Consider the following 49,024-nt stretch of genomic DNA (forward strand, 5'->3'; position numbering starts at 1 on the left):
CATAAAGTTGGTATAAATCCCCAGCTCAGAATTGCGCTTTACCGGCTCCTCCGCCAGCTCGGCCAGCGTCACCGGGCGTGGATAGGTGGACGTGAGCACGCAGTCAAGCGTCGCCATGACCTCATCGCACAAGCGTTTGAAATGCTGAAGCTGATACTGGGCGTCAAAGGCCGCGACCGCATCGGTACCGGGCGCTTTGCTCAGCACATCGCGGATCACCGGCAGCACTGCATTCGGTTGCTGCGCAATCAGCGCCCCCGCCACGTGATAGCGCTCCGCCACCCACGGGCCGTTATAGAGCAGCGTCGCTGCCGCCAGAAACGGCGAAAAGTCGATGGTCACCGGCACGCCACCGAGGGCGATCAACCGCGCTTTTGCGGCGTGATACAGCGCTTCGCTCTCGGTGCAGCCAAGGAACTCCAGCCGATCCGGTACGCCGAAGCGGAACCCGGCCTCAGGCAGACCAAACGCCTGGGCGCCGTTCCAGGCTGGATTGGCGCGGCTGTAGTCGTCCCGCGGATCTTTCACCGCCGTCAGCGCCAGCAGCTGGCTGGCCTCTTCCGCCGTGGCGGTAAAGAAGGTCACGCAGTCCAGGGTGCGGCAGGCAGGCACCACCCCGGCGGTGGAGAGTAACCCTTTGGTGGCCTTAAGCCCGACCAGATTATTCAGCGCGGCGGGCACGCGCCCGCTCCCGGCCGTGTCGGTGCCGAGAGCAAAACTCGCCAGCCCCAGCGCCACCGCCAGCGACGACCCCGCGCTGGAGCCCCCGGATGGATAATCCGCATTGACACTGTTACGACACGCGCCATACGGCGAGCGTGTGCCGTTTAAGCCGGTAGCGAACTGATCGAGGTTGGTTTTCCCCAGCGGGATTGCCCCCAGGGCGATCAGCTGGCCGACGATAGTGGCATCCTGCTCAGCCCGGTATGCAAACGCCGGGCAGGCAGCGGTGGTGACGATGCCCGCCAGATCGATATTGTCTTTAATGGCAAAGGGCACGCCGTAGAGGGGCAGCGTCTGCGGTGAGTGGCCCTCAAGCGCCGCCAGATACGGCTCCAGCTCCTCGGAGGTGAGCAGATAGATAAAGGTGTTGAACTCAGGGTTTAGCGCCAGCGCCCGCTCGCGCAGGGTGTTAATCACCTCCCGCGGAGTGAGGCGGCCCTCGCGGTAAGCCTGCGTCAGTACATCGAGACGTAAATCAAATGGATGTGTCATGCTGTTTTCTCCAGGACCACCACACACTGACCCGCCCGTACCGGGGAGCCCGGCTGGACGCGCACCTGACTGACAATTCCGTCCTGGGTGGCAAGGAGCGGGATCTCCATCTTCATCGACTCCAGCACCACCAGCACATCCCCCTCGCGGACCGCTTTGCCCACCTCCACGCTCACCTGCCACAGGTTGCCGGAGACCGGGCTGTCGATGCCCGCCTGACCCGGCTGCAGCGGGGCATCATCGCCCTCATCCGCCAGCAGATCGCTGCTGTCGAAATGCGCCTGGCCGTTGGCAATCCAGCGCTCGCGCTCGGCGTTAAAGGCTTCCTGCTGATGGGCGCGAAATGCGTCAATTTCCTGCGCTTCGTCGGCGAGAAACTGCTGATACTCCGCCAGCTTCAGGCTGGTGTGCTCAATGCGCAGCGGGTAGCGCCCCAGCGGGAAATCGCGGCGAATAGTGAGCAGCTCGTCGGCAGAGACCGGATAGAAGCGGATCTGGTCAAAGAAGCGCAGCAGCCAGGGCTTGCCGCCGAAATCCTCTACGGCGTGATAGCGGCTCCACATCTGCAAGGTGCGCCCGACAAACTGATATCCGCCCGGCCCCTCCATGCCGTAGACACAGAGATAGGCCCCGCCGATCCCCACCGAGTTTTCCGCCGTCCAGGTGCGGGCCGGGTTGTACTTGGTGGTGACCAGACGATGACGCGGATCGAGCGGGGTCGCCACCGGGGCGCCGAGATAGACATCCCCCAGGCCCATCACCAGATAGCTGGCGTCGAATACCGTTTTGTAGACCTCATCGACGTTCGCCAGATCGTTAATGCGGCGGATAAACTCCAGGTTACTTGGACACCAGGGCGCATCCCGGCGCACGGTGGTCATGTATTTGTCGATGGCTTTCTGACAGGCCGGATCGTCCCAGGAGAGCGGCAGCCAGACGATGCGCGACGGCACTTCAAGCGCATCCTGTTCGCACACCGCCTGCCACAGCCCGGCCACGGTATCCAGCAGGCTCGCCAGGCTCAGCGCCTCCGGCTGGTAGTGAATTTGCAGGGAGCGGATGCCTGGCGTCAGGTCGATAACCCCATCCAGCGCCTGCGCCTCCAGAGCCTGCATCAGGGCGTGGGCCCGAAAACGCAGGACCAGATCCAGCTCCGGATCGCCAATCTCCAGCAGCAGGTGTGTATCACCGGAGAGCCGCGCCACCAGCCGTTTATCAGCCTGCCCCTGCTCCAGCACCACCGGCGAGGCGGGTTCGGAGGGCTGCCACGCCACGTCCAGCGGGTGCAGGCTGGCGATCTGGGCCGCCTGCGCCTGGGCAAGCTGCCGGGCGGTGGCGATATCCACGGGAACAAAGCGCACCTTATCCCCCGCTTTCAGCTGCCCGATGGCGTGCAGATCGGCTTCGATGATGGTGACCGGGCAGACAAACCCGCCCAGGCTTGGGCCATCCGGGCCGAGGATCACCGGCATATCCCCGGTAAAGTCCACCGCGCCGATAGCATAGGGGTTGTCGTGGATGTTCGACGGATGCAGTCCCGCCTCGCCGCCGCTCTCGCGCACCCACTCAGGCTTAGGCCCGATCAGGCGCACCCCGGTACGGCTGGAGTTGAAGTGCACTTCCCAGTCGGTGGCGAAGAAGGTGGTCATGTAAGCCGGGGTGAAATACTCCGGCGCGCCGTGCGGGCCGTAGATCACCCGCAGGGTACGCACAGGCTCAAGCGTGGTGCAGAGCGCCGGGGGCAGCGTCTGCGCCGGGCATGGGGCGGTTAAGGGCGAAATGTGCAGCACGTCACCGGTACGCAGCGCGCGCCCGGCGTGGCCGCCAAACTGCCCCAGGGTAAAGGTGCTTTTGCTGCCGAGATAGTCCGGCACGTTAAATCCGCTGCGCAGGCAGAGATAGCTGCGCACGCCGTCGCCGCGAATATCCCCCATCCGCAGGGTCATACCGCTCTGCACCCGGTAGACCCGGTTGGTCTCAAGGGGTTCGCCATCCAGGGTAAGGGCGATCTCCGCCCCGGTCACCGCCAGCTGGGCATCGCAGTTGAACTTGAGCGTCGGGCCGCTGAGGGTGATCTCCAGCCCGGCGGCCCCTTCGTCGTTGCCGAGCAGCCGGTTGCCAAGACGCAGCGCGCGACTGTCCATCGGTCCTGATGGCGGTACCCCTACCGCCCAGTAGCCGGTACGCCCCGGATAGTCCTGCACCGTGGTTTGCGTCCCGGCGCTGAGTACCTCAAGCGTGACGGCGTGATAGTCCAGCCCTTCCAGGCAGCGGGTCCAGGGCTCGCCGCTGGCGAACGGCGTGAAGGTTAAAATTTGCTGCAGGTAGCTGCGGTTGGTTTCCACCCCATACAGCCGGGTCTCGCCCAGCGCCCCATGCAAGACCTCAATGGCGGCGTCACGCGTCGGCTGCCAGGCGATAATTTTTGCCAGCATCGGGTCAAAAAAGGGCGGCACCTCGCAGCCGGATTCCACCCAGCTGTCGATGCGCAGCGTGCGGCGGTTATCTTCCGGAAAAACCACTTCGGTAAGCAGGCCGGGCGATGGCTGGAACTGACGGCCCGGATCTTCGGCATAAACCCGCGCCTGGATGGCGTGCCCTTCAGGAGTCAGGCCATCACGCAGAGCCGCCAGCGGAGGCAGGGTGCCTGCCGCCAGTTCAATCATCCAGCGTACCAGATCGACACCCCACACCTGCTCGGTGACGCCGTGCTCCACCTGCAAACGGGTATTCACTTCAAGGAAGTAGAACCGGGCGGCGTCGCTGTCGTAGACGAACTCCACCGTGCCCGCGCTGCGGTAGTTGACCGCTTTGCCCAGCTTAATCGCCGCCTCACACAGCGCATCCGCCATGCCCTCCGGCAGGTTGGGCGCCGGGGTCTCCTCCAGCACCTTCTGGTTACGCCGCTGCACCGAGCAGTCGCGCACGCCGAGGGCGATCACCTCCCCCCTGCCGTCGCCGAAGAGCTGGACTTCCAGATGACGCGCCCGCTCAATGTATTTCTCAATAAAGACGCCCGCATCGCTGAAGTTATTTTTCCCCAGCCGCACCACCGCGTCGAAGGCCTCAAAAAGTTCCGCTGCGGTATAGCAGACGCGCATCCCGATCCCGCCCCCGCCAGCGGTGCTTTTCAGCATCACCGGGTAGCCGACCTGCTCCGCCGCCTCCAGCGCCGCGTTCACATCCGCCAGCAGTTCGGTGCCTTCCAGCATCGGCACACCATGTTCTTTCGCCAGGGCGCGGGCAGTATGTTTCAGGCCAAAGAGGCGCAGCTGCTCCGGCGTAGGGCCGACAAAAGCAATGCCCGCCGCTTCGCAGGCCTCGGCAAAGGCGGCGTTCTCTGAGAGAAAACCGTAGCCCGGATGGATCGCCTGGGCACCGCTCGCTTTCGCCGCCGCGATGATTTTTTCGCTCACCAGATAGGTATTCGCCGCCGGGCCATCGCCCAGGCTCAGGGCTTCGTCGGCCTCGCGGATATGCAGGCTGCTGATATCCGCCTCGGAATAGACCGCCACGCCGCCGATCTTCATGGCGCGCAGCGTGCGCAGAATGCGGCAGGCAATCGCCCCGCGGTTGGCAATCAGGAGTTTCGTCAACATAGTAAAGACTCAATGGTGGCGGGTCGTCCCGCCGAAAACTGGCTCACCGCATGGTCGTCCACGGGGAAAAAGGTTTACGGCAGGATCCGTCCGGCACGCAGTTCAAACAGGCGATAGATCGTCTGGCGCAGGCGCTGCCAGCGTGTCGGCGTCAGTTCCATATCAGTACCTCCGCAGGGGTCGGGTTCCAGCCGTTGCAGGGGTTGTTCAGCTGCGGGCAGTTGGAGATCAGCACGATGACGTTGCACTCCGCCTTCAGCTCAACATATTTACCCGGTGCGGAGATGCCATCGGCAAAGGTCAGCCCGCCCTCGGGGGTCACCGGCACGTTCATAAAGAAGTTGATGTTGGCCCCGATATCGCGCTTTTGCAGGCGGCCATCGTGCAGACAGGCGCAGAGGAAGTTATCCCGGCAGCTGTGCATATGGCGCTTGTCGAGGGCGTAACGCACGGTGTTGCTCTCCTGGGCGCAGGCGCCGCCGAGGGTGTCGTGCCGTCCGCAGGTATCCGCCACGATGGTCAGCAGCGGGTTGCCGAGGTTGGAGTAGAGTACGCTCCCGGTGGTCAGATACGCGTTGTTCTGCCGGCGCAGGGTGCGCTGGGCATCGTAGCGCTCCCGCGGGTTATCGGCGTTATAGAACAGCGTATCCACCGCCTGGTTGCCCTCCAGATCCAGCAGGCGCAGGGTCTGGCCTTTTTTCACTTCAAACAGGTAGGGCTCCCCCGCCGGGATCACATGGCGGAAGCTGGCATGTTGCACATCTTTTTCGCTGGCGACTGTCATCATGAGGCTCCTTACAGGGCGAAAAGTTGGGTATTGGTGATGGCGCGGCCGTTTTCAGGGCGCGTCAGCAGCGCGTTTATCGCCGCGTCTTCATCTTCCGCCTGCCGCCAGCTCAGCTGCACCGGACGCGGGGCGTACTCTCTGGACGGGTCCATCGGATGTTGCAGCGCGGTCATCACCACCAGGGTGTCCATCGGGGCGAACAGCTCCACGTAGCTGCCCGGCTGTGAATGGCCGCTGTGGAAGCTGAACCGGCCCCGTTCGTCCACCGTCACTTTGCTGAAGAAGTTGACCACCATCAGCAGATCTTCGAGATTGAGATCCCATTTGCCCATCTCCACCAGCAGGTTATCGGTGCCGTTGCGGAAGAAGCCGTTGCGCAGCTCCTGATAGCGCCCCTGGCCATATTTCTCGGTGGCTTCGGCGGCATTGAGTACGCCGCCAAACGGGTCGTGCCAGCCGCTGGTATCGGCAATGATGCCCGCCAGCACGCGGCCCATGTCGGAGTAGAAGCAGTGCCCGGCGGTCAGGCGCGCGGTGTGCTGGCCTTTCAGGGTGTCCGGCAGGTTCAGGCGCTCGCTCTTCTCATGGGCGTTGAGCATCATCAGGCTGACGTTCGCCCCGCCGTCGGGGTCGGTCATGCGCAGGATCTGCCCGCGCTTAAGCACAAAGGAGAGGTGGCCGCCGCCCGGCAGGATCTCTTCACGTAAAGTCGTCGTCATAGCGTTAACCCCTTAAGGCATAAACGTTGTCGGGAGCCGTTCCGCTCAGGCTTGAGAGCCGTGTTTCGTTGAGCGGAATATCGTAGGTAATGCGCGCCCCGTAGGCATTCGGGGCCTGCGGATCGAGGCGCACTTTGTCGAATACCAGCAGACGGGTGCCGAGGTTGAAACCTTCGGAGAGATCGTGGGTGACCATAAAGACCGTCATGCGGGTTTCGCCCCACAGCTGCAGCAGCAGTGCATGCATCTCTTTGCGTATGCCGGGATCGAGCGCGCCAAAGGGCTCATCCAGCAGCAACACCCGGGGCTGCATAATGAAGGCCTGAGCGATGGCAAGACGCTGTTGCATCCCGCCGGAGAGCTGCGCCGGATATTTATCCAGCGCATGACCAAGCCCCACTTTTTTCAGCATCTCTGCCGCCTGTTCCCGTGCAGCGCGTTTTTTCGCACCAAACAGCCGTCCGAGCAGCGGAGATTGCGGCAGTTCGAGGCCGATGGCGACATTATCAAGCACGCTGAGGTGCGGAAAGACGGAGTAACGCTGGAACACCACGCCCCGGTGACTGTCCGGCTCGGCGACCAGGCGTTTACCGTCGAGGGTGATAGTGCCCCGGCTCGGTTTTTCCTGGCCGAGGAGCAGGCGCAGAAAGGTCGATTTCCCGCAGCCGGACGCGCCGACCATCGAGCAGAACTCGCCCTCTTTGATCTGCAGATTCAGACGCTCCAGCACCACGTGGTCGCCATACTCCTGCCAGATATTGTTGATGGTGATAAAACTCATGCTTTGCCTCCTTCTGCCCACGGGAAACAGCGCTTGTGCAGCTGGCGCAGGGCCAGATCCATCAGCCAGGCCAGCAGCGTGATCCACAGGACGTAAGGGATAATCACATCCATGGCCATATAGCGGCGCACGAGGAAAATGCGGTATCCCAGCCCGGCAGTCGAAGAGATGGCCTCCGCTGAGATAAGGAATAACCACGCGGAACCGAGCAGCAGGCGCAGGGAGGTGAGCAGGCGCGAGAGCAGCTGCGGCAGTACCACCCGCAGCACCAGGGTCCAGCTGTTGGCCCCCAGCGTCTGGGCTTTAATCAGAATTTCCGGGGGGATTTCACAGGCGCGGTGCTCCAGATCCCGGGCCAGCATCGGGGTAATGCCGATCACAATCAGCATGATTTTCGACAGCTCATCCAGGCCGAAGACGATAAACAGCACCGGCAAAATCGCCAGAGGCGGGATCATCGACAGCACCGTCATCAGCGGCGAGAGCGAGGCGCGCCACATGGGGAAGACCCCGGCGGTCACGCCAATGCAGAGGCCAATAAGCGACGCAATCGCCAGCCCCACCAGCAGCCGGGCCAGGCTCACCAGGGTATCGACCCAGAACAGGTACTCGCCGCTGCGCTTGTCCGGGGTGAAGGCCATCCGGGAGATCGCATCCAGCATCTGTTGCAGGCCGGGCAGCAGCTTGTCGTGTGGGTTAGCGTCCAGCCGCACCGCCGAGCCGAAAAAGTAGGCCGCCAGCAGCAGGACAAACGGCAACATCACAAGCATCAGCCGCATGCCGGAGGTGGGATGACGATTAATCTGTCGCATGGAGACTCCGTCCGTCATCACAGCTGGCCTGCGGCGGCCATTTTCACGAAGCTGTCATCAAAGCGCAGCTTTACGTTGCCCGCATCGCCCTGGGTAACGTCACCCGGAAAACGCATGCCGATGAAGTCGGCGCTCTGCGCCCCCTCACCCAGCAGCCCTTTATCAAAGGAGAAGGCCGCCACGCGTTGCATGGTTTTTGCCAGCTCCGGTGAGGTGACAAACGCCATGTTCTCCTGCGGGGTGTAGAACAGATGGGTGGTTTTCAGCTGCGCCTGATAGCCCGTCAGATCGGTGCCGGACGCTGCCGCCATCGCATTAAGGGCAGTGGCATCCTGGGCTTTCATCAGGCCCATCATTTCGTACCATGCCCCGGTAAGGGCTTTGCCCAGCGCCGGATTATCCTTCAGGGTTTCGCTGTTAACCACCATCATGTCAATCAGCTCACCCGGCACCTGGGAGGAGCTGAACACCTCGGTGGTTTTTGGCGTGCCTCTAATAACGGAGAGCTGCGGATTCCAGGCGACGGCGGCCTGCACGCTGTCGGTGCCGAAGGCGGAGACGATATCCGCATCCGAGGTGTTGACCACGGTGACATCTTTCTCTGCCAGACCGGCCTTCTCCAGCCCGCGCACCAGCAGATAGTGGGAAACGGAGAGCTCCGGCAGGTAGATTTTCATCCCTTTCAGGTCATTAAGGGTTTTGCCCTCGCCCTTCATCACCACGCCGTCGTTGCCTTCCGAGTAGCTGCCGAGGATCAGTGCCGTGGTGTCCACGCCGCCCGCCGCCGGAATGGTCAGGGCGTCCATGTTGGTCATGGTGCAGCCGTCAAACTGGCCGGCGGTGTACTGGTTGATGGACTCGATGTAGTCGTTGAGCTGTACGACGTTGATCTTGATGCCGTATTTATCGGACCATTTATCGATGATTTTGCTGGTGCTGATAGTGCCCCAGGGCATCCACCCGGCGTAGATGGTCCAGCAGACGTTGAACTCTTTTTTGACGGCGGCAAAGGTGGGGAGACTGACCAGCATCGCCAGCGTCAATACGAGGGTGCGGAGTAATGGCGTTTTCTTCATGCTTGACCTCTGAGTGGCACAAAATTAGGGGGCAGCGCGACACCGTGGGTGCTGCTGTCTCCCGGGCTTTTGTCCCGCCGTGTAACCTCTCAGAGGTCGCCAGCTCTTGGACCAGTCATCCACATACGTGAACCGGAACCCTAGCCAGCTATTTTTCAGATTGTGTGGTGCACTGCCCTTTCACATTGTTTAAAGCAAAGGATGTGCCAGAAATTATTTATGAGGTTTATCATGAGGTTGACGTTTTAACAGCGTCAGGATTCACCGATTTGGGGAGAGAGCACAGGGAGGGTGCACCGCGATGGTGCCATGGTGGGCGGGGGAATCCCGCGCCCACCGGACAATCGGGTTACATGTTTTATTTCTTGTCTGAGTCCATCTTCATTTGCTCGGCTGACTTGAGGTGCTGCTCCACCACCGGGGTGTGCTCGTCGGCCAGGGCCTTCACATCGGGATCCTTGATGTTTTTGGCATCACTTTGCAGCTTAGAGAGCACCATCTTGTGATCCCTGGTGCCGGCATTTTCCATATACATCTTGTCAAAGTCGTCGCCGCTCGCTTTTTCCAGCTTATCCGCCATCGCCTTATGCTGCGCGTCCGGCTCGGTCGGCAGGGTCACCCCTTTTTTCTCGGCGACCGCCTGTACTTTAGTCAGGGCATTACCGTGGTCGTCGACCATCTTCTGGGCGAAGGCTTTAACGTCGCTGCTTTGCGCCTTGCTCAGCGCGATTTTAGCGGCGGCAACCTCATTGATATTGGCCTGGGCCATATCCTTCAACGCTTTTTCGTCACCCGAGCTGAGCTTTTCGCCCGCTGCAGTCTGGCTTGTGGCGCTGCTCTGGGCGGCGCTTGTCGACTGGGCCTGCACACCGACGGTGCAGAACATCGCGGCTACTGCCGATGCGGTCAGCAGCATTTTCAGGTTATTACGTTTCTGCATAGAGTTCTCCTGATGGTCATAGGTAAGATTGATGTCAGGTCATTAACCGCGCGTCGCCTCCTGTGGAAATGATAACCGCAGTTGTCAGTATAGGGGATGATTCTCCTCCCCCTGATTTAATGGGAATATTTACCGCAGCCGGGTTTATGGGTGTATAGCAACGATTACGCTACTGGCTCAAGCTACTTCCGGCCTTACTGACGGTGTACGATAAGGTGCAACGTAATACTTATGACGCTGTAATCAGCTCCATTTAACCTCTTGGAGAGAAAGTCTTAATTCGGCTGATCACTTTTTCCTCTTCTTCTGGCGCAGTACTGTGCTCCTGAACCCGACGTGACAAAACCATTACGTTCTGTCACCTGACAATTACCGCAATAAAATCAGGAGCAAATGATGAGCCGCTTACATACCATCACCGAAGGCGAAGCCACCGGTAAAACCGCACAGCTGTTCAGCGCCATCAAAGGCAGCATGGGTAAAGTGCCGAACGCCTATCTGACCATTGGCACGCAATCCCCGGAAATACTGGGCCAGATGTTGCAACTGAACGCCGCACTGCATAAGGGGAGTCTCAGTGCGCGCGAACTGGAAGCCATTAACCTTGCGGTAAGCGAAGAGTCTGGCTGTGACTACTGCCTGGCGGCACATACGCTGATGGCAAAAAAGGCCGGATACACTGACGATCAGACGCGTGAATTACGTGAAGCCCGCTTCAGCGAGGATGCGCACATTGATGCGCTGGTGAAGTTCGTTCAGTACCTGGTTTCATCCCGCGGTACCGTGGCGGCTGAGCATGTCGAGACCTTCCGTCAGGCGGGGTTCAGCGACCAGCAGGTCGTGGAAACTATCGGTGCCGTTAGCGCCATCCTGTTTACCAATATGGTGAACCGCGTGAACGACACCGTTGTCGATTTTCCCAAAGTGAGCTGAGGGTCATAACGTCAGCGACGCAGGAGAGCGTAACCCTACGCCTCTCCTGATTTTTTACTTTTTAACGGGCCCGGTGCGTGAAGCGCCGGGCCTTTTTTTCGTTAACGAAATGTGGCAGGTGCGCCCCCTGCAACAGGTTTTGCCAGGCCCGGCGCGGCCTTGCTCAACAAGCAAGGAATTTTAAACCGATCGGTTTTTTTTATTTTCCGCAGTCTGGCTTTTTTGACGCGCAGAACGCATATTAAAACGATTGGTTTTTGCTGCAAAAACAACCGCATGGCTGGGACAACATTGAGGCCTTCCTTCTGGCTGCGCCCTTGAACAACCCCCGCCTTTGACGGCTGTTTTCTGGTTAACGCTTGCCGCGAGCCTGTCGAAGCGCTGACCCTTGTGCGCAACTTCCGCAGCGCAGTTGTGGCACAGCCAGGGCTGAACATTCCTGAAGAGGACGCCGGAGAGAATCGCGACGTGATGGCTGACATTATCTGGTCTACCCTGGCTGAAGCCTGCCCGCTAACGATAAGCCCGCTGTCAGCGTGAAACAGAAAGCCTTTCGTACTCTGGAGCCTGCATGATACGTCTTGAAGATGTGACCTTGTTCGTCCGTTCCGCCGCGCTGGGCAGTTTTTCCAGCGCCGCGCGCGAAGCCGATATTCTCCCCGGCCAGGTCAGCGCGGCGGTCAATCGCCTTGAGCGGGATCTGAATAAACGGCTGTTTGCCCGCTCAACCCGCAGCCTGCGTCTCACCGCCGAAGGGGAAGCCTGGCTACCCTATGCGCAGGAGATGCTGAATATTCTGCAAGCGGGCGCGGAGCGACTTCAGAGCGGAGAAAATGAAATCCAGGGTGAGCTAAAAATTTCCGTCCCCTCAGATCTCGGGCGCAACGTTTTATTGCCCGTAATCACTGCGTTCTGCGAGAAGCATCCCGGAGTATCGCTGCGTATCTTCATATCCGATAACGTCAGCGATGTGTTTCGCGATCCGGTGGACGTGGCTATCCGCTACGGGGTTCTGGAAAACAGCAGCTACGTTGCTTTGCCTCTGGCGGAAGATAACCGGCGTGTACTGGTCGCCTCTCCCGCCTATCTGAATAAGAAGGGCCGCCCACGACAGCTCGACGAGCTGGCTCTGCATCACTGTCTGCTTTATACGCTGAACGGTCATGTTTATGACAAATGGACCTTCCCGGAAAAGGGCGGCAGACGCCAGCTGACGGTGAGCAGCCGGATGCTGTGTGACGATGCGGATCTTGCCCGTCGCTGGGCCGTGGCGGGAATGGGTATTGCCTATAAATCATGGATCGATGTTAGCGCAGACGTGCTGGCAGGCCGGCTTGAGGTGTTGCTGCCGGAACAGCCTGGGGAGGGGGTGCCACTTAACCTTATCTGCCCTCACCGTAAACAGTTCTCGCCTGCGATACGCGAGCTACATGCGCAGCTGCGTGAAAAACTCAAAGCTGTCACGGCGCTGATGCACACTCATCCTGCTTTTTTGCCAGGTGCTCAGGATGCGCAACCCGCGGACAGCGCCTGATAAAAGGCCATTTCAGGGAAATGGCCTTACCGGGCTTATTTTGACAGCGTTGCGGTCATATCAACCTGATTGCCGCTAGCGCTTGCGGTGATTTTATATTCTGCCCCCGCCTGCTGTGCCTGGCGGGCAATGTGTGCTTCCGCATCATCCAGAAACACGCAGTCAACGTCTGTGTTCATCCTGGTTTCGTCCAGACTGACCGCAGATGCGTATTGGTCAAAGAAGTATCAGGAGACAATGATGCACCGGGTAGGCTTACTGATTTCCGATCATTTTCAGGTTCTGGGGTTGTCCACGCTGAGTATCTTTGAGTTTGCGAATCAGGTGGCTGGCGAACCTTTTTATGACTGTAACGTTTATTCAGAGCGCGGCGGTTCTGTGAAAACCTCTTACGGCTTCGGCGTTGACAGCCAGCCTGTTGCTGCAAATATGGAGATCGATACCTGGCTGGTGGCGGGCGTGTTGACGCCCCTGGAGCTGCCCGCATCGCAGGGCATTGTTGATTTTCTGCAGACGCACGCGCCCCGGGCGCGTCGGGTGGCAGGGATCTGTACCGGGGCATTCGTGCTGGGTCAGGCGGGCCTGTTATCTGACCGTCGCGCCACTACCCACTGGATGCATGCGCAGAGTCTCAAGTCCCTGCATCCCACCACCCGGGTAGAAGAAGATCGCATCTTTATTATTGACGACGCAATCTGGACATCAGCGGGGCTTACCGCCGGGCTGGATATGGCGCTGGGCATGGTTGAGAAAGATCTCGGTGCCGAAGTGGCCCGCTCCGTGGCCCATCTGCTGGTGATGCACCACCGTCGCTCCGGCGGGCAGACGCAGCACTCTGAGATGCTGATGCTCGCTCCCCGCAGCGACCGCCTGCAGTCAGCCCTGGAGTATGCGCGCAACAACCTCAGCAAACCCCTGACCATCGAGAGCATTGCGGATGCGGTCCACGTCAGCGCGCGGCAGCTCAGCCGCCTGTTCCGCACTGAAACGGGAAAATCGCCAGCCAAAGCGATTGAAGGACTGCGGCTGGAAAATGCCCGGCTGCTGATCGAGCAGAGCAAGCTGTCGATGGAGGTCATTGCCCGTGAATCCGGCTTCCGCGATCGCCGTCATATGCGCGAGGTCTTTATCCGGGGTTACGGCATTCCCCCCCAGTCGCTGCGCACCGGCAAAGCCTGACCCTCCTCTTTTTCTGGCTCCTCACCCTCCTGACTCATGATGACCGGCATCCGGCCATCATGATGTCCGAAATCACGACCTTTCTCGTCAGCCGCGCCGGCACCTGACTGCGTACTATGTATTCACCGACCCGATAACTGACAAGGTGAACAACATGACGCAGCATACCCACCTGGTCCGCGCCACCGCCACGCCGTGCTGTGACAATGACGGTCTGTCGGTTGACCCGCGCGATCCAACTATCGTCATGAGCGCACGGGAGAGGGTTGACGCGGTGCTCATCGGATTTGCTCGCGACCCACGTATTACCATTCCGTCCCTTAACGATTCTGCGAAGGAGTAAGACCATGAAACTGACCAATAACACCATCTTTATCACTGGCGGCACCTCTGGCATCGGCCGCGCAATGGCAGAAAAATTCCATCAGTTAGGTAACCAGGTGATCATTTCCGGGCGCCGGGAGGCGCTGCTGAAGGATGTCACCGCCGCCAGTCCGGGCATGGATTATGTGGTGCTGGATGTGACCCGCGCCAACAGCATTCAGGCCGCCGCAGAGCAGGTGCTGAAGCGCTATCCGGCCCTGAATGTGGTCATCAATAACGCCGGTATCATGCCGTTTGACAACGCAGCAGGCGAGCTGGATGACGCCCAGGCGGTTACGCTGCTGAACACCAATATTCTGGGGCCGGTGCGCGTCAGCGCGGCGTTTATTGAGCACCTCAAACAGCAGCCAGACGCCGTACTGATCAACAACAGCTCGGTGCTGGCCTTCCTGCCGCTGGCCACCAACGCGCTCTATTCGGCGACGAAAGCCGCGATTCACTCCTACACCCTTTCCCAGCGCTTCCTGCTGCGCGACACCAGCGTGCAGGTCATCGAAATTTCCCCGCCGTGGGTGGATACGGATCTGATTTACAAGAGCGGTGACCCGCGCGCCATGCCGCTGGAGGCGTTCATCAGCGAGACGTTTGACAAGCTCGGTACAGACACCATTGAAGCTATCGTCGATCGCGTGCTGCCTGTGCGCGATAACCCGGGGGCAAACGAGCATACCCTGGTAAACCAGTTCAACCAGTCGGTCGCGGATAACCCAATCCCTGTTCAGTAAGCTCTGCAGGGGCCTCGCGCCCCTGTTCTTTTCCGGAGATGGATCATGAACGCTGTTATCACCGCTTCCCAGCGCCGTGCCCTGCGCGCGCTGAGCATCGCCTATTTTGTCCAGGCGACCGGTGCGCTCTCTGTCGCGGGTAGCCTGCCCGCTATTTCCGCCGCCTGGCAGCTGACCGATGCACAGAGCGCACGCTTGCTAAGTATTTTCGGCCTGACCTTTGCCCTGGCCGCCCCACTGGTTCAGGTGATGTTTGGTCACTGGCGCCGTCGCCAGCTGGTGCTCACGGGCATCGGGCTTTTTGGCTCTGGCGCCTTCGCGTTTGCGCTGTCACCCTCCTACGATGCGCTACTCGCCTCCCGCATACTGATGGGCGCAGGGGCAGGATTTATCGGCCCGGTGCTGGTTGCGCTGGGTTCAGAGCTGGTTCATGAAGAGCAACGCGGTCGCGCTATCGGCATGGTACTCCTGGGGGTATCGATGGCGAGCCTCGCCGGTATTCCCCTCGCCGCGTGGATTGCCAGCCTGTGGGGAGCAAAAGCGCTTTTTGCCCTGGTGGGCGGCGTAAGCCTTTTGAGCGGGCTGAACATCCTCCTGACGGTGCCGGATGAGCGCACAGGGTCGCGCATCCGGCTTACTGAAATGATCAGCGTCCTGTCACAAGGAAAATACCTGACGGCATTCCTGGTAGTGTTTTTCATTACCTCCGGTGTTTACAGCTTTTATTCGTTCATCGCCCCGCTCATACGCGATACCTACACCGGCGGGACGCAGGCTCTCTCCGCGGCGCTTGCGGTACTGGGTATCGCTGGGGTACTGGGCAACCTCTGGGTGACCCGAGCCGCCGCGCGCTTTACGTCTGAAAGGTTGCTGATGGCGGGCATGACGCTGCTGATTGTGGACACCGCGCTGATTGCCCTGCTGCCGAAAATGTTGGTCGTGTTGCTGGTGATGCTCGTTGTCTGGGCCTTTGCCACCGACCTGCTCTGGCCCAGTCAGCAACGCAGGATCGTTGAACTGTCGTCTGTCCGGCACCGTGGTATCGCTCTGGCGCTGACCAGCGCCTTTATGTTCGGCGGCATTGGATTTGGCTCTGCGGTAGCCTCGTGGGTTTATCCCCTGGCGGGATTTTACGGGCTGGCCGGCATATCGGTGACCTTTATTTTGCTGGCGCTGATCAGCCTGCGGCTGTCAGAAAAGCTCGGAAAACCTGTGGTAATCGCTGAGCCCTGTAAAAATGAAGCCTGAGCGCTGTATCAGCGATGCTGAGATCCCTGCCAGATAATGGCGGGGATGATTCATCACCGAAGCAAGCGGTTACTGTCGTGACGACAGCGACGCACGTGGGGCAACCTCTGGTATTTCCCCACTTAAGCGGCGGTGCAACCCCCAAAAACCCCATAAATATCATGCCATTATAGAAACAATTTTTAACATTACCTGTTTACATTGAAATGATTATTCATATCATCTTGATAATCACTATCACCTCTGCGGTGATGTTTTTGCGCTACGGGGCGTCCATGCCTCCGGCTCGTTGAAAAATCAGGATGATCACAATAATGAAATCGCACAGTTATCGCGCGCTAAGCTCATGTTTATTCATGACATTAGCCGCTAATGCCTCTGCCGAAGTACAAAAAGATGAGACGCTGGTGGTCGCTGCCAGCCGTACCAATCACAGCATCACCGACATGGCGCAGACCACCTGGGTTGTGGAACAGGCTGAAATTGAACAGCAGGTTCAGGGGGGTAAGGAGCTGAAAGAGGTGCTGGCGCAGTTAATTCCCGGCATGGACGTCAGCAGCCAGGGGCGCACCAACTACGGGATGAATATGCGTGGTCGATCCATGATGGTGATGGTGGACGGCGTGCGTTTAAACTCCTCGCGCAGCGACAGCCGCCAGCTGGACTCAATCGATCCGTTTAATATTTCCCGCATTGAGGTCATCTCCGGCGCCACCTCCCTCTACGGCGGCGGCAGTACCGGCGGCTTAATCAATATCGTCACCAAAAAGGGCCAGCCGGAAACGGAAGTCGAGTTCCAGACCGGCCTGAAAACCGGCTTCAACAGCCATAACGATAATGACGAGAACGTCGCAGCGGCGGTGAGCGGTGGCAACGATAACGCTTCCGGGCGCCTGTCAGTGGCCTATCAGCGCTTTGGTGGCTGGTACGATGGCAATGGCGATGAGGTGATCATCGATAACACCCAGACCGGTTTGCAATACTCTGACCGTCTGGACGTGATGGGCACCGGCACGCTGAATATCGACGATCATCAGCAGCTGCAGCTCACCACGCAGTATTACAAAAGTGAATCTGACGGTAAGCACGGCCTTTATCTGGGCGAGAACTTCTCGGCAGTAACGGGCGCGGGCAACGCCTATAACAAAAACAATCTCGACTCCGACCGTATCCCCGGTACTGAACGTCACCTGATTAACCTGCAATATTCCAACACCGATTTCTGGGGCCAGGATCTGCTCGCCCAGATTTACTACCGCGATGAGAGCCTGACCTATTACCCCTTCCCTACGCTTTCCGGCGGTCGGGTCACCAGCATTGGCGCATCGCAGCAAAAAACCGATTTCTACGGCGGCAAGCTCACCATCAACAGCAAGCCGGTGGAGGCATTGACGCTGACATGGGGTGTGGATGCCGAGCATGAAACCTTCGACGCCAACCAGCAATTTTTCGACCTCAGCAAGGCGGCGGCCAGCGGGGGCATGAAGCTGGATAATGCCTATAACGTTGGACGCTATCCGGGCTACAGCATTACTAACCTCGCCCCGTTCCTGCAAAGTAGCTACGACTTCTCCGCGATCACCCTGAGCGGCGGCGTGCGCTATCAGTACACGGAAAACAAGGTCGATGATTTTATTGGCTATACGCAGCAGCAGGCCATTGCCACGGGCAGAGCGACCTCCGCAGACGCCGTGCCGGGCGGAAAGACGGATTACAACAACCTGCTGTTTAACGCCGGTATTCTGGGTCATCTGACCGAACGCCAGCAGCTGTGGTTTAACTTCTCCCAGGGCTTTGAGATCCCGGATCTGGCGAAATATTATGGCTCCGGCACCTATCAGCTGGTGAACGGCCATTATCGCCTGGTCAACAGCGTGAACGTGAACGACTCAAAACTCGACGGGATCAAAGTTGATGCCTACGAGCTGGGCTGGCGTTACACCGGGGATAATCTGCGCACGCAGATTGCCGGGTATTACTCTCTGTCTGACAAAACCATCAACATTAATAAAAGCGACATGACCATCAACGTTGAAGATGACGAACGTCGTATCTACGGTGTTGAAGGCCAAATCGACTATTTCTTCACTGACAGCGAGTGGAGCACCGGTACAAACTTCAACGTCATCAAATCGGAAACCCGCGTCGACGGAAAGTGGGAAAAGCTGACGGTAGACAGCGCCAGCCCGTCTAAAATGAGCGCATGGGTTACCTGGGCGCCGGGCGACTGGACGTTGCGTATGCAAAGCACCCAGACGTTCGACCTCTCTGATGAAGCCGGTAAGAAGATCGATGGCTATAACACCGTGGACTTCTTAGGCAGTTATCTTCTGCCGGTCGGTAAGCTGAGCTTCAGCGTCGAAAACCTGCTGGATGAAGACTACACCACCGCATGGGGCCAGCGCGCACCGGGTCTCTACAGCCCAACCTACGGCGCTGAAAACCTCTATACCTACAAAGGCCGCGGTCGTACATTTGGTCTGAACTACTCGGTTCTGTTCTGACAGTGGCTGCCGCCTGCAACGCGGGCGGCAGTTTTTAGCGCAACGGCCCATTTACGTTACACTCTGGATCCTGAGCAACCCACCCGCTACTGCTGAGAGGATCGTCTATGCCTGCACGGGATTTATCCAGAATGGGTGCCGCCAATGTGGCGCTAACGGTCAGTCATAGCGGTCAGGCCGTTATTGAAAAGTCTCCTGTTGGCGCGGTGGAGTTTGGTTTTTATCAGAACGCTGCGACGTCGCTTAACGAGGCGGGCATTGCGACTCCGGCGCTCTTTTCCGCCGATGCCACCCTGCGCAAATTATGCATGGAGTATATTCCTTACCCGGTTGAACAGTCTGATGTCGCCAGTGATGAGGTTCTCACGATGCTGGCACGTCTGCACCGTTATCCGGTGAATACCGCATGGCATTACCACCCGCACTCATGGTCAGAGAGGGCGCTCGAAAAAGCGCTCATCCTGCTGGCATTACCTGAAAAAAGCGCACGGCAGCTTCAGCAATTTCAGCAGCGTAGTGATGTGCTGTTTAGCGGCCACCGTCTGATTTCAGGGGACAGCAATGCGGGTAACTGGGGAAGAAGAGAAAACGGTGAGGTCGTGCTGTTCGACTGGGAACGGTTTGGAAAAGGGAGTCCTGCTATCGACCTTGCCCCACTTATAAAGGGAATGGGGACGATGCGAGCGTATACGGACCTCGCTGAACGCTACTGCACGTTAACTTATCACCATAGTGTCAATGAATTAACGAGAGAAATTGCCATCGCTAAGGCATGGATTGTCACCGAAGTCATTGTGTTACTTTACGAGCGGCAAAAGAGCGCGTTCTCCTTGTATCAAACCTGGTATCAATCACACCTCCCTGACTGGTTAGAGGACACCGCACGACGATTATGAATACAGTCATACTGGCGACCTTGACAGGCATCATTACCCCGGTGAAAATGCTGTACATTAAAACAGTATTTATAAGGGGTATGTAATGTTCGTTGAACTGGTGTACGACAAACGAAATGTTGCCGGGCTTCCGGGCGCCAGAGAGATCATCCTGGCTGAACTGACGAAGCGAGTGCATCGGATCTTTCCGGATGCCGAGGTGAAGGTTAAGCCGATGCAGGCGAACGGCCTGAATAGCGATGCCAGTAAAAGCGATCGGGAAAAGCTGAACCGTATGCTCGAAGAGATGTTTGAAGAAGCCGATATGTGGCTGGTTGCGGATTAAGCTCAGAAAGCCGCGCATAATCATAGTAGGTGCCGCAGACCGCTTCGTACCAGAAGCCGTTACTGACCCCTTCATTATGACCTGCCAGGATCAACCTTTTAAGAGTGAGAACGTTTAAAGACGTTTTGGCCGTGTGGCGAAGTAGACAACCGCTGCGCCGATAGCGACGATGAGCGTATCTTCAATTATGCCGCTTCTGGTCTGCCCAATTTCTGCTATGGCTTTTTTGCGTGCCGCAAGTGTGGCATAGGCAAGTGGCACAGCGGCAGAGATAGCGATTGCTGCCCCGGTTTTTTCTTCTCCCTTGGGTGCCAATGCGGCGCCCGCAATTCCTGCACTGGCCACACGCGCTGACAAGCCTAAAAACACGGTGCGGTCTGGCGCAGACTTCATCTTGTCGCCAAATAGCTCACCTGCCCCCATCGCTAATGCGCCAAATTTGAATAACGGACGGTCCAGCAGCATGAGGCTCCCCGGAGTGTCGCGTCTGGCAAGGCGTGCTGCTGCGAGGGCCGCCATCGGCGTCATAGAACGGCAGCTGGCGACAACACCAATTAAAGCAGAATATACAAATCTGATTATTTTCATAATTAATCTCCCGGAGAAACAGAATTTTATTAATTATTAAGTGTTATTAGGGGGCAAGACAGTCACTCCCGGCCTGATTCACGCATGTGTATGGCCACGTTTTTTAAGCGCTTTCATCTGAGTAATCAGTTGCATCCTGCACTGCCCTAAGCCTGTCTTACTGTGTCGGCAGAATGAAAACGTTGACCAGGGTGCAGCTTCCTGTGCAATTTCAACTGCAATAGTCATTATAGATGAATAGCCTGATATAGCTGATGACCTGGAGATATCAGATCTGATTGAAGTCTGACTCGTGAAGGCTGCAACAGAAGCCCTGTGCCAGAGCATTATGCTCAGCATTGGCTCCATGCCCGGCATCGGATAACGGTACTGGGCCCACATAGAAAACGGCCAGCCTGTCGGCTGCTCCGCCCGCGCCACCGTGATAGTAATGAGATAAGCGCTGCCCTTGCCCGGCTAACAAAACGTCCGCTCAGATTTTCAGCGTATCGATCACCGCTCTCAGGGCCGGTGAGACGTTGCGGTGAGGATAATAGAGGAACAACCCGTCCATGCGCAGGCTGAAGCGCTGCAACACCCGGATCAGCGTCCCACGCTCCAGATCGTTCGCCACCAGCTCGACCGGCACATAAGCCAGCCCCAGGCCCAGCCGGGCGGCTTCGGCTTCCATATAGCTGTCAGAAAATGCCCACTGCCCCTCGGGGCGATGGGTGACGCTTTTACCGTCCTGAATGAGCTCCCACTGATAAAGGCCCCCATCGGCAAACTGATAGCCAATACAGGGGTGGGCAACTAAATCCGCAGGCGTCTGGGGAAAGCCGTAGCGGCGCAAATGTTCAGGTGTACCGACCACGGCCATCTCCATGTCAGGCGTAATGCGCACCGCGACCATCCCCTGACCCACCTCCGGCCCCAGTCTTACACCTGCGTCGAAGCGTTCGGTAATGATGTTCACAAACCGGCTCTCATTCATCAGCTCCAGCCGGATATCCGGGTAGCGCTGTTTAAATATCGCCAGCTTCGGCAACAGACATTTATCAATGGCATGCTGACTGGCGTTAATGCGCACCGTACCGGAGGGCGTTTCACGGTAGTGCGCCAGCGTGGCAAGCCCGCTATCCAGAGCATCGAAGGCGGATTCTGTCGCCTGATAAAGTTGCTCCCCCGCCTGGGTCAGGGATAGCCTGCGCGTGGTGCGCACCAGCAGCTGCACGCCCAACCGCTCTTCCAGCTCGCGAACAGAGCGGCTGATCCCCGACTGGGCCAACCCAAGCCGCCGGGCTGCGGCGGTGAAGCTCCCCTCCCGCGCCACCTGCATAAAGAGATAGAGCTCGTTGTAATTTTCCCGCTTCGCCATAACGCCACCAATTCATAACAATATGATATGAATCTTAGCACCCTTCCCCCTCTAATCATCACTATTACTGCTAACTATACTGGCCTCAACATCACAACACAGCCCGGTACCTCTTATGAAAACATTCACCCAAAAACTGACGGCAGCCATGCCTGCAATGCTGCTATGCGCCTCTTTAAGTGGAGTAACAACCATGAGTTATGGAGAGACAACCAATCCGAACGCCCCGGTGTCGATGGTCACCACATGGGACAAGACATTTGCTGAAAGCAAAAAGGTCGATCACCGTAAAGTCACCTTCCAGACCCGCTACGGCATTACGCTCGTGGGCGATCTCTATCTGCCGAAAGACCGGGGCGATCGCAAGCTGGCGGCCATCGCGGTCAGCGGACCGTTCGGCGCAGTGAAAGAGCAGTCCAGCGGTCTCTATGCCCAGACCCTGGCGGAGAAGGGCTTTGTCACCCTGGCATTCGATCCCTCTTACACCGGTGAAAGCGGCGGGCAGCCGCGCAATGTCGCTTCTCCCGACATCAACACTGAAGATTTCAGTGCTGCGGTGGACTTTCTTGGACTACAAAAAGAGGTGGATCGCAACCGCATCGGTATCCTTGGCATCTGCGGCTGGGGCGGTATGGCGCTGAATGCGGCCTCGATGGATACCCGCGTGAAAGCGGTCGCCACCAGCGTGATGTACGACATGAGCCGGGCGATGGGCCACGGCGTGGGTGACGGTAAAGACCGCTACTCGGCATCCGATCGCCATGCTGTGCTCGAGTATCTGAACGAGCAGCGCTGGAAAGACGCAGAGAGCGGCACCTTTGCCCATGCCGGACATGATATTTATGTCGAAAACGGCAAAGCGACCGCCGCTGAACGTATTCTGCCGGAAGCGTTACCTGCCGATCCGCATCCGGTACTGAAAGAGTTCTTTGATTACTACCGGGTGCCGCGCGGTTTACACGAGCGCGCCGTAAACTCCACCGGCGCATGGACCGCGACCATGCCGCTGTCGTTTATGAACATGCCGCTGTTGAGCTATGCCAAAGAGATCGCCATCCCGACACTTATCGTCACCGGTGAAAAGGCGCACTCGCGCTACTTTGCTGAAGATGCCTACAAAGCTGTCGGCAGCAAGCAGAAAGAGCTGGTGGTTGTCCCGGGCGCTAACCATGTCGATCTCTACGACAACGTCGCCGGTAAGATCCCGTTTGCGCAGTTCGAGCAGTTCTTCGAAACCAGCCTGAAGTAATCCTCTCCGTCACCTGTCCCTGGCAGGTGGCGTTGTTTTCCCCCTTCGTGAAATCTGATTATGTCCACACTGAGCCAAACCACACAGAGTAACGAACGCGCGTACTGGGGCGCTATTTTTGCCATGACCCTGTGCGTATTTGTCCTGATTGCCTCGGAGTTTATGCCGGTCAGCCTGCTGACGCCCATTGCCCGCGATTTAGGGGTCACCGAGGGTCTGGCCGGCCAGGGGATTGCCATCTCCGGCGCGCTGGCGGTCCTGACCAGCCTGAGCCTGACCCGTATTGCCGGGAATATGAACCGTAAAACGCTTCTGCTGGGTATGACGGCGCTGATGGCGGCGTCCGGGCTGCTTATTGCCTTTGCGTCCAGCTACCTGGTCTATATGATCGGACGCGCCCTGATTGGGATCGCCATCGGTGGCTTCTGGTCCATGTCTGCCGCAACGGCCATCCGCCTGGTGCCGCAACATCAGGTCTCCCGTGCGCTGGCGATTTTCAACGGCGGTAATGCCCTGGCAACGGTGGTAGCCGCCCCGCTCGGCAGCTATCTCGGAGCCACCATCGGCTGGCGCGGAGCCTTTCTGTGCCTGGTTCCGGTGGCAATGATCGCATTCATCTGGCAGTGCTTTAGCCTGCCGAAGATGGAGAATGACCGGGCGGCACAGGGTACGGTATTGCGCCTTTTCCGCCAGCCTGTGGTGCGCGTGGGCCTGTTAGCCTGCGGTCTGTTCTTTATGGGACAGTTCGCGTTATTCACCTACGTGCGCCCATTCCTGGAAACCGTCACCCACGTCAGCGCCTCCGGCTTGTCGCTGATCCTGCTTACCATCGGTATCGCGGGATTTGTTGGCACGCTGATTATCGCCGCCTTTTTAAATGCGCGTTTTTATCAGGCGTTAATGGCGATTCCCCTGCTGATGGCCATCATTGCTGGAATGTTGATCCTGACCGGACACAGCGTCTGGATCGTCGCCCTGCTGTTGGGACTCTGGGGTCTGCTGGCAACCGCAGCACCCACGGGATGGTGGACGTGGCTCGCCCGTACTCTGCCCGAGGATGCAGAGGCCGGTGGCGGACTGATGGTGGCGGTGATCCAGCTCTCTATCGCCCTGGGTTCCACGGCGGGCGGCATGGTGTTCGATAACGTTGGCTGGCAAAGCACCTTTGGCGTGAGTGCTATTTTGCTGCTGAGCGCGGGGGCGCTGACATTTTTGACGGCATCTAAAAATCAGTAGAATCAAGAAAATACCCCGGAGCACGCGCCGGGGCAGGAGGATCAGAGAGAAAGCTCAGAATCTTTAATATTGGCAATGGGGCCCAGGATTGAGCTGTCAAATTCGCGTAAGGTTCGGCCTGCGGCAACACGCTCAGGCCAGTCGTGATTTGCCAGCGCGCCGCGCCCAAGTGCAATGAAATCGGCTCCCTTCTCCATGACCTGTATTGCCCGCGCCTCATCGTGGAGACTGCCATTAGCCATAATCGTCAGCTGTGGCGCATATTTACGGGCCAGTTCGACAAGTGAGAGCGGGTTATCAGCAAATGCTGGCTGCCAGGCTTCATACTCCGTCAGGTGCAGATAATCGATACCGGATTGCGCAAGCAGCGAAAATACCACCCGGGCATCGTCTTCCCCATTAGCCCATTTATGGAAGAAGTCGTTCACTTTCCCCTGCGAGATACGGATCCCTACCGGAATATCATGACCTACTCGCTGTCTGACAGACTGAATGACGTCAAGGCTGAGTTGAAGGCGGCCAGCGATGTCCCCGCCCCAGCGGTCAGATCGCGGGTTGGTGTAATCCGTGAAGAACTGATCGAGAAGATAGCCATTGGCACCATGGATCTCCACACCATCAAAGCCAGCGTCGCAAACGGCAGCCGCAGCCGCATCGGCAAAGCTTGTGATAATCTTCTGGATCTCCTCTTCACTGAGTTCACGTGGTACAGGATACTCACCTTTTCCACGATAAAATGACATCTGTTGGCCCACTGGACGAACGGCGCCTGGTGCCACTGTTCCCGTCCTGAAATAGTTCCCCTGCGACAATGCGCCAGCGTGCTGGATTTGGGCAAAAATGTGGCCGTTATGCTTGTGGACTGCGTCGGTGACGTTGCGCCATCCCGCAATCTGTTCCGGGCTGGTTAAGCCAGCCTGAAAAGCATAGGTCTGTGACCATTCCTTATCAATGTAAATACCTTCTGATATCACCAGGCCGAATCCACCCCGGGCGAAGTCTTCGTAGTAAATCGTCATACGATCGCTGGCGATGCCCTCCACTGAGGCGGTGACACGGGTCATGGGCGCCACCACCAGACGGTTTTTTAAGACAACCTTTCCAATATGCCCCGGGGTAAAAAGGGATGATTTGTTCATACGTTACTCCTGATTAATTAAATCGTAAATGCACTATAATCATTGTTTAATCAGGCTTAAACGGGGCAAAATGATAAGGCTGTATAACGTTTATCGTTATAATCACGATGGCCGTTAGATAACTTTTGCGCTGATTCTGATACCGGAGCCGCTATGAATTTGCAGGATGTTTCACTCTTTCTCGTTATCACCGAAACGCGCAGTCTGACGCAGGCAGCGAAACGACAGGGTCTTTCCGCCATGGCCGTTTCAAGACGCCTCGCCTCCCTTGAACACGAGCTGGGAACGCGCCTTTTACAGAGAACGACGCGCTCTGTCTCTTTAACTCAGGAAGGAATGGAATTTCTGCCTTACGCACGGGCGCTTATTGATGCAGAGGCAGGTGCCCGTGCGCTATTCTCTCCCTCAACCCAGGGCGCGTCCGGATTACTGAGGATCACTGCCCCATCAGGCTTTGGAAGACGAAATATTTTGCCTCTGGTTTCTGAACTGTTAGCGGACAATTCAAAGCTGAATATTGACCTTCTACTCAGCGAGAATGTAGTTGATATTGTTGGGAAAGGATTCGATGTCGCCATCCGCATCGCGCCATTAAAAGACTCCACGCTCATTGCCCGCAAAATTACTGATAATCCGCGGATCGTCTGCGCTTCACCCGATTACCTGAAGGCGAATGGCGTACCTCATTTTGTTGAAGATTTACTGCAGCACAGTTGCCTCAGACTCAGCAGCGTGCCTCAATGGCTGTTTGAACGTGATGGTGACGTTATCAGGATCGGTGTTGATGGGCGTTTCAGCTCCGATAACGTCGAAGGAATAAGAGAACTCTGTTCTCACGGACTGGGCATTGCGCAGCTTACCCGCTGGGATGTCATGAAAGAGCTCCACGAAGGCACGCTTGTTGAGATTAATTTTTCTGATGTCAGGCCGCAGGCGTTATCGGTCTGGGCCGTACTGCCAACAACACGTTATCTTCCTCTGCGGGTCAGTATGTTTATCGATAAATTGAAGTCATCGCTGATCTCAACCGCTACGGGCTGAAATATGTCACGACAGATCTCTCTTTTTTAGTCCGGAGATGGACCCCGCTCAATGCCATATTGCCTTGATTGACGTCCTGACGGGTATGTAAGGCGTTGTTCCGACCGCCGGGCTGATGGCGAAACAAGCCCGTCTCCAGGGGCTGGTGGTTGGCAGCAATCGTATGCGGCAGGACGTTGTCAGAGCGCAGAATCAGACCGGGATCAGCCCCGCCATTTCCGACAGGTTTGAAGGGCTGGCCTCTGTCAGCGAAGCATTCAGCCTCCTTGCGGGCGGAAAGCACTTCGGGAAAATCACAGTTGAATGGTAAGCCATGGATTGCGGCACCTGCATTAATATCGGCTGTACCATGAGCGAATCGCTGAACGATCTGTTTGCTCTGGTGAAATAGGCGCTATATCTCAGACAGGCTGACCTGACGTGGTTGCGTCAGCCTGCTTTATACGCCACCCACTCTTGCCAGACATTTTCTGGGTCAATATCGCGGTAGCCGCGCTCTCTGATCATATCGTTGGCCGCCTCGTCCGGCAGCCGGATGGCCGTAGCATCATCGCGGATTGCCTTTACCTCTTCCTGTGTTAACGCCCGCCCCAGCTCCTGCTCTTTATCAATCAGGACGACGATTAAGGCGGGCACAAAAACAATCTGCATATTTATAATCCCTTAATATGTTTGCCTGCCACTTTATCACTGGCTGTTAAGGTATAGCGCCTGAATCGTGAATTTCATCAGGACGGCAGCTTATGACGCTATAAATCCGGCAAGCCGCTCTGGCAGATGTGGTGCTACTCAGTGCGCTGGGATGCAGTACCTATCGTGCTCACTTTACTCATGTGGGTGTCAGAGGAATAATTGAATGCCTTTTTAAATGAAACAGGCATGCCCGGCATGCCATCTCTCTCTATCTACCTGAAGTGGACATTATTCATTTACGCTGACGTTCAGCCTTTTAGCTTCCATCGTTATTAACTTTTGGGCAACCGTCATATCGCCGCCGTGAACACGATCTATCAGGTTCTGGATGAGCGTAACCATCAAAAAACTCTTATTAGCAGGAGAGAAATCAGTCATATCGATCCCGCTCTCCTGGAGTTCATGGTGTGCTGCCCTCTCTGTTTCTTCAACAATTTCAGCCGCTTTCTCGTTCATCCGATCAATGTGTGCAAAGACAATACGATTGATCATTTCTATCTGTTCTGGCGTGAAATTTTTTTCCATTATTGTCCCTCGAGAAGGTTAGAAACTCTAAAAATCGGTCATATTGCAACAAATTTAATAAATGAATACAGCACCACTTAAATAGTAAGACATTCTTAAGTTTAAAACGGTCAGAGCCTGCTTACGCATCTGTTGCAGTTCATACTTCATGCAACCCCTGACGCCGCGCAGGTTTACCGCCGTGACGCGGTCGAAATCCTCTGCTGTTGCGTCTGCGATCTCTGCCAGCACATTCTGGATCCCGGCGTTGTGGAAGGCGATAACGAGGCGGCCAAAGATAGTTATATAGACCCAGCATTCAATTTCTGATGGACCCGGAAATTATCCTTGGTAGGGTTTATGTAAACCAAAAAGGAAAGGGAATATCAGATGCCATCTCAATACACACTCAATGACCTGCTCGGGTTGCTTGTTTTTTCACAGAAATATCCCTTTCTTCATGACGATCTGGACGGCCTGATCATTGCATGGGCTGAAGATCAAATCACCGCAGGAAATGAGTCGGAGACCCTTTTGATCCTCGCTTCACTGGCGCTTGATAATCAACCTGTACGGGCTGAAGTTGAATTATATCTGTCACGGTACATGGCAGAGCAGCGGATAGATCTGCCCCCGCTAAAAACGGCAGCACTGGTCTGGATCAAGCTATTTATGCGTCAACTTTCCAGGTGCGCGTCCATCCATGATGCCGAACAGAAATTGTCTTTTCTGGTGTGTTATTGGCTTGAACCTGGCGTAAAGATTTTCTCTGCGGTGGTCGATACCCTGAAATCGCTTTACTGGCATCTCTTTGATGAATGGGAGGGACCTGGCACAAGCGAAGCAGTCAGGATGGGGGAGTCCGAATTCTTTGCGCTGATTAATCGTGCGATGCTGCCCTATTCCCGTAAAATTGAGAACCCAGACTGGCTGGATCTGCTTGTGCGGTAATGTTTACCTATGAACCTGGACACAAAAGTTAACTTAACTGAATAACTGCCCTGTGCCAGGAGCGGCCCCAGATCCTATGAATTAAAACGCTATGTGAAGCGTAATACAGCTATCAAAACAGATCGCAATCTGCTTTTCGGCATATACGCAAACCGTAAGCTGACGCAAAAAGGCGCATGACGTCTTCAGCTAAACGTCATGCGCCGCCTGTGAAGGCATCATCCATATTTTAAGGTGAAGGTCATCCCTGATATTTAACTGCTGCCCTCATTCAATTATTGCGTTGCAGCGGCTCACCCTTGCCAGCGTGACTGCCGGATAATATTGCAGAAGTTAAAAGGAGTGAAACCGGGTTCCTTATCCTTAATAACGTCAGCCTTTACGTTACCGAATGTCGTCTGCGGCTTGTGTTTTATACCGTCATAAAATGCCTGAATAATATCCTCTTTAAATGTTGGCGTACGGGGATACTGCTGCGTAACCGCTTTAATATCTGCTTCTGAAAATTTTTCATAATCGATTCCCAGCACATCCATTTCCACGCCTGCGGTAACCAGGGCTATTTCTGGTGCCATGAACTCAGGTATGCCTGGTGTGGTATGGAGGGCAATGGCTGTCCATACCTTATCAATGTCGGCAGGAGCGATACCATATCCCTCCAGAAAGGTACGTGCCGCATTGGCGCCGTCTACTTCAAAACGTTTGTCACAGCTGCAATGCTCATGGGTGAGTCCAATGTCATGAAACATACAGCCAATGTACAGCAGCTCACTGTCTACTTTCAGGCCTCTTTCCTGCCCAGCCAGGGCCGCCCAGTAATAAACCCGGCTTGAATGATTAAACAGCAGCTCTGTTTCGGTGTCCCTGATAAATTCCGTGGCTTCTCTGGCCATACGGCTGTCCGGGACGCTGATACCTTTAATTGCAGAACTCATGAATAACTCCTTAGATGGCTATGGTGTGCCTCTAAATTAGGGTTTATCATTCATGTCTGCCACCGTACTTTTACGACGAATAAGGACATCTGGATTTATTCAGACGCCGGGAGGAGAAAATGAGTCATACCATAGCCATACTGGCGGTGCCGGGCGTGCAGTTGCTTGATGTAGGCGGGCCTATAGATGTTTTTGCTGAGGCTAACAGAATCCTGGGACGTCAATTTTATCGTCTGTATGTCGTTTCCGTCAGTGGCTCTGCTGTGCAGGCCTCGTCCGGCGTCAGGCTGGCGGCAGATTTTTCACTCGCGGATATTTCAGAACTCGTTCCTGATACGTTTCTCATTGCGGGCGCACCAGGTATGTCTGGTTATACGCCAGAGAGCAATGTCCTGGCGGGTATTACCGCCTTATGCGAAAAAAGTGAGCGGTTTGGATCCGTATGTACTGGCGCGCTGCTGCTGGCGCTTACCGGAAAACTCAGCGGTAAGCAGGTCACCACCCACTGGAATTGTGCGGAACTGCTTTCTATCAGACATCCTGAAATAGTCGTGGAAAGCGATGCGCTGTTTATCGCCGATGGTAGGGTGCGTACTGCCGCCGGTGTGACATCCGGCCTAGATCTGGCATTGAGGTTGGTGGAGGAAGATCTGGGGCGGGAAATTGCGGCCGAGGTTGCGGATCAGTTAGTGATGTTCTTTCGTCGGCCTGTTAATCAGTCGCACTTTGTCAGACGAAGCCAACTTTCCCTGAACGGACGCTCAGCACTCCAGGATCTTCAGCGTTGGGCAATTCAGAATATTAAAGAGATTGGCTCGGTTGCCATGTTGGCGCAACACATCAACCTTAGTGAGAGGCACCTTACGCGTATTTTTCGCCAGGAGATCGGTTTGACCCCTGCTCAATGGCTGGAGCGTGAGCGCGTGTCAAAAGCGCGCTTGCTGATTGAAAAAGAGAAGCTGCCCGCGAAAAAAATAGCCGCAGAATGCGGTTTCTCAGGTCCGGATGTCATGCGGCGTGTGTTCAGTCGACTCACAGGCATGACGCCTGCCGCCTATCGGAAGATGGTAGGCCAACAGGAAGACTTCCCCACCCAAGTTTGCCCTAAACTCACTGAATAACGGCTCTGTTGTTGTTAACTCACCCGACAAAGGACACCTGCACCATGCTAAAAATCCTTGGCAAAACCACCTCCATTAACGTGCGCAAAGTGCTCTGGACCTGTGAAGAAGTGGGTCTGGACTATCTGCAGGAAGATTACGGCAGCGGCTTTGCCTCTACAGAAACCGATGCCTTTCGCGCGCTGAACCCGAATGCGATGGTGCCGGTGCTGATCGACAATGATTTCGTGATCTGGGAATCCAACGCCATTTGCCGCTATCTGGTTCGCAAAACCGGGCGGGACGACCTTCTCCCGACAGATCCACAAGCCTGCGCCAACGTCGAACGCTGGATGGACTGGCAGGCGACGGAATTTAATAACGCCTGGCGCTATGTCTTTCCGGCCCTGGGGCGTAAAAACCCGGACTTTAACGATCCGGCGCGAATTGCAGCCGGGATTAAGGAGTGGAACCACCATATCGCGATCCTTGAGCAGCAGCTGCAACGCACCGGGGCATGGGTGGCGGGCGACACTTTTACCCTGGCCGATGTGGTGCTGGGGCTGTCGGTGAACCGCTGGAAGATGACCCCTTTTGAGCATCCACCGGTGCCCGCTATCGAGGCCTGGTTTGAACGCTTAAAACTGCGCCCGGCGTTTTTGCGCCACGGAAATAATGGCATGCTTTGAGCATAATGCGCCGGGTAAATAAGCACTTTGTTATCAAGGTTATTTTATTTAATTACTTAATTCTCGCCCACCTCCGGTGCCTTAATAATTAAGTACTATCCTGGACAATCCATGACCAGGCTTTGCTAGCCTGATTATTCAGGCAAAGCTCAAACCGGAGGTATTCTTTGCTGATTAAACTTAAGAAAGAACGAACCCATCAGGAGGATCGTCGTCTTGCCCTCTGGCTGGCGACCTCCGCAGGATTGCTGAATGCCATTGCGCTGGGTGCTTTTGGCTTCTTTCCTTCCCATATGACAGGCAATACCTCACAATTTTCCAGCGAAGTCTCCTCAACGGATCTGAACGATATTATTTTCTTCGCCACCATTATTCTGTCTTTTGTGACCGGGGCAATTATTGCGCGGATCATTGTTTTATGGGGCATCATGCACAATGTGCGGCTCATTTTTTGTCAGGTTTTGTTTATTGAAGGGTTATTACTGGCCGGCGTCTCTCTGCATGAAATCTATTTTCATACCTTCACGACTAACAGGGAAATTATTGTTTTTCTCTGCGGGCTGATGGGTATTCATAATTCCACCTCCACCCAACTTTCCGGCGGACGGGTACGCTCCACCCATATTACTGGCACGTTAACCGACGCAGGCATTTCGCTGGCCTCTGTGGTGGTGGCGATGCTACGCCGGGATTACTCCAAAGATACCGCCGCACAAACCAGCCAGCTTACAACCCACCTCACCACCCTTTTCTCGTTTATCACGGGAGGGATTGCCGGGCTGGTCCTGTTCAGGTGGTTTGGGTTTAATGCGATGCTGGCCCTGGGCTTAATGCTGGTTTTCGTCGCCACCTTCTCTATCATTAGCACCTCGCTGCGGGTGCGAAAGGTTCGCGCTGCACTCAGCAAATAACAATCTCTACTTCTTCATTAAGTGACGGTGTCACTTAATGAAATTATCTTTAAGACTATTCTGCCTGCCGGTATCCAGCCCTTACCCCGTAAGGCTTAACCTCATATTTCCGCAGTATTCATAAGGTTAGGAATAATACCGCTTCGCTGGAACCCTTCCCAAACCCTTGCTATAGCTCAAATACCCCTGCCAAAACATGGCATAACAACAGGCAATCGATGGTTGCTATAACGAACGCATGCGCACAGGGAGACACACCGCAATGCATACTTTATTAAAACGCTCGCTGCTTTTTGTCGGCGCCATTATTGTGGTCGTCGCCCTCCTCGTCTGGGGAATTGGGCTGGAGACGATCAAAGCGCGCCAGGTTGACCTGGTTTATCTCGGGCAACAGCATCTGATTTTAGTCTTCTCATCCATGTTCTTCGCCCTGCTGGTCGGTATCCCCAGCGGTATCTTGCTGAGCCGTCCGGCCGCACGAGGTATCGCCGAATACGTTATGCAGATTTTTAACGTCGGCAACACCCTGCCACCGCTCGCAGTTCTGGCCCTGGCGATGGTGGTGATTGGCATCGGCGATACGCCCGCCATTATCGCCCTGTTCCTCGCCTCGCTGCTGCCGATAGTGCGTAACACCTACGCTGGTCTGTGCTCGGTTCCGGCATCATTACTGGAAGCGGCAAACGGCATCGGGATGACCAAATGGCAGCGTCTGCGCCAGGTGGAGCTGCCTAACGCCTGGCCGGTAATGCTCTCCGGTATTCGTATTGCCACCGCCATTAACGTCGGTACCGCACCGCTGGCCTTCCTGATTGGCGCCAGCAGCTACGGCGAGCTGATTTTCCCCGGCATCTACCTGAATGATTTCCCGACGCTAATCCTGGGCGCGGCGGCCACCGCCCTGTTCGCCCTGATTCTGGATACTTTGCTGGCGGCGCTGGGCCGTCTGATGAGCCCGCATCTCGCGCGATAACAATAATAAGGAGCTTCTATGAGACTATTTACCGGCCTGGCGGCGCTCTGTACCGCCGCGCTCTTTACCAGCCAGGCGCTCGCGGCGCCGTTGATCCTGGCGACCAAGAGTTTTACCGAACAGCATATTCTCTCGGCGATGACCGTGCAGTATCTGCAAAAGAAAGGGTTTGAAGTTAAGCCTCAGACCAACATTGCCACCGTCATTTCCCGTAATGCGATGATCAATAAGCAGATCGATATGACCTGGGAGTATACCGGCACCTCGCTGATCATCTTTAACCACATCAACAAACGCATGTCGCCAGAGGAGTCTTACGAGACGGTGAAACGCCTGGATGCGAAGCACGGCCTGGTGTGGCTCAAACCTGCTGACATGAACAACACCTACGCCTTTGCCATGCAGCGTAAGCGCGCCGAGGCAGAAAATATCAACACCATGTCTGAGCTGGTGGCGAAGATTGAGCAGGTGCGCAAAACCGATCCGGATAACAACTGGATGCTGGGTCTGGATCTGGAGTTTTCCGGGCGCAGCGATGGCATGAAGCCGCTGCAGGCGGCCTACAACATGGAGCTCGATCGCCCGCAAATTCGCCAGATGGACCCAGGTCTGGTCTATAACGCGGTGCGCGACGGCTTTGTCGATGCCGGGCTGGTTTACACCACCGACGGACGCGTTAAAGGCTTCGATCTGAAGGTGCTGGAAGATGACAAAGGTTTCTTCCCGAGCTACGCGGTGACCCCGGTAGTGCGCAAGGATACGCTGGAAGCCAACCCGGGGCTGGAAGAGGCGCTGAATACCCTCTCTGCCCAGCTCAATAACGACGTCATCACCGAGCTGAACAAGAAGGTGGATATCGATCATCAGTCACCGCAGCAGGTCGCCCGTGATTTCCTGCGTAGTAAGCAGCTGCTGTAAGGAGGCGCTATGGATACTATTCACTACATTCTTGATAACTGGGGTTACATCATGACCCTGACCTTCCAGCATCTGTGGCTGGTGGCGCTGGCGGTGGGCTTGGCCATTATTATCGGCGTGCCGCTGGGCATTCTGATCGTGCGTCACAAATGGCTGGCGACGCCGGTGCTGGGGATTGCCACCATCGTGCTGACCATCCCGTCCATTGCTCTGTTCGGCCTGATGATCCCCCTCTTTTCCATGATCGGTCAGGGTATTGGCGCCCTGCCCGCCATTACCGCGGTGTTTCTCTACTCGCTGCTGCCGATTGTGCGTAACACCCATACGGCGCTGGACAGCCTGCCGCCCGGCCTGCGCGAAGCGGGTCGCGGCATCGGCATGACCTTCTGGCAACGCCTGCGCTGGGTAGAAATTCCGATGGCGCTGCCGGTGATTTTCGGCGGCATCCGTACCGCGGTCGTAATGAATATCGGCGTGATGGCCATTGCCGCCGTCATCGGCGCGGGCGGGCTTGGCCTGTTGCTGCTAAACGGCATTGGCGGGAGTGATATTCGTATGCTGATTGCCGGCGCGCTGATGATTTGTCTTTTAGCGATTGTGCTTGACTGGTTACTGCACCGTCTGCAGATCGTTCTGACTCCAAAGGGGATTCGATAATGATAAAACTGGAAAACCTCACCAAACAATTTTCACAGAAGCACGGCCAGACTTTTAAGGCCGTAGATAACGTCAACCTGAACGTGCCCGAAGGGGAGATGTGCGTCCTGCTCGGCCCATCCGGCTGCGGCAAAACCACCACCCTGAAGATGATTAACCGGCTGATTACCCCGAGCAGCGGCACCATCCAGATCAACGGCCAGGACACCAGCGAGATGGATACCGTGACCCTGCGCCGCAACATCGGCTACGTGATCCAGCAGATTGGCCTGTTCCCGAACATGACCATCGAAGAGAACATCACCGTGGTGCCGCGCATGCTGGGCTGGGATAAAGCCCGCTGTAAAACCCGCGCCGAAGAGCTGATGGATATGGTAGCGATGGATCCGCATAAGTTCCTTAACCGCTATCCGCGGGAGATGTCCGGTGGTCAGCAACAGCGTATCGGCGTGATTCGCGCCCTGGCGGCGGATCCTCCGGTACTGCTGATGGATGAACCTTTCGGTGCGGTGGACCCGATTAACCGCGAGGTGATCCAGAACCAGTTCCTCGAGATGCAGCGCAAGCTGAAAAAAACGGTGATGCTGGTGAGCCACGATATCGACGAGGCGCTGAAGCTAGGGGATCGTATCGCCGTCTTCCGCCAGGGGCGCATTGTCCAGTGCGCCAGCCCGGACGAACTGCTGGCGAAACCGGCCAATGAATTTGTCGGCTCGTTCGTTGGCCAGGACCGCACCCTGAAGCGTCTGCTGCTGGTCTCCGCGGGCGATGTCACGGATCAACAGCCAACTCTGACCGTGCGCCCGGTCACGCCGCTGCCGGAAGCCTTCGCCATCATGGACGACAACGACATTCGCGCCGTCACCGTGGTGGATGAAAACGGCAAACCGCTGGGCTTTGTGAAGCGCCGGGAAGCGCGCAATGCCACTGGCACCTGCGCCGATCTGCTCCACCCGTTCCGCATGACCGGCAAAGCGGAGGACAACCTGCGTGTGGTGCTGTCACGGCTGTATGAGAGCAACACCAGCTGGATGCCGATTGTTGATGAAGAGGGGCGCTATAACGGCGAAATTTCTCAGGACTATATTGCGGAATACTTAAGCTCCGGCCGCACGCGCCGGGCGCTGAATATTCACAGCGACAGTTGATATTGTAAGCCGGGCCTTGCCCGGCTCTTCGCATTGCTAACCCCGCGTTTTCCCGTCAAAATATTGTATCTTCCTCATATACGCGTAACCCATGCATCGACTCCATGCTTACCCTGACATCCGCGCGATGTTTCGCCGGTTGCTGATCGCCAGCGTGATTGGCGTGCTGGCGGCCCTGGCCGTGGCCCTGTTCCGCCATGCTCTCTATTTACTGGAGTGGCTGTTTCTGAGTAACGAAAGCGGCAGTCTGGTGAATGCCGCCAGCGCCCTGTCGCCCTGGCGACGCGCACTGACCCCTGCCCTCGGCGGGCTGGCTGCCGGGCTGCTGCTGTGGGGATGGCAAAAAAAGACCGCGCAGCGGCCCCATGCGCCCACCGACTATATGGAGGCGCTGGAAACGGGTGACGGACAGTTTGACTACGCCGCCAGCCTGGTCAAATCCCTGGCGTCGCTGCTGGTCGTCGCCAGCGGCAGCGCCATTGGCCGGGAAGGGGCAATGATCCTGCTGGCCGCCCTCGCCGCCTCCTTTTTTGCCCAGCGCTTTACCCCCAAAACGGAATGGAAACTGTGGATTGCCTGCGGTGCCGCCGCCGGGATGGCCAGCGCCTACCATGCCCCGTTAGCCGGAAGCCTGTTTATTGCTGAGATCCTGTTTGGCACCCTGATGCTGGCCTCGCTCGGCCCGGTGGTGATTGCCGCCGTGGTCGCCCTGCTCACTACACGCCTGCTCAGCCCCGGCGCGAATACGCTCTATGAGGTACACCTCAGCGAAACGCTGACCGGGGTGGATTATTCATTGATCGTGGGAATGGGCCTACTGGCCGGCATCTGCGGCCCGGCGCTAATGTGGCTCATGGCCTTCAGCCATTCCCTGTTTCTCCGCCTTAAGCTCTCTCCGCCCTGGCAGCTTGCGCTGGGTGGTCTCATCGTCGGCCTGCTGTCGCTGCTGACCCCTAAGGTCTGGGGAAATGGCTACAGCGTGGTGCAGGGGTTCCTGCTGGCGCCGCCGCTGCTGTCGGTCATTGTGGGGATATTTATCTGCAAGTTGCTGGCAGTGCTTGCCAGCAGCGGCTCTGGCGCACCAGGTGGGGTTTTCACCCCAACGCTGTTTGTCGGCATGGCGACCGGTATGCTGTTTGCCCAGTTGTTTATGCTGTGGTTGCCCGGCGATGAAACCGCGATTTTACTGGGGCTGGCAGGAATGGCGACGCTGCTCGCCGCCACGACGCACGCGCCAATCATGTCGGCGCTGATGGTTTGTGAAATGACCGGGCAGTACGTTCTGCTGCCCGGTTTGCTGATCGCCTGTGTGGTGGCGTCGGTTTTATCGCGAACGTTACGCCACGACTCGATCTACGGCCATCACCCCGCCGAAGGCAGAGAGGTCGATATAGTGCGCTAAGTCGCGCTGCTCGGCGCGCGGCAGGTACGGCAGTTCACCCACCAGTGGCGCCGGCAGCTTTTTGCTTAACACATCGATAATTTCGGCGTAGTGCGCCAGGCCCGGATTGATGCGGTTCGCCACCCACCCCACCAGCGGCAGGCCATCATTGGCGATGGCCTGGGCGGTCAGCAGGGCGTGGTTGATACAGCCCTCCTGAATGCCGACCACCAACAGCACCGGTAATTGCTCTTGTACCACCCATTCGGACAGCGGACGCAGATCGTTCATCAGGCTGCGCCATCCGCCGGTCCCTTCAACGACCACGTGATCCACTTGCTCGCCCAGGCTGGCAAGCCCGTTCGATAACAGGGTGTAATTCACCAGCCCACTGTGCGCCACGCTGCTCTCATCTTCGCTAAGCGCAATGGGGTTAATGGCATGATAAGGCAGTTCTAAAGAGGAGACACTTTGTAGCACCAGCGCATCTTTATTGCGCAATCCCTCTGGCGTCTCTTTACTCCCTTTGGCTACCGGCTTGTACCCTGCAACACGCTTTCCGCTGGCCATCATGGCTTGCAGCAAGGCGCGGGACACCACCGTCTTGCCGACAGAGGTATCAGTACCCGTTACAAAGAAACGCTTAAGCATCACTGACTCCACCGTTATGCTCTGAAAATATAAATGAAGGAAATAATTCAGTGGAGGAAGTCTAAGGTATGCGCTATCCGCCCGGTTTGAGATAGCGCAATTTTTGGTAAGACTGTAAAAAACAGTTAACCCTGCAACAGACGAATCAATAGTGAACCGTTATACATCGCATCCTTCACCAGCGCCGCACCGGCCATCGTCCCCTGATTGGTGAACTGAGTACTTTCCACCACGATGTGTTGGCTGTAGGCCGGCAAGGACTGCTGGCGAATGGAGTCGGCGATTGCCGGGAAGAGCACATCCGACGCCTGGCTCAGGGGCGAGCCAATCAGGATTTTCTGCGGGTTAAAGAGGTTAACCATAATGGCAATAATCCGCCCGACGTTAGTGCCGACGCCAGTGATGATATCTTTTGCCAGCAGATCGCCCTGCTGCGCGGCGGCGCAGAGCGACTCCACCGTCAGAGGCTGGCCGTGGAGCGCCGAGCTCATCGACTGGCCGAGCCGGAGCTGGGCCAGCTCCAGCACGCTGTCAACGCTGGCGATAGTCTCCAGACAGCCGTGGTTACCGCAATAACAGCGCTTGCCATAAGGATCGACCTGGGTGTGACCAATCTCCACCAGGCTGCTGCTGCCCGCATGCAGCAGGCGCCCATCGGTGATCACCCCGGCTCCCACGTTGTGGTCGATCACCACCTGAATCACGTCGCGCGCGCCGCGAGAGGCACCGAACAGTGCCTCGGCCATCGTCCAGGCGCTGATATCATGCTGAATATAGACCGGCACGCCGGTGTGATTTTTCAGCACCTCGCCCAGCGGCATCTCTTTGACGTCGTCGTAAAATGGCATCCGGTGGACAATCCCATTTTCCGTATCAATGATACCGGGCATGGTGATGGCAATGGCGGTGAGGCGCTCCAGCTTCTGCTGATGATGAATGAAGAACTGATCGATCAGGGCGGTGATCCGCACCTCCAGCGGCTCGGCAGCGTGCAGTTCAAGCGGCAGCCGGTCTTCCACTACCAGCTTGCTGCTGAGATCGCGCAGCGCAAGGTAAATTTCACCGCGGCTGATGCGCAATGAGAGGTAGTGCCAGGCTTCGGTTTCCACCACCAGCCCAACGGCCGGACGGCCACGACTGCCCGGCTCCTGAATTTCTGTTTCCTGTACCAGGTGAGCTTCGAGCATCTCACGCACAATCTTGGTGATACTGGCGGGTGCCAGTTGCGCAAGACGAGAAAGATCGATGCGCGAGACCGGCCCAAGCTGATCAATCAGGCGATATACTGCACCTGCATTGGTCTGCTTAATCTGATCAATATGCCCTGGCTGACTATCAGCAACCACCACGTACTCCCTTATTTTCGCGCTTCGAAATAAACTGTGGGCTATGGTGAAGCACTTCTACAGTAATCGTCAAATTTTTACTTAGCCTTGTGATTTACAGCACATTTTTACCCGCATTTTTTGCCGGTCAGCGCCCTGACGAGGCAGCGATCAGCAGATCTTTGAACCGCTGTGCCGCCGCGCTGAGTTCATGGTGTTTTGACCATACCAGCCACATCTCTGAAACCGCGTCCGGTTCGGCGAGCGCCACCCAGCGCATCTCATGGAGCTGAAGCCGCCTGAACGAGGCAGGCAGGATCGAGACCCCCAACCCCGCCGCCACCAGTCCGATAATGGTCATCGCCTCGCCCACCTCCTGGGTAATCATCGGGTTTACCCCATAGCGCCGCAGTAATCCCAGAATGTCGTCGTACAGACCGGTGCCAACGTGCGGGTCAAAAAAGACAAACGGCTCCTGCGCCAGCTCCGTCATCGAGATTTCAGCTCTTGCCGCCAGAGGGTGACCGCGGTGGACCATCGCCAGCAGCGGCTCCCGCAGCACCCGCTGCCAGGCCAGCGTCTCCGGCAGACGGGTATTGCGCATCAGGCCAAGATCGAGCGAGCCTTCGCTGAGGGGAACAATCTGCTCCCGGGTGTTGATCTCCCGGGTCTGGATATGCACATCCGGCGACAGGCGGCGAAACGACGAAAGGGTATGAGAGATGGCGCTAATAAAGGGCGCGGAAGAGGTAAACCCGATGCGTAGCTCGCCGGTTTCGCCATGGTGAAGGCGTTCTGCCCGGGCGGCCGCTTCCTCCACCATGCTCAGGATCTGGCGGCTGTCCGCCAGAAATTGTCGCCCTGCGGGGGTCAGCCCGACGCTGCGGTTGGTGCGCGCCAGCAGGCGAGCGCCTACCTGCTGCTCAAGAACCTGGATTTGCTGGCTGAGGGGCGGTTGGGAGATATTGAGCCGCGCCGCCGCGCGCCCAAAATGGAGCTCCTCCGCGACGGCGACAAAATAGCGCAGATGACGCAGTTCGATATTCATATTTTAAATGTATCATTTGAGATTATTAATATATTAGACAGAATATTTACAATTTCCTACCCTGATCCTTGTGGTCATACCCGTCACCAGAAATCACGGGGATGTTGAAGCAAGGAACTTACGTGAGTCGGACTACAACGGCTGATATCGCCCCGAACAATGATATCGATCTCCTCCCCAACAACGCGCAACCGGTTCGGTTTATCAAACGCGGCACCCCGCAGTTTATGCGCGTCACGCTGGCACTTTTCTCCGCGGGGCTAGCCACCTTTGCCCTGCTCTACTGCGTGCAGCCGATCCTGCCGGTGCTATCCCAGGAGTTTGGCGTCTCCCCGGCCAGCAGCAGTATTTCCCTCTCAATCTCGACCGGGATGCTGGCGGTCGGCCTGCTCTTTACCGGCCCGCTTTCGGACGCTATCGGACGTAAGCCGGTGATGGTCACCGCACTGCTGCTGGCGTCGGTCTGTACCTTGTTGTCGACGATGATGACCAGCTGGCACGGGATTTTAATCATGCGCGCGCTGATCGGGCTTTCGCTCAGCGGCGTGGCCGCGGTGGGTATGACCTACCTCAGCGAGGAGATCCACCCCAGCTTTGTCGCCTTCTCGATGGGGCTCTACATCAGCGGTAACTCCATCGGCGGCATGAGCGGGCGGTTGCTGAGCGGGGTCTTTACCGATTTCTTCAGCTGGCGGGTAGCGCTGGCGGCGATCGGCTGCTTTGCCCTGGCCTCCGCGCTGATGTTCTGGAAAATTCTGCCGGAGTCGCGCCATTTTCGCCCCACCGCGCTGCGGCCCAAAACGTTGCTGATTAACTTCCGCCTGCACTGGCGCGATCGGGGTCTGCCCCTGCTGTTTCTCACCGGTTTTCTGCTGATGGGCTCGTTTGTCACCCTCTTTAACTACATCGGCTACCGGCTGATGCTCTCGCCGTGGCATCTGAGCCAGGCGCTGGTGGGCCTGCTTTCGGTGGCCTACCTGACCGGCACATGGAGCTCACCGAAAGCCGGGGCGATGACCACCCGCTTCGGGCGTGGGCCGGTAATGATCGTTTCCACCGGCGTGATGCTGGCCGGGGTTCTGCTGACGTTGCTCGCTAACCTGTGGGTGATTTTCGCCGGGATGTTGCTCTTCTCCGCCGGTTTCTTCGCCGCTCACTCGGTCGCCAGTAGCTGGATCGGCCCGCGCGCCCGTCGCGCCAAGGGCCAGGCCTCGTCGCTGTATCTGTTCAGCTACTATCTGGGCTCCAGCATCGCCGGGACGCTCGGCGGCGTGTTCTGGCACCAGTATGGCTGGAACGGCGTGGGCGGGTTTATTGCGCTGATGTTGTGTGGGGCGCTGGTAGTGGGCAGGCGTCTTCATTGCCGTTTGAAATGAGATCACAATCTGGTTAATACCAGGAGCAAATCTAATCTTGCCGTTAGTGGCAACCCCGTCCTGGTGCGAAACAAGTTCGGGGTTTTTCGTTTTTAATCATTCTAAATTCTATATCAAGCATTAATAAACAATGGCTTAAAGCATGTTGTTCATTTACTCATCATTGCTTATAAGTTAGGCTCCCAATGGATTACCCATACACATGATAAGGAAAATCAATTATGGCAATACCGGCTTATCTTTGGCTAAAAGACGATGGCGGCGCTCTCATCAAAGGGTCTGTAGATGTAAGGCACCGTGAGCAATCTATAGAAATCACATCATTCAGCCATAATCTGTATATCCCGACCGATAGCAATACGGGAAAACTTACAGGGACACGCGTACACGGTGCCCTGATGTTCGAAAAGGAGTTTGATAGTTCATCCCCTTATCTCATGAAAGCTGTAGCCACCGGGCAAACTCTTCAGAGTGCCGAATTTAAATGGTATCGCATCAATGATGCAGGCCAGGAAGTTGAGTATTACAACATGTTCCTGGAAGGGGTGAAGATTGTATCAGTCACACCAATGATGCATGACACAAAAACTGTGATAAATGCAGGTCACCTTGAGCAGGTACATTTACGCTACGCTAAAATCACGTGGACGTTCAAGGACGGAAATATTCAGTATTCCGACGCATGGGCAGAACGTGTAACCGGGTAACTATGCATGGATAGTGTTGAAGAACTTAACGGGACGTATTTCTATAAGGGATACTCCAACCTTTCTGCCGGAGAGTTGCTCTTTTGGATTTTCCTTGATGAAGCGGCTGAACAGTTCGGAACAAGCGATCTTTTAACAGTTGGGCTAATTTTGCCTGGTCAGCCTGAAATAGTGACAAGAGGCAAACCTGGAGGGACAACCCCAGGAACATCACTACTCAGTTCACAGTTACGTCATTGGCTAAATATTGAAACCAGACGCTTACCCACCCTGACTAACTCAAGTATCAGAAGAATGAAGTTTGCCTATGTTACTAATCTCGGGGCATTTGTAGGAAGATGGATTCCAGTCCTTGGGATTTTTGTTATTGCTGCCGATATCTCAGCCATCGCTTATAAGGCGACAATGAAATACAACACCATAGCCAGAGGAAACGACAAGTTATGGTGACAAATGAAGATGTGATTACTTGGTACTGTGAAAAGTTCAACAAGCCTGCCTTGTTCACCAGGAAGTCATGGCCCGTAACTCTTGATACCAGCCTCTCCACAGGTGATTACGTTTGGGCGAGTGAAACAGGGGCAGACATCATGAGGGAATATTTTCAACGTTTTGATGTGGACCCTGCAAACTTCGACTTTTACCGATACTGGCCTGAGGAGACATTTATCCTTTACTCTTTATTCACTAGTGGAAAGGACGACGATGAACCCGAACCGTTAACACTTCGTATGCTTTTTGAGTCTGCAAAGGCAGGCAGATGGTTATATGACTGACAAGCTAAAGGGCTATTTATTCTCCTTTGTCATATTCGCTCTGCGCTATTGCCTGGCCCCCTTCTTTGACGTGCATAAGTTGAATGCATGACAAGCGCATGAATCGCGTTACACTCCCCTGATTACTTCCTACTGAACGAGAACAACAACTATGCAGAAAAACGATTCTTATCAGCAACTCACCCGCACCTTCCAGCGTCTCTCCCGCTTCTCGCACCTCTCCGCCATCGCCAGTTGGGACATGTTCACCATGATGCCTCCCGGCGGCAGCGCCGCACGAGGTGAAGCCCTGGCGGAGCTGAGCGTCCTGCAACATCAAATCCTGACCGATAAAAACGTGGCCGACTGGCTGCGTAACGCCGAAAGCGAAGATCTTAACGACGTTGAACAGGCCAACCTGCGGGAGATGAAACGCCACTATCAGCAGGCTGCGCTGCTGCCGGAATCGCTGGTTGAAGCAAAATCGCTGGCGGGCAGCAAATGCGAGCATGCCTGGCGCACCCAGCGTCCGGCGAACGACTGGCAGGGTTTTGCCGTCAACCTGAAAGAGGTGGTGAAACTGAGCCGGGAAGAGGCCCGTCTGCGTGCCGAAGCCAAAGGCTGCACCCCTTACGACGCGCTGCTGGATATCTTCGAGCCGGATATGACCAGCGCCCGGCTGGATGAGCTGTTTGGCGATCTCAAAACCTGGCTGCCGGATCTGCTGGCGCAGGTGGTCGAGAAGCAGGCGCACCACGCCTTCGTGCCGCCGCAGGGCCCATTCCCCACCGCCATCCAGCGTGAGCTGGGGCTGGAGGCGATGAAGAGCCTTGGATTCGACTTTAATGCGGGCCGTCTGGACGTCAGCGCTCACCCATTCTGTGGCGGCGTGCCGGAAGATGTGCGCATCACCACCCGCTACAACGAAGACGAACTGTTAAGCGCCCTGTTTGGCGTGATCCACGAAACCGGCCATGCGCGCTATGAACAGAACCTGCCGCGCAACTGGCTCGGTCAGCCTATCGCCCTGGCGCGTTCTACCGCTATCCACGAATCCCAGAGCCTGTTCTTTGAAATGCAGCTCGGACGCAGCAAGGCATTCCTCAACCACCTGCTCCCGGCCGTCCATGAACGTTTCGGCACCCAGGCGGCCTTTACGCCTGAGAATTTTGTCGCCTGGAACCAGCGGGTGAAGCCTGGCTATATCCGCGTGGATGCCGATGAAGTGAGCTATCCGGCACACGTCGTGCTGCGCTATGAAATTGAGCGGGCGCTGATTAACGGCGAAATCGAGGTGGAGGACATTCCGGCGCTGTGGGATGAAAAAATGCAGGCCTGGCTGGGCTTATCAACAAAAGATAATTACCGCAACGGCTGTATGCAGGATATCCACTGGACCGACGGTGGCTTTGGCTACTTCCCGTCATACACCTTAGGCGCTATGTACGCCGCTCAGTTGTTCAGTGCGGCCAAAACCGCGCTACCGGGACTGGACGCATCCATCGCCGCCGGGGATTTCAGCGCCCTGTTCGACTGGCTGCGCCAGAACATCTGGCAGCACGGCAGCCGTTTCACCACCGCCCAGCTGATTGAGCAGGCGACCGGGGAAGATCTCAACGTCCGTTATTTCCGCGAACATCTTACCTCCCGCTATCTGTAACCTTCCTCGCCGGGTCATCGACCCGGCGTTGTACATACCGTTACACGCCGATACCAAACACTCACGGAAGCCCCGAAATTTCAGGGATATAGTTCTTTCAACGGCCCCGCAGTGGGGTTAAATGAAAAAACCAATTCGAGGGTAAGATGATGAAAAAAGTATTAGCTCTGGTTGTTGCCGCTGCTATGGGTCTCTCTTCTGCTGCATTCGCCGCTGACGCTGTTGCCAACACCGCGGCTCCGGCTGCCACCTCTACCGCGGCACCGGCTGCGAAAACCGTGCAGCATAAAAAACACAAAAAAGTCGCAGTACAGAAAGCGCAGGCGGCTAAAAAGCACCATAAAAAAGCTGTGAAAAAAGAAGAGGCCGCACCTGTAGCCCAGAAAGCGCAGGCAGCAAAAAAACACCATAAAAAAGCAGTGAAACACGAAGCTGCTGCTCCAACCGCAAAACCGGCTGCATAAGCCCGCTTAGCTTAACGTGTCCGCGACGGGCACGTTGGTCATCGGCGCTGTACCGGCAAGGTGGCAGCGCCGTTTTTTTATCCGGAGGGCGTTATGTTGCAGCGCTATCGGTTTGAGGTAATTCTTGTCACGCTTATTTTATGCGCACTTGTCGCGGGTGTGTTTTATATTTCCTGACTGTAGTACGCTGATTTTACTCCCACTTTCGCGCTGTCCCGTCTATAGTTAATTACCAGGGTTCATATTTAATAATCATAATTAATCCCTTTAGAGTGTGATATGCGTAAATCTGTTGCGATTGTGCTGGGAACATTTTTTCTCTTTTCTGGATTAAGTCATGCGGACGATGGCGACAACGAGGCCGCGAACGCCAAAGAGATTCAAACGCTCTTTTTTGGTCATGACGATCGCACGCGTGTCGCCGATCCGTCCCGCGCGCCGTGGGAGGCTATTGGCCAGCTGGAGACGGCCAGCGGAAACCTCTGTACCGCCACCCTCATCACCCCTCGACTGGCGCTGACCGCCGGACACTGTCTGCTGGTGCCGCCGAAAGGTAAACCGGATAGGGCCGTTGCCCTGCGCTTCATCTCGCAAAAGGGGAGCTGGCGTTATGAGATCCACGGCATTGAAGGCCGCGTCGATGCCTCATTAGGCAGACGGCTGAAAGCCGATGGCGATGGCTGGATTGTGCCGCCCTCTGCCGCCTCGTGGGATTTTGGTCTGGTGGTGTTGCGCAACCCGCCGTCGGGGATCACCCCGCTACCGCTGTTTGCCGGGGATAAAGCGGAGCTGACCGCCGCCCTGAAAGAGGCCGATCGCAAGGTGAGCCAGGCGGGATACCCGGAAGATCATCTGGATGTGCTGTACACCCATCAGGACTGTATCGTCACCGGCTGGGCGCAAAACAGCGTGCTGTCCCATCAGTGTGATACCCTGCCCGGCGACAGCGGTTCGCCGCTGATGCTGAATACCGCCGCAGGCTGGCAGCTTATTGGCGTTCAGAGTTCGGCCCCGGCGGCAAAAGATCGCTGGCGGGCCGATAACCGCGCCCTGTCGATCACCGGTTTTCGCGACAAGCTGGCAGAGCTGGCACAGCAGTGACTTAACACTGGCGCTGCTGCCGTAGCGCCATAATCGCCTCTATCGGCATCGGCTGACTGTACCAGTAACCCTGCAGCTGATCGCAGCCCGCCAGACGCAGCAGCTTCATCTGTTTTTCGTTCTCCACCCCTTCTGCGACCACCGTCATCCCCAGCGCGGTGGCAATGCGCACCGTACCGCTCACCAGCGCCGAGGCCTGTTCGTCATGATCCACCAGCCCGGCCAGGGATTTATCTATCTTGATGGTATTGAAGTTAAAGCGGCGCAGATAGCCGATACTGGAGTAGCCGGTACCGAAATCGTCCAGTGCCACCGCGATACCCTGCGCCTTAAGATTATTGATGGCTGAGCGTGCCCGCTCGGGATTTTCCAGCACGTAGGTTTCGGTTACTTCCAGCTGCAGGCGCGTAGGGGGAAAGTGGCTGAGGGCCAGCGCGCCTTCCACTTTGGCTTCAAATTCGGGATCACGAAACTGCGCCGGGGAGATGTTGACCGAGAGTTTTAAATCCGTGTATGGCTCCAGATCCTGACAGGCCCGGCTGAGGACAAACTGCCCCAGGCCGTAAATCAGACCGCTGGTTTCGGCGACGGTAATAAACTCATCCGGCGCCAGCGGCCCCTGGGGACGCCGCGGCCAGCGCACCAGCGCTTCCACGCCGACCATTTTCTGGCTGCGGGCATCGATGATCGGCTGATACCAGACGTCAAACTCATTGTGTTCCAGACCATGACGGATCTGCCCCTCAATGGCCAGCCGACGCTCGCGAACGTTGTTCAGCTCGGCATCATAGTACGTCACCCGCCCCTTGCCGGTAATTTTCGAGTGGTACATAGCAATATCGGCGCGACGGAACAGCTCGGTGCTGGTGCACTCCACCAGCGTGCCGCTGGCGATGCCGATACTGGCGCCAATGTGGATGGAACGCTCACCAACAATGATGGGCGAGTGGAGATAATCAAGCACAAAGCCGGCAAACGCCGAGGCCAGCGCTTCGGCGTTGTCGCCCCCGATGGTCATGGCAAACTCATCGCCGCCCATGCGGGCCAGCATGCCGTCTTTGGGCACATTGTCACGCAGCGCGCCCGCGATGATGACGATCAGCGCATCGCCCACCTCATGGCCGTAGATATCATTGACGTCCTTAAAGCCGTCGAGATCGATAAACACCACGCTTTTGCGATCGGTATCGCCGCGCTGGCTCACCCGCTCCAGCTCTTCAATCAGCGCCCGGCGATTGGGTAGATGACTCAGCCAGTCGGTGCGCGCCACCGACCGCGCCAGCGTCTCCCCCCGCGCCAGTTTATACAGCCCCACGCAGCTGAAGAGGATAAACAGCAAAATCAGCGTCGCGGTGAGCAAGACGATCTGCGTGATGTCGAGGGAGGCCGCTTTCGCCGCTGCGGCCCCCGGCAGGCGCGGCTGCCACGAGAGATAGCCCAGCACTTCGCCGGAGGAGCTTTTTAGCGGCACACTGACATCGCTCACCCGCTCTGGCGTAAAGGTCAGGTTGTCGATCTGAAACGTATTCCCGAGATCGCGCAGAATTTGCGGGTTGATATGGCGGGTAATCACCAGAAAACGACGGGTATTGTCCCCCACCCGCAGGCTGCCAATCGTCGGGCGTATCAGGCCAACGCCAACAAAAGCAATCCCCGCCCGGGTACGGGTGATCCCGGCGTAGATGTTTTTATCCGAGCGCAGGGCGTTGGTATGCATCAGGATCAGCGATTTCAAACCGTCGCCAAAGAAGTCGAGGTTTTTTTCGGCAAAAGGCTGGCCTTTGAACGATCCCCACAGCACCCGAAACCGTTCGTCGAGTACAAAGGTGCCGTCATAGAGGTTATTCACCTTGTAGCCTGCGCCCCAGGTGTTGTAGAGCCAGTCGATGTCGAGCGCCGGGCGATAGGCCTCCCGCACGGCATCGTCCCAGACCGCGTTATCAATCACCAGCGACCAGACCCGGTTCACCGATGTCTGAATGGCGCCCTCTACCGAGAGCGCGGTGCGCTGCTCGTCGATTTCGTTGGCTTTACTGCTGATAAGGTTGAGGGAGAGGTAGAGCAAGGCGACCACAGAGAAAATTAAGCCGACCCCTGCCATGAAGATCATGGCAAACAAGGTCCTGGCAGAAGGAATTTTATGCCAGCTTAAAGGGTTACGCATTCAGTCACCGTCCTTTTTTATGCCCTCCGTCTAAGCGTAATACAGGAGATAAATTTCGCTGCCCGTAATGACAGGCAGCGACGTTATCAGGCCAGTTTTATCATGATCATTCCGGCGAGGAGCAGCACCAGGCCAATCCACCCTTTTTGATTCAACCGCTGCCCAAACAGGATCCAGCCTGCGGCAAGCGTTGCCGCAATACCAAACCCGCCCCACAGGGCATAGGCGACCGACAGATCAATCCCCTTTACCGCCTGCGACAGGGCGCTGAAGGCGCCCAGTACCGCGGCAATCGACAGCAGGCCGTAGGTTTTGCGGCGAAAACCGTCTGAGAATTTCAGCAGAACGTTGGCAATAATTTCGAGCGCGATAGCCAGGGCTAACCAGGCGGCATGGATCCACTCAAACTGCTGCATGGGTCACCTCCGCACGCGATTTTGCCGGTTTTCGGGTGCCGGATTTAATTAATATGATGCCTGCCACCAGCGTCGTCAGCCCGGCCATTTTCATCAGGGAAAGCGACTCATCAAACAGCAGCACGCTGAACAGCGTAATTAACAAAATACCAATACCTTCCCATAACGCGTAGGCCACGCCCAGTGCGATTTTTTTAACCGCAAAACTGGGTGATGCTGCCAACTTACTG

General features: G+C 56.6%; 52 protein-coding genes and 1 riboswitch (1 of these 53 only partly in view). Of the genes, 30 read left to right on the plus strand and 22 right to left on the minus strand.

What is annotated here, in order from left to right; genetic code table 11:
* The 8 genes from atzF to B3X29_RS01505 form a co-directional block, all read right to left on the minus strand.
* Window positions 1-1,215, minus strand: the 5' portion of a protein-coding gene (gene atzF / locus B3X29_RS01470) for an allophanate hydrolase (protein WP_159338966.1). 585 nt of this gene lie to the left of the window's left edge; the window shows 1,215 of its 1,800 coding nt (coding positions 1-1,215); its start codon is at window positions 1,213-1,215; its stop codon lies beyond the left edge, outside the window.
* Window positions 1,212-4,814: an urea carboxylase gene (gene uca, locus B3X29_RS01475; protein ID WP_159338969.1), complete on the minus strand. Its 3,603-nt coding sequence runs from the start codon at window positions 4,812-4,814 to the stop codon at window positions 1,212-1,214. Before uca ends, atzF begins: the two co-directional genes overlap by 4 nt.
* A gap of 151 nt (window positions 4,815-4,965) precedes the next feature.
* Entirely contained in the window at window positions 4,966-5,601 is a 636-nt protein-coding gene (locus B3X29_RS01480) for an urea amidolyase associated protein UAAP2 (RefSeq protein WP_156654441.1), read from the minus strand.
* Between the two features lie 8 nt (window positions 5,602-5,609).
* A complete protein-coding gene (locus B3X29_RS01485; protein ID WP_156654440.1) occupies window positions 5,610-6,320 on the minus strand; it encodes an urea amidolyase associated protein UAAP1 in 711 nt (236 codons plus the stop codon).
* A 4-nt stretch (window positions 6,321-6,324) separates the two neighbouring features.
* Window positions 6,325-7,101, minus strand: coding sequence for an ABC transporter ATP-binding protein (locus tag B3X29_RS01490; RefSeq protein WP_156654439.1), 777 nt, complete (start codon window positions 7,099-7,101; stop codon window positions 6,325-6,327).
* A complete protein-coding gene (locus B3X29_RS01495) occupies window positions 7,098-7,913 on the minus strand; it encodes an ABC transporter permease (protein WP_103179469.1) in 816 nt (271 codons plus the stop codon). The genes B3X29_RS01490 and B3X29_RS01495 overlap by 4 nt, the downstream gene beginning before the upstream one ends.
* Before the next feature lie 17 nt (window positions 7,914-7,930).
* Window positions 7,931-8,989 carry a putative urea ABC transporter substrate-binding protein gene (locus tag B3X29_RS01500; RefSeq protein WP_159338971.1) on the minus strand — a complete coding sequence of 353 codons (1,059 nt, stop codon included), beginning with the start codon at window positions 8,987-8,989 and terminating at the stop codon, window positions 7,931-7,933.
* A 56-nt stretch (window positions 8,990-9,045) separates the two neighbouring features.
* Window positions 9,046-9,144, minus strand: a riboswitch (guanidine-I (ykkC/yxkD leader).
* Window positions 9,145-9,347: 203 nt separating this feature from the next.
* Window positions 9,348-9,929 carry a DUF4142 domain-containing protein gene (locus tag B3X29_RS01505; RefSeq protein WP_103179467.1) on the minus strand — a complete coding sequence of 194 codons (582 nt, stop codon included), beginning with the start codon at window positions 9,927-9,929 and terminating at the stop codon, window positions 9,348-9,350.
* A gap of 396 nt (window positions 9,930-10,325) precedes the next feature.
* On the opposite strand from B3X29_RS01505, the gene B3X29_RS01510 reads away from it, so the two are divergent.
* The 3 genes from B3X29_RS01510 (at window position 10,326) to B3X29_RS01520 (ending at window position 12,396) form a co-directional block, all read left to right on the plus strand.
* Window positions 10,326-10,862: a carboxymuconolactone decarboxylase family protein gene (locus tag B3X29_RS01510; RefSeq protein ID WP_103179466.1), complete on the plus strand. Its 537-nt coding sequence runs from the start codon at window positions 10,326-10,328 to the stop codon at window positions 10,860-10,862.
* Between the two features lie 414 nt (window positions 10,863-11,276).
* Window positions 11,277-11,402, plus strand: a complete 126-nt coding sequence (locus B3X29_RS01515; protein WP_268893163.1) for a hypothetical protein — start codon at window positions 11,277-11,279, stop codon at window positions 11,400-11,402.
* Between the two features lie 31 nt (window positions 11,403-11,433).
* Window positions 11,434-12,396 carry a LysR family transcriptional regulator gene (locus B3X29_RS01520; RefSeq protein WP_103179464.1) on the plus strand — a complete coding sequence of 321 codons (963 nt, stop codon included), beginning with the start codon at window positions 11,434-11,436 and terminating at the stop codon, window positions 12,394-12,396.
* Window positions 12,397-12,431: 35 nt separating this feature from the next.
* Here B3X29_RS01520 and B3X29_RS01525 read toward each other — a convergent pair whose 3' ends face one another.
* Window positions 12,432-12,575: a DUF1471 domain-containing protein gene (locus tag B3X29_RS01525; protein WP_139156337.1), complete on the minus strand. Its 144-nt coding sequence runs from the start codon at window positions 12,573-12,575 to the stop codon at window positions 12,432-12,434.
* 61 nt (window positions 12,576-12,636) lie between these two features.
* Here B3X29_RS01525 and B3X29_RS01530 point away from each other — a divergent pair, with 61 nt between their 5' ends.
* The 7 genes from B3X29_RS01530 (at window position 12,637) to B3X29_RS01560 (ending at window position 19,657) form a co-directional block, all read left to right on the plus strand.
* Window positions 12,637-13,575 (plus strand): GlxA family transcriptional regulator, encoded by a 939-nt coding sequence (locus B3X29_RS01530; RefSeq protein WP_159339323.1) that lies wholly within the window; start codon window positions 12,637-12,639, stop codon window positions 13,573-13,575.
* 154 nt (window positions 13,576-13,729) lie between these two features.
* Window positions 13,730-13,918, plus strand: a complete 189-nt coding sequence (locus B3X29_RS01535; protein ID WP_103179462.1) for a hypothetical protein — start codon at window positions 13,730-13,732, stop codon at window positions 13,916-13,918.
* Window positions 13,919-13,922: 4 nt separating this feature from the next.
* Entirely contained in the window at window positions 13,923-14,684 is a 762-nt protein-coding gene (locus tag B3X29_RS01540; protein ID WP_156654434.1) for an SDR family oxidoreductase, read from the plus strand.
* A gap of 45 nt (window positions 14,685-14,729) precedes the next feature.
* Window positions 14,730-15,932: an MFS transporter gene (locus tag B3X29_RS01545; protein WP_159338973.1), complete on the plus strand. Its 1,203-nt coding sequence runs from the start codon at window positions 14,730-14,732 to the stop codon at window positions 15,930-15,932.
* Between the two features lie 314 nt (window positions 15,933-16,246).
* Window positions 16,247-18,436 carry a TonB-dependent siderophore receptor gene (locus B3X29_RS01550; RefSeq protein ID WP_103179459.1) on the plus strand — a complete coding sequence of 730 codons (2,190 nt, stop codon included), beginning with the start codon at window positions 16,247-16,249 and terminating at the stop codon, window positions 18,434-18,436.
* Between the two features lie 107 nt (window positions 18,437-18,543).
* Window positions 18,544-19,332: a phosphotransferase family protein gene (locus tag B3X29_RS01555; protein ID WP_103179458.1), complete on the plus strand. Its 789-nt coding sequence runs from the start codon at window positions 18,544-18,546 to the stop codon at window positions 19,330-19,332.
* An 85-nt stretch (window positions 19,333-19,417) separates the two neighbouring features.
* Entirely contained in the window at window positions 19,418-19,657 is a 240-nt protein-coding gene (locus B3X29_RS01560) for a DinI family protein (RefSeq protein ID WP_103179457.1), read from the plus strand.
* A gap of 114 nt (window positions 19,658-19,771) precedes the next feature.
* Here B3X29_RS01560 and B3X29_RS01565 read toward each other — a convergent pair whose 3' ends face one another.
* Together B3X29_RS01565 and B3X29_RS01570 are read right to left on the minus strand one after the other, a co-directional pair.
* Window positions 19,772-20,245, minus strand: coding sequence for a hypothetical protein (locus tag B3X29_RS01565; RefSeq protein WP_103179456.1), 474 nt, complete (start codon window positions 20,243-20,245; stop codon window positions 19,772-19,774).
* A 472-nt stretch (window positions 20,246-20,717) separates the two neighbouring features.
* Window positions 20,718-21,602, minus strand: a complete 885-nt coding sequence (locus B3X29_RS01570) for a LysR family transcriptional regulator (protein ID WP_103179455.1) — start codon at window positions 21,600-21,602, stop codon at window positions 20,718-20,720.
* A gap of 115 nt (window positions 21,603-21,717) precedes the next feature.
* Here B3X29_RS01570 and B3X29_RS01575 point away from each other — a divergent pair, with 115 nt between their 5' ends.
* Both B3X29_RS01575 and B3X29_RS01580 read left to right on the plus strand, forming a co-directional pair.
* Window positions 21,718-22,851, plus strand: coding sequence for an alpha/beta hydrolase (locus tag B3X29_RS01575; protein ID WP_159338977.1), 1,134 nt, complete (start codon window positions 21,718-21,720; stop codon window positions 22,849-22,851).
* A 60-nt stretch (window positions 22,852-22,911) separates the two neighbouring features.
* On the plus strand, window positions 22,912-24,087 hold the full coding sequence (locus B3X29_RS01580) for an MFS transporter (protein ID WP_290503273.1): 1,176 nt from the start codon (window positions 22,912-22,914) through the stop codon (window positions 24,085-24,087).
* Between the two features lie 41 nt (window positions 24,088-24,128).
* Here B3X29_RS01580 and B3X29_RS01585 read toward each other — a convergent pair whose 3' ends face one another.
* The gene (locus B3X29_RS01585) at window positions 24,129-25,226 is read right to left on the minus strand and encodes an NADH:flavin oxidoreductase (RefSeq protein ID WP_290503274.1); all 1,098 of its coding nucleotides are present in this window, start codon (window positions 25,224-25,226) and stop codon (window positions 24,129-24,131) included.
* A gap of 153 nt (window positions 25,227-25,379) precedes the next feature.
* Between B3X29_RS01585 and B3X29_RS01590 the strand changes: the two genes are divergently transcribed.
* The gene (locus tag B3X29_RS01590) at window positions 25,380-26,267 is read left to right on the plus strand and encodes a LysR family transcriptional regulator (RefSeq protein WP_159338981.1); all 888 of its coding nucleotides are present in this window, start codon (window positions 25,380-25,382) and stop codon (window positions 26,265-26,267) included.
* A 115-nt stretch (window positions 26,268-26,382) separates the two neighbouring features.
* Window positions 26,383-26,577 carry a hypothetical protein gene (locus B3X29_RS01595; RefSeq protein WP_103179450.1) on the plus strand — a complete coding sequence of 65 codons (195 nt, stop codon included), beginning with the start codon at window positions 26,383-26,385 and terminating at the stop codon, window positions 26,575-26,577.
* A gap of 119 nt (window positions 26,578-26,696) precedes the next feature.
* On the opposite strand, the gene B3X29_RS01600 is transcribed toward B3X29_RS01595, so the two are convergent.
* The 3 genes from B3X29_RS01600 to B3X29_RS01610 form a co-directional block, all read right to left on the minus strand.
* Complete coding sequence (locus B3X29_RS01600) at window positions 26,697-26,918, minus strand: hypothetical protein (protein WP_159338983.1); 222 nt, start codon at window positions 26,916-26,918, stop codon at window positions 26,697-26,699.
* Between the two features lie 270 nt (window positions 26,919-27,188).
* Window positions 27,189-27,485: a nitroreductase gene (locus B3X29_RS01605; RefSeq protein ID WP_103179448.1), complete on the minus strand. Its 297-nt coding sequence runs from the start codon at window positions 27,483-27,485 to the stop codon at window positions 27,189-27,191.
* A 54-nt stretch (window positions 27,486-27,539) separates the two neighbouring features.
* Window positions 27,540-27,788 carry an SDR family oxidoreductase gene (locus B3X29_RS01610; RefSeq protein ID WP_159339324.1) on the minus strand — a complete coding sequence of 83 codons (249 nt, stop codon included), beginning with the start codon at window positions 27,786-27,788 and terminating at the stop codon, window positions 27,540-27,542.
* A 66-nt stretch (window positions 27,789-27,854) separates the two neighbouring features.
* Between B3X29_RS01610 and B3X29_RS01615 the strand changes: the two genes are divergently transcribed.
* A complete protein-coding gene (locus B3X29_RS01615) occupies window positions 27,855-28,415 on the plus strand; it encodes a hypothetical protein (RefSeq protein ID WP_159338985.1) in 561 nt (186 codons plus the stop codon).
* A gap of 293 nt (window positions 28,416-28,708) precedes the next feature.
* On the opposite strand, the gene B3X29_RS01620 is transcribed toward B3X29_RS01615, so the two are convergent.
* Entirely contained in the window at window positions 28,709-29,350 is a 642-nt protein-coding gene (locus B3X29_RS01620; protein WP_159338987.1) for an HD domain-containing protein, read from the minus strand.
* Window positions 29,351-29,469: 119 nt separating this feature from the next.
* Here B3X29_RS01620 and B3X29_RS01625 point away from each other — a divergent pair, with 119 nt between their 5' ends.
* From B3X29_RS01625 to clcB, 8 genes are all read left to right on the plus strand, one after another.
* Window positions 29,470-30,471: a GlxA family transcriptional regulator gene (locus tag B3X29_RS01625; protein WP_103179445.1), complete on the plus strand. Its 1,002-nt coding sequence runs from the start codon at window positions 29,470-29,472 to the stop codon at window positions 30,469-30,471.
* Between the two features lie 44 nt (window positions 30,472-30,515).
* Window positions 30,516-31,139 (plus strand): glutathione S-transferase family protein, encoded by a 624-nt coding sequence (locus tag B3X29_RS01630; RefSeq protein WP_159338989.1) that lies wholly within the window; start codon window positions 30,516-30,518, stop codon window positions 31,137-31,139.
* A 167-nt stretch (window positions 31,140-31,306) separates the two neighbouring features.
* Window positions 31,307-32,050, plus strand: a complete 744-nt coding sequence (locus tag B3X29_RS01635) for a YoaK family protein (RefSeq protein WP_156654421.1) — start codon at window positions 31,307-31,309, stop codon at window positions 32,048-32,050.
* 262 nt (window positions 32,051-32,312) lie between these two features.
* A complete protein-coding gene (gene osmY / locus B3X29_RS01640) occupies window positions 32,313-33,023 on the plus strand; it encodes an osmoprotectant ABC transporter permease OsmY (RefSeq protein ID WP_156654420.1) in 711 nt (236 codons plus the stop codon).
* 18 nt (window positions 33,024-33,041) lie between these two features.
* On the plus strand, window positions 33,042-33,941 hold the full coding sequence (gene osmX, locus B3X29_RS01645) for an osmoprotectant ABC transporter substrate-binding protein OsmX (protein ID WP_103824509.1): 900 nt from the start codon (window positions 33,042-33,044) through the stop codon (window positions 33,939-33,941).
* A 9-nt stretch (window positions 33,942-33,950) separates the two neighbouring features.
* Window positions 33,951-34,598 (plus strand): osmoprotectant ABC transporter permease OsmW, encoded by a 648-nt coding sequence (gene osmW / locus B3X29_RS01650; protein ID WP_114387163.1) that lies wholly within the window; start codon window positions 33,951-33,953, stop codon window positions 34,596-34,598.
* Window positions 34,598-35,746, plus strand: a complete 1,149-nt coding sequence (gene osmV / locus B3X29_RS01655; RefSeq protein ID WP_103179439.1) for an osmoprotectant ABC transporter ATP-binding protein OsmV — start codon at window positions 34,598-34,600, stop codon at window positions 35,744-35,746. Before osmW ends, osmV begins: the two co-directional genes overlap by 1 nt.
* Window positions 35,747-35,837: 91 nt before the next feature.
* Window positions 35,838-37,148, plus strand: a complete 1,311-nt coding sequence (gene clcB / locus B3X29_RS01660) for a voltage-gated ClC-type chloride channel ClcB (protein ID WP_159338991.1) — start codon at window positions 35,838-35,840, stop codon at window positions 37,146-37,148.
* Here clcB and bioD read toward each other — a convergent pair.
* The 3 genes from bioD to B3X29_RS01675 form a co-directional block, all read right to left on the minus strand.
* On the minus strand, window positions 37,083-37,778 hold the full coding sequence (gene bioD / locus B3X29_RS01665) for a dethiobiotin synthase (RefSeq protein WP_103179437.1): 696 nt from the start codon (window positions 37,776-37,778) through the stop codon (window positions 37,083-37,085). The two genes, clcB and bioD, sit on opposite strands and share 66 nt — an antisense overlap.
* A gap of 125 nt (window positions 37,779-37,903) precedes the next feature.
* Window positions 37,904-39,124, minus strand: coding sequence for a sugar metabolism global transcriptional regulator Mlc (gene mlc, locus B3X29_RS01670; protein ID WP_103179436.1), 1,221 nt, complete (start codon window positions 39,122-39,124; stop codon window positions 37,904-37,906).
* Between the two features lie 127 nt (window positions 39,125-39,251).
* Entirely contained in the window at window positions 39,252-40,151 is a 900-nt protein-coding gene (locus tag B3X29_RS01675; protein WP_159338993.1) for a LysR family transcriptional regulator, read from the minus strand.
* Window positions 40,152-40,273: 122 nt separating this feature from the next.
* Between B3X29_RS01675 and B3X29_RS01680 the strand changes: the two genes are divergently transcribed.
* The 7 genes from B3X29_RS01680 to B3X29_RS01710 all read left to right on the plus strand — a co-directional run bounded on the left by B3X29_RS01680 (window position 40,274) and on the right by B3X29_RS01710 (window position 46,214).
* Window positions 40,274-41,527, plus strand: coding sequence for an MFS transporter (locus B3X29_RS01680; RefSeq protein WP_159338996.1), 1,254 nt, complete (start codon window positions 40,274-40,276; stop codon window positions 41,525-41,527).
* A 221-nt stretch (window positions 41,528-41,748) separates the two neighbouring features.
* A complete protein-coding gene (locus B3X29_RS01685) occupies window positions 41,749-42,234 on the plus strand; it encodes an Hcp family type VI secretion system effector (RefSeq protein WP_103179433.1) in 486 nt (161 codons plus the stop codon).
* A 6-nt stretch (window positions 42,235-42,240) separates the two neighbouring features.
* Window positions 42,241-42,684 carry an STM2901 family protein gene (locus B3X29_RS01690; RefSeq protein ID WP_159338998.1) on the plus strand — a complete coding sequence of 148 codons (444 nt, stop codon included), beginning with the start codon at window positions 42,241-42,243 and terminating at the stop codon, window positions 42,682-42,684.
* A complete protein-coding gene (locus tag B3X29_RS01695) occupies window positions 42,678-43,010 on the plus strand; it encodes a DUF1493 family protein (RefSeq protein WP_290503277.1) in 333 nt (110 codons plus the stop codon). Before B3X29_RS01690 ends, B3X29_RS01695 begins: the two co-directional genes overlap by 7 nt.
* Before the next feature lie 151 nt (window positions 43,011-43,161).
* Complete coding sequence (locus tag B3X29_RS01700; RefSeq protein ID WP_159339000.1) at window positions 43,162-44,649, plus strand: carboxypeptidase M32; 1,488 nt, start codon at window positions 43,162-43,164, stop codon at window positions 44,647-44,649.
* A 149-nt stretch (window positions 44,650-44,798) separates the two neighbouring features.
* Window positions 44,799-45,113, plus strand: a complete 315-nt coding sequence (asr, locus tag B3X29_RS01705; RefSeq protein WP_103179429.1) for an acid resistance repetitive basic protein Asr — start codon at window positions 44,799-44,801, stop codon at window positions 45,111-45,113.
* Window positions 45,114-45,392: 279 nt separating this feature from the next.
* The gene (locus B3X29_RS01710; RefSeq protein ID WP_103179428.1) at window positions 45,393-46,214 is read left to right on the plus strand and encodes a trypsin-like serine peptidase; all 822 of its coding nucleotides are present in this window, start codon (window positions 45,393-45,395) and stop codon (window positions 46,212-46,214) included.
* A 1-nt stretch (window position 46,215) separates the two neighbouring features.
* Here B3X29_RS01710 and B3X29_RS01715 read toward each other — a convergent pair whose 3' ends face one another.
* From B3X29_RS01715 to mdtJ, 3 genes are all read right to left on the minus strand, one after another.
* Window positions 46,216-48,378 (minus strand): bifunctional diguanylate cyclase/phosphodiesterase, encoded by a 2,163-nt coding sequence (locus B3X29_RS01715; RefSeq protein WP_159339002.1) that lies wholly within the window; start codon window positions 48,376-48,378, stop codon window positions 46,216-46,218.
* An 86-nt stretch (window positions 48,379-48,464) separates the two neighbouring features.
* Entirely contained in the window at window positions 48,465-48,794 is a 330-nt protein-coding gene (mdtI, locus tag B3X29_RS01720; RefSeq protein ID WP_103179426.1) for a multidrug/spermidine efflux SMR transporter subunit MdtI, read from the minus strand.
* Window positions 48,781-49,024 (minus strand): multidrug/spermidine efflux SMR transporter subunit MdtJ (mdtJ, locus tag B3X29_RS01725; protein ID WP_290503278.1); only part of this gene is annotated, 244 nt, incomplete at its 5' end. The genes mdtJ and mdtI, both read right to left, overlap by 14 nt.

The organism is Leclercia sp. UBA5076, assembly GCF_002416465.1.
In the GTDB taxonomy this organism is placed as follows: domain Bacteria; phylum Pseudomonadota; class Gammaproteobacteria; order Enterobacterales; family Enterobacteriaceae; genus Enterobacter.

What these genes read in the sequence shown, in the direction of transcription:
- clcB (WP_159338991.1), top strand. Translation starts at nt 35,838, where the DNA reads ATGCATCGACTCCATGCTTACCCTGACATCCGCGCGATGTTTCGCCGG.
- B3X29_RS01590 (WP_159338981.1), top strand. Translation starts at nt 25,380, where the DNA reads ATGAATTTGCAGGATGTTTCACTCTTTCTCGTTATCACCGAAACGCGC.
- B3X29_RS01545 (WP_159338973.1), top strand. Translation starts at nt 14,730, where the DNA reads ATGAACGCTGTTATCACCGCTTCCCAGCGCCGTGCCCTGCGCGCGCTG.
- B3X29_RS01500 (WP_159338971.1), bottom strand. Translation starts at nt 8,989, where the DNA reads ATGAAGAAAACGCCATTACTCCGCACCCTCGTATTGACGCTGGCGATG.
- B3X29_RS01510 (WP_103179466.1), top strand. Translation starts at nt 10,326, where the DNA reads ATGAGCCGCTTACATACCATCACCGAAGGCGAAGCCACCGGTAAAACC.
- B3X29_RS01525 (WP_139156337.1), bottom strand. Translation starts at nt 12,575, where the DNA reads ATGAACACAGACGTTGACTGCGTGTTTCTGGATGATGCGGAAGCACAC.
- B3X29_RS01575 (WP_159338977.1), top strand. Translation starts at nt 21,718, where the DNA reads ATGAAAACATTCACCCAAAAACTGACGGCAGCCATGCCTGCAATGCTG.
- osmY (WP_156654420.1), top strand. Translation starts at nt 32,313, where the DNA reads ATGCATACTTTATTAAAACGCTCGCTGCTTTTTGTCGGCGCCATTATT.
- mdtI (WP_103179426.1), bottom strand. Translation starts at nt 48,794, where the DNA reads ATGCAGCAGTTTGAGTGGATCCATGCCGCCTGGTTAGCCCTGGCTATC.
- B3X29_RS01605 (WP_103179448.1), bottom strand. Translation starts at nt 27,485, where the DNA reads ATGGAAAAAAATTTCACGCCAGAACAGATAGAAATGATCAATCGTATT.
- B3X29_RS01620 (WP_159338987.1), bottom strand. Translation starts at nt 29,350, where the DNA reads ATGAGTTCTGCAATTAAAGGTATCAGCGTCCCGGACAGCCGTATGGCC.
- B3X29_RS01580 (WP_290503273.1), top strand. Translation starts at nt 22,912, where the DNA reads ATGTCCACACTGAGCCAAACCACACAGAGTAACGAACGCGCGTACTGG.
- B3X29_RS01535 (WP_103179462.1), top strand. Translation starts at nt 13,730, where the DNA reads ATGACGCAGCATACCCACCTGGTCCGCGCCACCGCCACGCCGTGCTGT.
- osmX (WP_103824509.1), top strand. Translation starts at nt 33,042, where the DNA reads ATGAGACTATTTACCGGCCTGGCGGCGCTCTGTACCGCCGCGCTCTTT.
- B3X29_RS01570 (WP_103179455.1), bottom strand. Translation starts at nt 21,602, where the DNA reads ATGGCGAAGCGGGAAAATTACAACGAGCTCTATCTCTTTATGCAGGTG.
- B3X29_RS01630 (WP_159338989.1), top strand. Translation starts at nt 30,516, where the DNA reads ATGCTAAAAATCCTTGGCAAAACCACCTCCATTAACGTGCGCAAAGTG.
- B3X29_RS01625 (WP_103179445.1), top strand. Translation starts at nt 29,470, where the DNA reads ATGAGTCATACCATAGCCATACTGGCGGTGCCGGGCGTGCAGTTGCTT.
- B3X29_RS01480 (WP_156654441.1), bottom strand. Translation starts at nt 5,601, where the DNA reads ATGATGACAGTCGCCAGCGAAAAAGATGTGCAACATGCCAGCTTCCGC.
- B3X29_RS01530 (WP_159339323.1), top strand. Translation starts at nt 12,637, where the DNA reads ATGCACCGGGTAGGCTTACTGATTTCCGATCATTTTCAGGTTCTGGGG.
- B3X29_RS01600 (WP_159338983.1), bottom strand. Translation starts at nt 26,918, where the DNA reads ATGCAGATTGTTTTTGTGCCCGCCTTAATCGTCGTCCTGATTGATAAA.
- B3X29_RS01595 (WP_103179450.1), top strand. Translation starts at nt 26,383, where the DNA reads ATGGCGAAACAAGCCCGTCTCCAGGGGCTGGTGGTTGGCAGCAATCGT.
- asr (WP_103179429.1), top strand. Translation starts at nt 44,799, where the DNA reads ATGAAAAAAGTATTAGCTCTGGTTGTTGCCGCTGCTATGGGTCTCTCT.
- B3X29_RS01695 (WP_290503277.1), top strand. Translation starts at nt 42,678, where the DNA reads ATGGTGACAAATGAAGATGTGATTACTTGGTACTGTGAAAAGTTCAAC.
- B3X29_RS01710 (WP_103179428.1), top strand. Translation starts at nt 45,393, where the DNA reads ATGCGTAAATCTGTTGCGATTGTGCTGGGAACATTTTTTCTCTTTTCT.
- B3X29_RS01585 (WP_290503274.1), bottom strand. Translation starts at nt 25,226, where the DNA reads ATGAACAAATCATCCCTTTTTACCCCGGGGCATATTGGAAAGGTTGTC.
- bioD (WP_103179437.1), bottom strand. Translation starts at nt 37,778, where the DNA reads ATGCTTAAGCGTTTCTTTGTAACGGGTACTGATACCTCTGTCGGCAAG.
- B3X29_RS01555 (WP_103179458.1), top strand. Translation starts at nt 18,544, where the DNA reads ATGCCTGCACGGGATTTATCCAGAATGGGTGCCGCCAATGTGGCGCTA.
- B3X29_RS01615 (WP_159338985.1), top strand. Translation starts at nt 27,855, where the DNA reads ATGCCATCTCAATACACACTCAATGACCTGCTCGGGTTGCTTGTTTTT.
- B3X29_RS01540 (WP_156654434.1), top strand. Translation starts at nt 13,923, where the DNA reads ATGAAACTGACCAATAACACCATCTTTATCACTGGCGGCACCTCTGGC.
- B3X29_RS01495 (WP_103179469.1), bottom strand. Translation starts at nt 7,913, where the DNA reads ATGCGACAGATTAATCGTCATCCCACCTCCGGCATGCGGCTGATGCTT.
- B3X29_RS01520 (WP_103179464.1), top strand. Translation starts at nt 11,434, where the DNA reads ATGATACGTCTTGAAGATGTGACCTTGTTCGTCCGTTCCGCCGCGCTG.
- osmV (WP_103179439.1), top strand. Translation starts at nt 34,598, where the DNA reads ATGATAAAACTGGAAAACCTCACCAAACAATTTTCACAGAAGCACGGC.
- B3X29_RS01560 (WP_103179457.1), top strand. Translation starts at nt 19,418, where the DNA reads ATGTTCGTTGAACTGGTGTACGACAAACGAAATGTTGCCGGGCTTCCG.
- B3X29_RS01565 (WP_103179456.1), bottom strand. Translation starts at nt 20,245, where the DNA reads ATGAAAATAATCAGATTTGTATATTCTGCTTTAATTGGTGTTGTCGCC.
- B3X29_RS01490 (WP_156654439.1), bottom strand. Translation starts at nt 7,101, where the DNA reads ATGAGTTTTATCACCATCAACAATATCTGGCAGGAGTATGGCGACCAC.
- B3X29_RS01550 (WP_103179459.1), top strand. Translation starts at nt 16,247, where the DNA reads ATGAAATCGCACAGTTATCGCGCGCTAAGCTCATGTTTATTCATGACA.
- B3X29_RS01690 (WP_159338998.1), top strand. Translation starts at nt 42,241, where the DNA reads ATGGATAGTGTTGAAGAACTTAACGGGACGTATTTCTATAAGGGATAC.
- B3X29_RS01685 (WP_103179433.1), top strand. Translation starts at nt 41,749, where the DNA reads ATGGCAATACCGGCTTATCTTTGGCTAAAAGACGATGGCGGCGCTCTC.
- osmW (WP_114387163.1), top strand. Translation starts at nt 33,951, where the DNA reads ATGGATACTATTCACTACATTCTTGATAACTGGGGTTACATCATGACC.
- B3X29_RS01485 (WP_156654440.1), bottom strand. Translation starts at nt 6,320, where the DNA reads ATGACGACGACTTTACGTGAAGAGATCCTGCCGGGCGGCGGCCACCTC.
- B3X29_RS01715 (WP_159339002.1), bottom strand. Translation starts at nt 48,378, where the DNA reads ATGCGTAACCCTTTAAGCTGGCATAAAATTCCTTCTGCCAGGACCTTG.
- B3X29_RS01505 (WP_103179467.1), bottom strand. Translation starts at nt 9,929, where the DNA reads ATGCAGAAACGTAATAACCTGAAAATGCTGCTGACCGCATCGGCAGTA.
- B3X29_RS01675 (WP_159338993.1), bottom strand. Translation starts at nt 40,151, where the DNA reads ATGAATATCGAACTGCGTCATCTGCGCTATTTTGTCGCCGTCGCGGAG.
- uca (WP_159338969.1), bottom strand. Translation starts at nt 4,814, where the DNA reads ATGTTGACGAAACTCCTGATTGCCAACCGCGGGGCGATTGCCTGCCGC.
- B3X29_RS01700 (WP_159339000.1), top strand. Translation starts at nt 43,162, where the DNA reads ATGCAGAAAAACGATTCTTATCAGCAACTCACCCGCACCTTCCAGCGT.